65 protein-coding genes and 1 tRNA gene (1 of these 66 cut by a window edge) are annotated in these 56,497 nt (G+C 35.3%); 49 read left to right on the forward strand and 17 right to left on the reverse strand.

Going from position 1 to position 56,497, the window contains the following annotated elements:
- Window positions 1-1,971: 1,971 nt before the first annotated feature.
- From RMR09_RS02400 to RMR09_RS11360, 3 genes are all read left to right on the forward strand, one after another.
- The gene (locus tag RMR09_RS02400) at window positions 1,972-2,937 is read left to right on the forward strand and encodes a hypothetical protein (protein WP_310594245.1); all 966 of its coding nucleotides are present in this window, start codon (window positions 1,972-1,974) and stop codon (window positions 2,935-2,937) included.
- 79 nt (window positions 2,938-3,016) lie between these two features.
- The gene (locus RMR09_RS02405; RefSeq protein ID WP_310594246.1) at window positions 3,017-3,160 is read left to right on the forward strand and encodes a hypothetical protein; all 144 of its coding nucleotides are present in this window, start codon (window positions 3,017-3,019) and stop codon (window positions 3,158-3,160) included.
- Entirely contained in the window at window positions 3,157-4,704 is a 1,548-nt protein-coding gene (locus RMR09_RS11360) for a recombinase family protein (RefSeq protein WP_409070951.1), read from the forward strand. Before RMR09_RS02405 ends, RMR09_RS11360 begins: the two co-directional genes overlap by 4 nt.
- Here the strand turns inward: RMR09_RS11360 and RMR09_RS02410 are convergent.
- Window positions 4,661-4,738: transfer RNA gene (locus tag RMR09_RS02410), tRNA-Val, on the reverse strand. The two genes, RMR09_RS11360 and RMR09_RS02410, sit on opposite strands and share 44 nt — an antisense overlap.
- 86 nt (window positions 4,739-4,824) lie before the next feature.
- A complete protein-coding gene (locus RMR09_RS02415) occupies window positions 4,825-6,045 on the reverse strand; it encodes a folylpolyglutamate synthase/dihydrofolate synthase family protein (RefSeq protein WP_310594247.1) in 1,221 nt (406 codons plus the stop codon).
- Window positions 6,046-6,174: 129 nt separating this feature from the next.
- On the opposite strand from RMR09_RS02415, the gene RMR09_RS02420 reads away from it, so the two are divergent.
- The gene (locus RMR09_RS02420) at window positions 6,175-6,870 is read left to right on the forward strand and encodes a MotA/TolQ/ExbB proton channel family protein (RefSeq protein ID WP_310594248.1); all 696 of its coding nucleotides are present in this window, start codon (window positions 6,175-6,177) and stop codon (window positions 6,868-6,870) included.
- Between the two features lie 2 nt (window positions 6,871-6,872).
- A complete protein-coding gene (locus RMR09_RS02425; protein ID WP_310594249.1) occupies window positions 6,873-7,268 on the forward strand; it encodes a biopolymer transporter ExbD in 396 nt (131 codons plus the stop codon).
- Between the two features lie 160 nt (window positions 7,269-7,428).
- Here the strand turns inward: RMR09_RS02425 and RMR09_RS02430 are convergent, their stop codons facing one another.
- Window positions 7,429-8,319 (reverse strand): energy transducer TonB, encoded by an 891-nt coding sequence (locus tag RMR09_RS02430; protein ID WP_310594250.1) that lies wholly within the window; start codon window positions 8,317-8,319, stop codon window positions 7,429-7,431.
- Between the two features lie 185 nt (window positions 8,320-8,504).
- On the opposite strand from RMR09_RS02430, the gene RMR09_RS02435 reads away from it, so the two are divergent.
- The 4 genes from RMR09_RS02435 (at window position 8,505) to RMR09_RS02450 (ending at window position 13,024) form a co-directional block, all read left to right on the forward strand.
- A complete protein-coding gene (locus tag RMR09_RS02435) occupies window positions 8,505-9,647 on the forward strand; it encodes an acyl-CoA dehydrogenase family protein (protein WP_310594251.1) in 1,143 nt (380 codons plus the stop codon).
- 129 nt (window positions 9,648-9,776) lie between these two features.
- Entirely contained in the window at window positions 9,777-11,708 is a 1,932-nt protein-coding gene (gene nagB, locus RMR09_RS02440) for a glucosamine-6-phosphate deaminase (RefSeq protein WP_310594252.1), read from the forward strand.
- A 23-nt stretch (window positions 11,709-11,731) separates the two neighbouring features.
- Complete coding sequence (locus RMR09_RS02445) at window positions 11,732-12,409, forward strand: SDR family oxidoreductase (RefSeq protein ID WP_310594253.1); 678 nt, start codon at window positions 11,732-11,734, stop codon at window positions 12,407-12,409.
- A gap of 12 nt (window positions 12,410-12,421) precedes the next feature.
- Window positions 12,422-13,024, forward strand: a complete 603-nt coding sequence (locus RMR09_RS02450; protein ID WP_310594254.1) for a SprT-like domain-containing protein — start codon at window positions 12,422-12,424, stop codon at window positions 13,022-13,024.
- On the opposite strand, the gene RMR09_RS02455 is transcribed toward RMR09_RS02450, so the two are convergent.
- The 7 genes from RMR09_RS02455 to gcvP form a co-directional block, all read right to left on the reverse strand.
- The gene (locus tag RMR09_RS02455) at window positions 13,021-13,785 is read right to left on the reverse strand and encodes an ATP-binding cassette domain-containing protein (RefSeq protein WP_310594255.1); all 765 of its coding nucleotides are present in this window, start codon (window positions 13,783-13,785) and stop codon (window positions 13,021-13,023) included. The two genes, RMR09_RS02450 and RMR09_RS02455, sit on opposite strands and share 4 nt — an antisense overlap.
- The gene (locus RMR09_RS02460) at window positions 13,785-14,531 is read right to left on the reverse strand and encodes an ABC transporter permease (RefSeq protein WP_310594256.1); all 747 of its coding nucleotides are present in this window, start codon (window positions 14,529-14,531) and stop codon (window positions 13,785-13,787) included. The genes RMR09_RS02455 and RMR09_RS02460 overlap by 1 nt, the downstream gene beginning before the upstream one ends.
- A 76-nt stretch (window positions 14,532-14,607) precedes the next feature.
- Complete coding sequence (locus RMR09_RS02465; protein ID WP_310594257.1) at window positions 14,608-15,459, reverse strand: glycosyltransferase family A protein; 852 nt, start codon at window positions 15,457-15,459, stop codon at window positions 14,608-14,610.
- Window positions 15,459-15,983 carry a methyltransferase gene (locus tag RMR09_RS02470; protein WP_310594258.1) on the reverse strand — a complete coding sequence of 175 codons (525 nt, stop codon included), beginning with the start codon at window positions 15,981-15,983 and terminating at the stop codon, window positions 15,459-15,461. The genes RMR09_RS02465 and RMR09_RS02470 overlap by 1 nt, the downstream gene beginning before the upstream one ends.
- Before the next feature lie 154 nt (window positions 15,984-16,137).
- Window positions 16,138-17,196, reverse strand: coding sequence for a ketoacyl-ACP synthase III (locus RMR09_RS02475; RefSeq protein WP_310594259.1), 1,059 nt, complete (start codon window positions 17,194-17,196; stop codon window positions 16,138-16,140).
- 121 nt (window positions 17,197-17,317) lie between these two features.
- Entirely contained in the window at window positions 17,318-17,695 is a 378-nt protein-coding gene (locus tag RMR09_RS02480; RefSeq protein WP_310594260.1) for a group III truncated hemoglobin, read from the reverse strand.
- Between the two features lie 144 nt (window positions 17,696-17,839).
- Window positions 17,840-20,683: an aminomethyl-transferring glycine dehydrogenase gene (gene gcvP / locus RMR09_RS02485; protein ID WP_310594261.1), complete on the reverse strand. Its 2,844-nt coding sequence runs from the start codon at window positions 20,681-20,683 to the stop codon at window positions 17,840-17,842.
- 175 nt (window positions 20,684-20,858) lie between these two features.
- Here gcvP and RMR09_RS02490 point away from each other — a divergent pair, with 175 nt between their 5' ends.
- Window positions 20,859-21,605 carry a hypothetical protein gene (locus tag RMR09_RS02490; protein WP_310594262.1) on the forward strand — a complete coding sequence of 249 codons (747 nt, stop codon included), beginning with the start codon at window positions 20,859-20,861 and terminating at the stop codon, window positions 21,603-21,605.
- Window positions 21,606-21,656: 51 nt separating this feature from the next.
- Here the strand turns inward: RMR09_RS02490 and RMR09_RS02495 are convergent, their stop codons facing one another.
- The 3 genes from RMR09_RS02495 to RMR09_RS02505 form a co-directional block, all read right to left on the reverse strand.
- Window positions 21,657-23,684, reverse strand: a complete 2,028-nt coding sequence (locus RMR09_RS02495) for a M3 family metallopeptidase (RefSeq protein ID WP_310594263.1) — start codon at window positions 23,682-23,684, stop codon at window positions 21,657-21,659.
- 107 nt (window positions 23,685-23,791) lie between these two features.
- Window positions 23,792-24,277 carry a 5-(carboxyamino)imidazole ribonucleotide mutase gene (gene purE, locus RMR09_RS02500; protein WP_310594264.1) on the reverse strand — a complete coding sequence of 162 codons (486 nt, stop codon included), beginning with the start codon at window positions 24,275-24,277 and terminating at the stop codon, window positions 23,792-23,794.
- A 62-nt stretch (window positions 24,278-24,339) separates the two neighbouring features.
- A complete protein-coding gene (locus RMR09_RS02505) occupies window positions 24,340-25,506 on the reverse strand; it encodes a 5-(carboxyamino)imidazole ribonucleotide synthase (RefSeq protein ID WP_310594265.1) in 1,167 nt (388 codons plus the stop codon).
- A gap of 182 nt (window positions 25,507-25,688) precedes the next feature.
- Between RMR09_RS02505 and hpt the strand changes: the two genes are divergently transcribed.
- From hpt to RMR09_RS02550, 9 genes are all read left to right on the forward strand, one after another.
- Window positions 25,689-26,219, forward strand: coding sequence for a hypoxanthine phosphoribosyltransferase (hpt, locus tag RMR09_RS02510; RefSeq protein ID WP_310594266.1), 531 nt, complete (start codon window positions 25,689-25,691; stop codon window positions 26,217-26,219).
- A 38-nt stretch (window positions 26,220-26,257) separates the two neighbouring features.
- Window positions 26,258-26,830, forward strand: a complete 573-nt coding sequence (locus RMR09_RS02515) for an adenylate kinase (protein ID WP_310594267.1) — start codon at window positions 26,258-26,260, stop codon at window positions 26,828-26,830.
- Between the two features lie 141 nt (window positions 26,831-26,971).
- Window positions 26,972-28,195, forward strand: coding sequence for a hemolysin family protein (locus RMR09_RS02520; protein WP_409070950.1), 1,224 nt, complete (start codon window positions 26,972-26,974; stop codon window positions 28,193-28,195).
- A gap of 134 nt (window positions 28,196-28,329) precedes the next feature.
- The gene (obgE, locus tag RMR09_RS02525; RefSeq protein ID WP_310594269.1) at window positions 28,330-29,331 is read left to right on the forward strand and encodes a GTPase ObgE; all 1,002 of its coding nucleotides are present in this window, start codon (window positions 28,330-28,332) and stop codon (window positions 29,329-29,331) included.
- A gap of 110 nt (window positions 29,332-29,441) precedes the next feature.
- Window positions 29,442-30,128 (forward strand): tetratricopeptide repeat protein, encoded by a 687-nt coding sequence (locus tag RMR09_RS02530; protein ID WP_310594270.1) that lies wholly within the window; start codon window positions 29,442-29,444, stop codon window positions 30,126-30,128.
- Between the two features lie 57 nt (window positions 30,129-30,185).
- Entirely contained in the window at window positions 30,186-31,586 is a 1,401-nt protein-coding gene (murC, locus tag RMR09_RS02535) for a Mur ligase family protein (RefSeq protein WP_310594271.1), read from the forward strand.
- A 22-nt stretch (window positions 31,587-31,608) separates the two neighbouring features.
- Window positions 31,609-32,301, forward strand: a complete 693-nt coding sequence (gene radC, locus RMR09_RS02540; RefSeq protein ID WP_310594272.1) for a RadC family protein — start codon at window positions 31,609-31,611, stop codon at window positions 32,299-32,301.
- 8 nt (window positions 32,302-32,309) lie between these two features.
- Window positions 32,310-32,999, forward strand: coding sequence for a YjjG family noncanonical pyrimidine nucleotidase (locus RMR09_RS02545; protein ID WP_310594273.1), 690 nt, complete (start codon window positions 32,310-32,312; stop codon window positions 32,997-32,999).
- Window positions 32,999-33,730, forward strand: coding sequence for a hypothetical protein (locus RMR09_RS02550; protein WP_310594274.1), 732 nt, complete (start codon window positions 32,999-33,001; stop codon window positions 33,728-33,730). The genes RMR09_RS02545 and RMR09_RS02550 overlap by 1 nt, the downstream gene beginning before the upstream one ends.
- Here RMR09_RS02550 and RMR09_RS02555 read toward each other — a convergent pair.
- The 4 genes from RMR09_RS02555 to RMR09_RS02570 all read right to left on the reverse strand — a co-directional run bounded on the left by RMR09_RS02555 (window position 33,727) and on the right by RMR09_RS02570 (window position 40,632).
- Complete coding sequence (locus RMR09_RS02555; RefSeq protein WP_310594275.1) at window positions 33,727-35,004, reverse strand: replication-associated recombination protein A; 1,278 nt, start codon at window positions 35,002-35,004, stop codon at window positions 33,727-33,729. The genes RMR09_RS02550 and RMR09_RS02555 overlap by 4 nt on opposite strands.
- A gap of 114 nt (window positions 35,005-35,118) precedes the next feature.
- Window positions 35,119-35,853: a 23S rRNA (guanosine(2251)-2'-O)-methyltransferase RlmB gene (rlmB, locus tag RMR09_RS02560; protein WP_310594276.1), complete on the reverse strand. Its 735-nt coding sequence runs from the start codon at window positions 35,851-35,853 to the stop codon at window positions 35,119-35,121.
- A gap of 69 nt (window positions 35,854-35,922) precedes the next feature.
- Complete coding sequence (locus RMR09_RS02565) at window positions 35,923-37,368, reverse strand: SusD/RagB family nutrient-binding outer membrane lipoprotein (protein ID WP_310594277.1); 1,446 nt, start codon at window positions 37,366-37,368, stop codon at window positions 35,923-35,925.
- A 3-nt stretch (window positions 37,369-37,371) separates the two neighbouring features.
- A complete protein-coding gene (locus tag RMR09_RS02570) occupies window positions 37,372-40,632 on the reverse strand; it encodes a SusC/RagA family TonB-linked outer membrane protein (protein ID WP_310594278.1) in 3,261 nt (1,086 codons plus the stop codon).
- 480 nt (window positions 40,633-41,112) lie between these two features.
- Between RMR09_RS02570 and rpsL the strand changes: the two genes are divergently transcribed.
- From rpsL to rpsD, 30 genes are all read left to right on the forward strand, one after another.
- On the forward strand, window positions 41,113-41,496 hold the full coding sequence (gene rpsL / locus RMR09_RS02575; protein WP_007136570.1) for a 30S ribosomal protein S12: 384 nt from the start codon (window positions 41,113-41,115) through the stop codon (window positions 41,494-41,496).
- 105 nt (window positions 41,497-41,601) lie between these two features.
- Window positions 41,602-42,078 carry a 30S ribosomal protein S7 gene (rpsG, locus tag RMR09_RS02580; RefSeq protein ID WP_310594279.1) on the forward strand — a complete coding sequence of 159 codons (477 nt, stop codon included), beginning with the start codon at window positions 41,602-41,604 and terminating at the stop codon, window positions 42,076-42,078.
- Window positions 42,079-42,088: 10 nt separating this feature from the next.
- A complete protein-coding gene (gene fusA, locus RMR09_RS02585; protein WP_310594280.1) occupies window positions 42,089-44,245 on the forward strand; it encodes an elongation factor G in 2,157 nt (718 codons plus the stop codon).
- A gap of 11 nt (window positions 44,246-44,256) precedes the next feature.
- Window positions 44,257-44,562, forward strand: coding sequence for a 30S ribosomal protein S10 (rpsJ, locus tag RMR09_RS02590; RefSeq protein ID WP_007803605.1), 306 nt, complete (start codon window positions 44,257-44,259; stop codon window positions 44,560-44,562).
- Between the two features lie 157 nt (window positions 44,563-44,719).
- A complete protein-coding gene (rplC, locus tag RMR09_RS02595) occupies window positions 44,720-45,337 on the forward strand; it encodes a 50S ribosomal protein L3 (RefSeq protein ID WP_310594281.1) in 618 nt (205 codons plus the stop codon).
- Window positions 45,337-45,966, forward strand: a complete 630-nt coding sequence (gene rplD / locus RMR09_RS02600; protein ID WP_310594282.1) for a 50S ribosomal protein L4 — start codon at window positions 45,337-45,339, stop codon at window positions 45,964-45,966. The genes rplC and rplD overlap by 1 nt, the downstream gene beginning before the upstream one ends.
- Window positions 45,967-45,974: 8 nt before the next feature.
- Complete coding sequence (gene rplW, locus RMR09_RS02605) at window positions 45,975-46,265, forward strand: 50S ribosomal protein L23 (RefSeq protein WP_229318493.1); 291 nt, start codon at window positions 45,975-45,977, stop codon at window positions 46,263-46,265.
- A gap of 9 nt (window positions 46,266-46,274) precedes the next feature.
- Window positions 46,275-47,099 (forward strand): 50S ribosomal protein L2, encoded by an 825-nt coding sequence (gene rplB / locus RMR09_RS02610; RefSeq protein ID WP_059114053.1) that lies wholly within the window; start codon window positions 46,275-46,277, stop codon window positions 47,097-47,099.
- Window positions 47,100-47,105: 6 nt separating this feature from the next.
- Window positions 47,106-47,384, forward strand: a complete 279-nt coding sequence (rpsS, locus tag RMR09_RS02615) for a 30S ribosomal protein S19 (RefSeq protein ID WP_310594283.1) — start codon at window positions 47,106-47,108, stop codon at window positions 47,382-47,384.
- 6 nt (window positions 47,385-47,390) lie between these two features.
- A complete protein-coding gene (rplV, locus tag RMR09_RS02620) occupies window positions 47,391-47,801 on the forward strand; it encodes a 50S ribosomal protein L22 (RefSeq protein WP_264533729.1) in 411 nt (136 codons plus the stop codon).
- A 5-nt stretch (window positions 47,802-47,806) separates the two neighbouring features.
- Window positions 47,807-48,562 carry a 30S ribosomal protein S3 gene (gene rpsC, locus RMR09_RS02625; protein WP_229318501.1) on the forward strand — a complete coding sequence of 252 codons (756 nt, stop codon included), beginning with the start codon at window positions 47,807-47,809 and terminating at the stop codon, window positions 48,560-48,562.
- Between the two features lie 19 nt (window positions 48,563-48,581).
- A complete protein-coding gene (rplP, locus tag RMR09_RS02630) occupies window positions 48,582-49,007 on the forward strand; it encodes a 50S ribosomal protein L16 (RefSeq protein ID WP_077377761.1) in 426 nt (141 codons plus the stop codon).
- Window positions 49,008-49,019: 12 nt separating this feature from the next.
- A complete protein-coding gene (rpmC, locus tag RMR09_RS02635) occupies window positions 49,020-49,211 on the forward strand; it encodes a 50S ribosomal protein L29 (RefSeq protein ID WP_229318503.1) in 192 nt (63 codons plus the stop codon).
- 17 nt (window positions 49,212-49,228) lie between these two features.
- Complete coding sequence (gene rpsQ / locus RMR09_RS02640) at window positions 49,229-49,486, forward strand: 30S ribosomal protein S17 (RefSeq protein WP_264533725.1); 258 nt, start codon at window positions 49,229-49,231, stop codon at window positions 49,484-49,486.
- Between the two features lie 2 nt (window positions 49,487-49,488).
- Window positions 49,489-49,857: a 50S ribosomal protein L14 gene (gene rplN / locus RMR09_RS02645; RefSeq protein ID WP_007803649.1), complete on the forward strand. Its 369-nt coding sequence runs from the start codon at window positions 49,489-49,491 to the stop codon at window positions 49,855-49,857.
- An 11-nt stretch (window positions 49,858-49,868) separates the two neighbouring features.
- The gene (gene rplX / locus RMR09_RS02650) at window positions 49,869-50,183 is read left to right on the forward strand and encodes a 50S ribosomal protein L24 (RefSeq protein ID WP_229318507.1); all 315 of its coding nucleotides are present in this window, start codon (window positions 49,869-49,871) and stop codon (window positions 50,181-50,183) included.
- 2 nt (window positions 50,184-50,185) lie between these two features.
- The gene (rplE, locus tag RMR09_RS02655) at window positions 50,186-50,737 is read left to right on the forward strand and encodes a 50S ribosomal protein L5 (protein ID WP_310594284.1); all 552 of its coding nucleotides are present in this window, start codon (window positions 50,186-50,188) and stop codon (window positions 50,735-50,737) included.
- Between the two features lie 3 nt (window positions 50,738-50,740).
- Complete coding sequence (rpsN, locus tag RMR09_RS02660) at window positions 50,741-51,010, forward strand: 30S ribosomal protein S14 (RefSeq protein ID WP_121337687.1); 270 nt, start codon at window positions 50,741-50,743, stop codon at window positions 51,008-51,010.
- Between the two features lie 75 nt (window positions 51,011-51,085).
- Window positions 51,086-51,484 carry a 30S ribosomal protein S8 gene (gene rpsH, locus RMR09_RS02665; RefSeq protein WP_229318508.1) on the forward strand — a complete coding sequence of 133 codons (399 nt, stop codon included), beginning with the start codon at window positions 51,086-51,088 and terminating at the stop codon, window positions 51,482-51,484.
- Between the two features lie 18 nt (window positions 51,485-51,502).
- A complete protein-coding gene (gene rplF / locus RMR09_RS02670; RefSeq protein WP_310594285.1) occupies window positions 51,503-52,045 on the forward strand; it encodes a 50S ribosomal protein L6 in 543 nt (180 codons plus the stop codon).
- A gap of 11 nt (window positions 52,046-52,056) precedes the next feature.
- The gene (gene rplR / locus RMR09_RS02675) at window positions 52,057-52,407 is read left to right on the forward strand and encodes a 50S ribosomal protein L18 (protein WP_229318510.1); all 351 of its coding nucleotides are present in this window, start codon (window positions 52,057-52,059) and stop codon (window positions 52,405-52,407) included.
- Window positions 52,408-52,413: 6 nt separating this feature from the next.
- Window positions 52,414-52,938, forward strand: a complete 525-nt coding sequence (rpsE, locus tag RMR09_RS02680; protein ID WP_024981522.1) for a 30S ribosomal protein S5 — start codon at window positions 52,414-52,416, stop codon at window positions 52,936-52,938.
- Between the two features lie 14 nt (window positions 52,939-52,952).
- On the forward strand, window positions 52,953-53,135 hold the full coding sequence (gene rpmD / locus RMR09_RS02685; protein ID WP_264533718.1) for a 50S ribosomal protein L30: 183 nt from the start codon (window positions 52,953-52,955) through the stop codon (window positions 53,133-53,135).
- 11 nt (window positions 53,136-53,146) lie between these two features.
- On the forward strand, window positions 53,147-53,599 hold the full coding sequence (gene rplO / locus RMR09_RS02690) for a 50S ribosomal protein L15 (protein WP_229318514.1): 453 nt from the start codon (window positions 53,147-53,149) through the stop codon (window positions 53,597-53,599).
- A 13-nt stretch (window positions 53,600-53,612) separates the two neighbouring features.
- On the forward strand, window positions 53,613-54,959 hold the full coding sequence (secY, locus tag RMR09_RS02695; RefSeq protein WP_310594286.1) for a preprotein translocase subunit SecY: 1,347 nt from the start codon (window positions 53,613-53,615) through the stop codon (window positions 54,957-54,959).
- 3 nt (window positions 54,960-54,962) lie between these two features.
- The gene (gene infA / locus RMR09_RS02700; protein ID WP_007136545.1) at window positions 54,963-55,178 is read left to right on the forward strand and encodes a translation initiation factor IF-1; all 216 of its coding nucleotides are present in this window, start codon (window positions 54,963-54,965) and stop codon (window positions 55,176-55,178) included.
- 14 nt (window positions 55,179-55,192) lie between these two features.
- Window positions 55,193-55,309, forward strand: a complete 117-nt coding sequence (gene ykgO, locus RMR09_RS02705; RefSeq protein ID WP_002987490.1) for a type B 50S ribosomal protein L36 — start codon at window positions 55,193-55,195, stop codon at window positions 55,307-55,309.
- Between the two features lie 2 nt (window positions 55,310-55,311).
- Window positions 55,312-55,686 carry a 30S ribosomal protein S13 gene (gene rpsM / locus RMR09_RS02710; protein ID WP_296686325.1) on the forward strand — a complete coding sequence of 125 codons (375 nt, stop codon included), beginning with the start codon at window positions 55,312-55,314 and terminating at the stop codon, window positions 55,684-55,686.
- An 8-nt stretch (window positions 55,687-55,694) separates the two neighbouring features.
- On the forward strand, window positions 55,695-56,078 hold the full coding sequence (rpsK, locus tag RMR09_RS02715; protein WP_229316093.1) for a 30S ribosomal protein S11: 384 nt from the start codon (window positions 55,695-55,697) through the stop codon (window positions 56,076-56,078).
- A 92-nt stretch (window positions 56,079-56,170) separates the two neighbouring features.
- Window positions 56,171-56,497: the 5' portion of a 30S ribosomal protein S4 gene (gene rpsD / locus RMR09_RS02720; RefSeq protein WP_296686329.1), read on the forward strand. 279 nt of this gene lie beyond the right edge of the window; 327 of the gene's 606 nt are visible here — the first part of the coding sequence; the start codon lies at window positions 56,171-56,173; its stop codon lies off the right edge, out of view.

The raw sequence follows: 56,497 nt of genomic DNA on the forward strand, positions 1-56,497 counted from the left end.
AAGTCCCGTTAAAGGAGCCAGACAATACTTTTCATTAGGTGCTGGATTCAAATATACAACTGCAAAAATTGATGTTTCGTATTTATTTTCATCTTCAAAAATAAGAAACCCGTTAGAAAACACACTCCGTTTCTCACTCACTTTTAACTTTGGGGATAATTACGGAATAAATTAAATTTAAATAAAAAACTAGAAAAATTTAGTTACAAATAATTTAATCTTTCTTTGGCTGAAGTTCTATAATTTTTCTAGTTTTTTTAAAAATCAATACTTAAATTTTTAAATATTGGTTTTGGATTTTTGGGATATTTCTAACTGATCGTAATGTTAGGAATAAAATTTTAGAATCAGAATACCTGAATTTTACATTCTTAGGAATCAGTTAATTATTCTAATTTTTTGAGCAACAAAAGACTATTTTAAATTAGATAACTGTAAAAACTAAAAAAAATTGACTGAACATTTGTTGGAGGGTGGTAAATTTTTTTTAAAAGTAAGAACCTAATTATGTTAGCTTCTCTAATAATATAAATAAATTTTAGTAGACTCCATAATGTTAGAAAATCTTTTATAGCCAATCATTATCATTCAGGGGTTAATAACGACGTGAAAAGAAAGAATGTTGCTAAATCTAGAGAACAAATATATTGAGTTTTTTTGAGCTTAAAAACAAGCTATCGTCTGTTCAATTTGTCAAAAAAAAGGAATGCATCTGCTGTATAAAAATTCACGTCTATTTCATTAAAAACAGCTTCAAAAAAGCTATTTTTTAAGGTGTATTATAAAAGATATTTTTTATTATTTAGAATATTATTTATAATTGTAAGAGCAAATTGTTGCAAGTCTGAAGGTTAAAAAAACATTCCGAACTACTACTTAAACACCCTTTTTTAGTCAAAAAAATGTAAAGAAAATTCTAAAGAAACAAACAGTCAATAATCGTTGAAAAATGGTTGTGTTTGTTTACGAATTATAGAGAGTTTATAATGGTTTGTATTTAAGCTATTTTACTAATCAATTCATTAGTCTGTTGTAATGCTTTTCTTTTTTGTTTTCTTTACTACTTCTTTGCTGTTTCTTTATAAAAAGTAGTACTCGTTTTTATTAAAAAAAACGCAATACAAACAAAACAAATGCTATTAATTATAATTATTGATTTCTTTCTATTTTAAATAATTGCAATAGTATCTTTTCTTATACAATTCATTAGTTAAATTGTTTGGTAATATTGGTTGTATTTAGCACTACAAAATTGGATTACTACTCCTTTACAAACTATTAGAAATTAACTATTCCAATTTGTTTGCATAAAAGTAACAATTACTATCTTTGAATTAAGATTTGGGATCTTGGCGGTTTGTAAATTTGTTGGGGGCAACAATTTAGTATTATCTTACATACAGCAAACCGCTTTTTTTATTTAATAAGAAGACTATTCGTTTTGGTGAGTTTTGTAATGGTTTTCTAATAGTTGAATCAAACAATTATTAAAACAAAATAATAGCTTAGTTTACTTCGTTTTACTTATACAAAGTAATTACGACTTCTTCAATATTGAATAAAAAGAAAATGACTTTGATTCGTTTAAAGAACTATACTATTTTTTATTAAGCAAAAACAGTTTTACACCCTTACATACATTTTATTTAAAACGGAGTGATTTTACTATTTCAAAATTAATAATGAAGAAGTAGCTGTAGTTATTAATTTCTTTATTGAATGGTAATTGTTTTAAGTGCTTTTTCAAATGAATAGCCTTCGTGTTTTTTTTAATGTCGTTTCAATAATCAAAATGTTTTTTTGTAATTGCTGTTGCAAAACAATTTATTGGACTTTTGTAGTATTCTATAACCGCTTTACATTTTGGATGTAAGCAATTCTTGTTTATTAAATATTTTTTATCTATTTTTAACTATATTTTATGATTAAATAAATTATTGATTACATTTGCAGAATCAAATAGAGCAAAATATGGTGTCAATTTTAGATTATTACCCTTTACTGACAGAAAAGAAAATTCCTTTGAAACCTTTGGATATTCATCCAAGGCTGTATTTTAATTGGAAAAAAGAAGGCTTGTTAAACGAGAAAGTTCCAACAGAAAATGACGAGAAAGTAGATGTTCAAAGAAAAAAGGTGTTTTTGAATGTTTATGAAGCACTTTGGGTTTTAATTATAAAAGAACTTCGAAATCTAAACATTGACTTAAAAACAATTTTTGAATTGAAGAAGTTTATGTTCACTGTAGTGAAAGCAGACGAGCAAAAGTTAGGGTCGCTTTCTAGGGAAGAATTCATTTCTTCTATTTTAGAGCGTATTCCAATTGAGTTCCATCAAGAAGCTAAACAACAACTAGAAGACAAAGAACTAGATGGTTTATTAGATAGAAAAATAGATGAAGAATCTGTAATTGCTTTTAAATATATCGGAAGCCTACTGACAAATGTTTTGCTTTTACAAACAGCGGTTTCTATAGTAATCATTAAAGAAACAAGTACTTCAGAATTAGATTTTCTAATTGTACCCAATAACAATAATGCTTCAGTAGAAGAAAAAGAAAAATTATATAAACTATATGCTACCCATTTTTCAAACGACACATTAATAAACATTCCAATCCTTCCTTTAGTTTCCCAATTATTTGAAGACCAAAATTTTGATAAATATTGTATTGCCTTTGGATTATTCAATTCGCATGAAAAAAAATTACTCAAAGCCTTGAATGATGATACTTGTAAAAAAATTAGCATTATCAAATACGACTCTGAGCATATTACGTTTGATTTAACAAAGGAAATCGATGTCAAAGGAGATAACGCAAAAGAAATACGAAAAATACTGGGTTTAAAACAATATGAAAAGGTAGAGGTAACTTACCGAAATGATAAACATCTAGTAATTAAAAATACTAAAAGAGAAAACAATCAAATAAATTAAAGTCCTAGGTGTTCCCTAGCACAAAATCGACTGATTACAAAAACAAGTATGTCCTGCTTCTTTTTGTCTGAGAGTCAAAATGGATTTAGAAAAAGCCAAACAAATTGTAAACAAAAACAGAAACAAAAAATTAACTGACCAACAAATCAAAGAAGTACTTCTACTGGCAGAAATGCTAGCGAGTTGCACTATTAACCATCTTAAAACAGCAAGCCTAAAATGAAAAATGTTATACTTTACGTTAGGGTCTCCACAGACGAGCAAGCAGGAAGAGGTTATTCTCTTCGAGACCAAGAGCAGAAGCTACTTAATTATTGCCAAAACAATAATTTAAACGTGCTGCATATCTTCAGAGAAGATTACTCGGCTAAAACATTCAAGCGACCTGAGTTTAAGAAATTATTGGAGTACTGCAAGAAAAACAAAAAGGACATTCACCAAATGATATTCATCAAATGGGATAGGTTCTCTAGAAATACTGCCGAATCCTATCAAATGATAGGAGTGTTTAATGAACTAGCCATTCAGGTCAACGCCATTGAACAACCACTAGATTTAACTATTCCAGAACAAGGATTAATGCTTGCAGTGTATCTTTCTATGCCAGAGGTAGAAAATCACCGTCGTTCACTTAATGTTATCTCAGGAATGCGAAGAGCGTTCAAAGAAGGTAGATATGTAGGGAATGCTCCTAAAGGATACGATAATGGAAAAGATGCCTTAAAAAAGCCTCTTTTGATTCCAAACGAAGATGCCAAGTATATGCAGGAAGCTTTTGAACTGATGGCAACAGGAAACTACCAGCGTAATGAAGTACTCTATAAACTACAAGCTAAAGGATTTAATTCGAGTAAAACGGTTTTTGCAAGAAATTTAGATAACCATCTCTATTATGGGGGTGTGTTTATAAAAGCCTACAAGGACGAGAAAGAAACCATAGTAGAAGGCATTCACGAACCTATCATTACCAAAGCATTGTTTGATAAAGTACAACAAGTGATGTATGGTAGAAAGAAAGGAAAGCAAAAAGCGCCTAAGACGTACAATGAGAACTTTCCTTTGAAAGGATTTTTATGCTGTCCTGTTTGTAACAAACAAATGACTGCCAGCAAATCAAAAGGGAGAACGCAATACTATAGCTATTACCACTGCGTGAGTCCCTGTAAGGGTAGGTATACTTCTGAAGAAGTACATCAACAAGTAAATGACTTTTTAGCAGATATCACCTTTGATAAACAATTCCAAGAATTGTATTTTGAAATCATCAAAGAGAAACTAACCCAAGATACCAAGCAAAAAGCATTGGGACCAAAACATTATGAGCATCTGAAATCAATCGAAGATAAACTAGTTAAGTTGCAAGACTTATACATCGATGGAGATATAGACAAAGAAGGATATGAATTGGCTAAAGAACGCTATGAGAATATCCGAGCAGAACTCAAATCCAAAGAAGCATCGTCAGAGGACAATAAAAAGCTAGTAGAACTCTATAAAACTGCAACAGAAAAGTTTGTGGAGATTGATAATCAATACAATAACGCTAATCTAGAACACAAAAGAAAGATAATTGGTTCGATATTCGAAAAAGAAATACGTTTTGAAAATAAAAATCTTCGAACCGCTAATTTGAATCCAATCCTAAATGAAATTGCTAGTATTAATAAGGGTTTACGAGCTAAAAAGAAAAAGGACTTAACTAAAAAATTAGTTAAGTCCCTTATGGTGGGCGATGAGGGGTTCGAACCCCCGACCCCCTCGGTGTAAACGAGGTGCTCTGAACCAGCTGAGCTAATCGCCCGATTGCAATATGTCAATTTTCATTCCCTTATTGCGAGTGCAAATATACACCTGTTTTTTGTATTTGCAAGAAAAAAAGAAAAAAAATTATAAAATTTCTGCTACAACAAAAGTGCTTCCACCCACGTAGATAAAATCAGAAGACTGCGCATTTTGCTTGGCTTGGGCGTAAGCGACTGAAACAGAATTATATATTTCCCCATTCAATTCGTATAGACTTGCTTTTTGAGCTAAAATAGAGGCGTCAAGTCCTCGAGGAATATTAGGTTTACAAAAATAGTAAATGGCATTTTTTGGGAATAAAGGCAAAACTTCGTTCAAATCTTTATCATTGACTACTCCTAAAACGATATGTAAGCTGTCAAATACTTCTTTTTGGATTTGGCGTAACACAATAGTTAGTCCATGGGTATTGTGCGCTGTGTCGCAAATTATTTTAGGAGATTCGCCCAATTGTTGCCAACGGCCTTGGAGTCCTGTGTTTTTGACTACTTGAGATAAACCTTTTTTCCAGTGCGACTCGTTAGTTTGAAATGCAGTATATTGATTTAATACAGTAAGAGTCTGTATCACTGTTTTTTTGTTGTGAATTTGGTAATCGCCAATTAAATCAGACGGATAGGTATTGGTAATCAAATCTGAGGCAAAGTAGAGGTTGCTTTGATTTACATTGGCAGTTGCCAAAAAAACCGGTTGAGTCTCAGGAGTATATTCCCCAATGACTACTGGAATTTGCGGTTTGATGATTCCGGCTTTTTCAGTTGCGATTGCCGCTAAAGTGTTTCCTAAGAATTGAGTATGATCCAAACCTATATTAGTAATTACTGAGACTAAAGGGGTAATGATATTGGTAGCGTCTAGTCGACCTCCCATTCCGACTTCAATGATCGCAATGTCTATTTTTTCTTTGGCAAAATAATCGAAAGCTAATCCAACACTCATTTCAAAGAAACTCATGTCATTGGCTTCAAAAAACGATTGATGTTGGTTGACAAAATCGCAAACAAAGTCTTCAGGAATCATCATGCCATTAATTTTGATGCGTTCTCTAAAGTCTTTTAAATGCGGTGAGGTGTATAAACCTACTTTGTACCCTGCTTCTTGAAGGACAGAAGCTAGCATATGCGAACTAGAGCCTTTGCCATTTGTTCCTGCTACATGAATGCATTGTAATTGCTCTTCAGGATGTTCTAGATAGTCCATTAATAGGTGGACATTAGTTAAATCTTTCTTGTATGCTGAAGCCCCCTGAAGTTGGTACATCGGGAGTTGATTGAACAGCCAGTTTAAAGTTTCAGGATAGGTCATTTTGTTAGAAAAAAAGTAATTGTTTAAAATATTTTTCGATTTTTTTAGTTTACTATTGCATCGAAAAGTATCTTTATTGCAAATTTCAAACAAATTTTAGAATTAAAGCTTAAAAAATAAGAATAATATATGGTTAGTTTACTACAATTACAGTCTGACACCCTTGCCAACGCAGCATCTAATGTGGTTATCGAGAAGATTGCTACTAATAATGAAATCTCAGTATTAGAATTTATTTTAAAAGGTGGTTTCTTTTTGATTCCAATTGCTATTTTATTGTTCTATACTATATATGTAATCATTGAACGTTATTTATACATCAGTAAAGCTTCGGCTATTGACAGTCGATTGATGGTAGATGTAAGAGATCAATTGCATTTAGGTAATTTAGATTTAGCCAGAAGTATTGTTGAAAGAAGTAATTCAGCTGCGGGAAACATCTTGAAAGAAGGTATTTTAGTAATTGGAAGACCTATTGCTGAAATCGAATCGAATATGGATCGTGCTGCCGATATCGAAATTGCACAAATGGAAAGTCGTTTGGGTCATTTAGGGTTAATCGCAGGGATTGCCCCAACATTAGGATTTATTGGAACTATTTCTGGAGTAATTAAGATTTTTTACAGTATTTCGGTGACGGAAAACATCAGTATTGGTAATATTTCTGGAGGATTGTACGAAAAAATGATTAGTAGTGGTTCTGGACTTATCGTGGGGATTGTTGCGTATAGTGCCTACCACTTGTTGAATGGTAAAATTGATAATTTTGCCTTGAAGATTCAGAAACAAATTTTAGAATTTGTCAATATTATTCAAAAAGCATAAATATGTCAATTAAACGTAAAAGAAGATTTCATGCTGAAGTGGCTACCTCGTCACTGAGTGATATTATGTTTTTTTTATTGTTGTTTTTTCTAATCATTTCCACCTTAGCTAATCCTAATGTGATTAAAATGACTTTGCCAAAGGCGCAAGCCAATGAAAAAACAAACAAACAATTTATAAGTTTGTCGGTTACTGAAGATAAAAAATTCTACATCGATAAAGAGTCAGTTACTTTCGAAGCTTTAGAAAGTACCTTAATGGCTAAGATGAACGGCGAAAAAGACCAAACAGTTGTGGTACGAATTCCGTTCAATTTGCAAGTACAGGATTTAGTGGATGTATTGCAAATAGGTGTTCGAAACAATTTGAAATTTGTGATTGCTACAAGTCCTAAGTAGAGGAATGTTGTATGTGAATATGGTATAATAAGTATTTATTTTGTCATCCCGTCCCGACACTTAGGGATATTTCGGAATCTATATAAAATATAAATCAATTATTTTAAGAAACTGAAACAAGTTCAGTTTGACAAGAATAACGAATTAAATCCACCTCTTTTTAATTCAAATTGAAATTATAAACAATTTTTCCAACTTGTTTTTCGGGAGCGTCGCTACTAGCATCCCATTTGGTATTCATTGCGGCTAATTTAGCTTGTTCCAATAAACATTTAGCAGTATTAGTAGTTCCTTTGATCCCTGCTATGGCGTTGATAGTTCTTCCGTTTCGATCTACTGAAACCTCTACAACCACTTTACCTTCTTCATTACATGTATATTTTGGTGCGGGTTTAGAAATTGCTTTTCTATTACCTAAAGAATAACCTCCTCCAATTCCATTGCCTGAACCACCACCAGATCCCGCTCCGTAGCCACTGCCGTTACCTATTCCGTTACCTGTGCCATTGCCTCCACCAGTTCCTCCTCCGGAACCGCCATTGCCATAATAGCTTGTGGCACTCAAACTTCCGTTAGACTTTCCTTTATTTCCTGCTGTTTTATCATCGCCATCGCCCCCTTTGTTAGCCCCTTTTAAAATGCTAGACAAGGCGTCGTTGGTTGTATTCGAAACTTTAGGTTTGACTACTTCGGGTTTTATTTCTTCTTTAACTACTGTAGTTTTTTGTTCTGTTTTTTCTTTTTTAGGGATCACAACAGTCTCTTCATTACTATTTTCTTGCACAATTATGGACTCGTCTGGAGTATTAGTTGTAGGTGTTTCTTTAACTTGGTTTTGAACTTCAAGTACCTCGCTTTCATAATTACTTCCAGATCCTAGGTCGCTGTCTCCAAAATTAACAGAAACACCACCACCGCCACCACCAGCTAGCTCTGCCAAATTGGATGGCGGCCAAAAGCGGATGAAAAATAAAATCAACAACATCGTCGCGTAGATAATAAGCGAAAAAGCTAGGGATTTTTTTTGGTCTGAAGAAGGAGTGAAACTCATGAATAGTGTTTAATAGTAAAAGACTTTTTTAAAAACGCCGAAATGTACTAAAAATTGTCAAGAGTGAAAAGGAATAGTTGCAGTTTCAATACTTAAATTTTGAATGAGAATGATCAAAATTCCGTTTTAAAAAGTATCTTTGATTGTATTTTTATAACAAATCAATCTAATTATTTTATATTATTATGGATTTTAGCCTAACCGAAGAACATAAAATGATTCAGCAAGCGGCGCGTGATTTTGCTCAAAATGAATTATTACCAGGTGTAATTGAACGAGATGAAAAGCAAATTTTTCCTGCAGAACAGGTCAAGAAGATGGGTGAGTTGGGTTTTATGGGCATGATGGTGGATCCAAAATATGGAGGAAGCGGACTCGATACGATTTCGTATGTGTTGGCAATGGAAGAAATTTCCAAAGTAGATGCTTCGGCTTCGGTGGTAATGTCAGTAAATAATTCGTTGGTGTGTTGGGGACTACAGACTTTTGGCACCGAAGAACAAAAACAAGAATGGTTGCCTAAATTAGCTTCGGGCGAAATTCATGGGGCTTTCTGTTTAAGCGAACCCGAAGCAGGAAGTGATGCTACTTCGCAAAAAACTACCGCTATTGATATGGGGGATTATTATTTGGTTAACGGAACTAAAAATTGGATTACCAATGGCAATACAGCCTCTTTTTATATAGTAATTGCACAAACGGATGTTGCCAAAAAAAGCAAGGGAATTAATGCTTTGATTATGACTAAGGATATGCCTGGTTTTTTAATTGGTCCCAAAGAACAAAAAATGGGAATCAGAGGATCAGATACGCATTCTTTGATGTTCTCGGATGTTAAAGTACCTAAATCCAATCGCATTGGCGAGGACGGATTTGGATTTAAGTTTGCCATGAAAACCTTAGCTGGAGGACGTATCGGGATTGCAGCGCAAGCTTTAGGAATTGCGTCTGGAGCCTATGAATTAGCGTTGAAATATTCAAAAGAACGAAAAGCCTTTGGCACTGAAATTTGTAATCATCAAGCTATTGCTTTTAAATTAGCTGATATGGCGGTAAGTATTGAAGCGGCTCGCCATCTTTGTATGAAAGCAGCTTGGGATAAAGACAGTCATTACAATTATGATGTGAGTGGGGCAATGGCAAAGCTGTATGCTTCACAAGTGGCTATGGATACTGCTATTGAGGCAGTTCAAATTCACGGTGGGAATGGGTATGTGAAAGAATACCATGTGGAACGTATGATGCGCGATGCTAAAATTACCCAAATTTATGAAGGTACTTCTGAAATTCAGAAAATTGTGATTTCGAGAGCGGTTTTAGCAGAGTAATAAATCTGAATATTTTTGATTTAACTAATTTAAGAATAACTTATCTTTGATAGTGACGACTGTCTATGCCTAATTATTCGGTGTAGCTATTTCATCACAAGCAAAAATCAAATTCTAAACCTACAAATAATGCAAAAAAACGCCCCTCAATCCAGCACTATTTCATACAAGACACCAGGTCAGTTTGAAGAAACCCGATTTGAAAAAATTCACAATGTTATTGTCAATTCATCAGAAATTGGTTCCAAAGCAGTAGCCAGAGAAATGGCAGATTTAATTCTGCAAAAACAAAAAGAAAATGTAACCTGCGTTTTAGGGTTAGCTACTGGCTCTTCGCCAATAAAGGTATATTCAGAATTAATCCGATTACATAAAGAAGAAGGCTTGAGTTTTCATAATGTGATTACATTCAATTTGGATGAATACTATCCAATGGAAAAGGAAAATGTAGAAAGCTATCATTACTTTATGCACGATCATCTTTTTAAACATATCGATATTAACCCGAAAAACATACACATTCCAGACGGAATGGTAGCTCCAGAAAATTTAGACCAATTCTGTATGGAATATGACGCAGCTATTTTGGCGGCAGGAGGTTTGGATTTTCAATTGCTAGGCATTGGACGAACTGGACATATTGGCTTTAACGAGCCAGGTTCACATGCCAATTCAGGAACTCGAAATATTACGTTAGCTCATATTACTAGAGTCGATGCAGCTTCCTCTTTTTTAGGAATAAATAATGTCCCAAGACGTGCTATTACAATGGGAATTGGCACTATCAAAAAAGCAAAACGAATCGTGCTTTTGGCGTGGGGAGAAAATAAAGCTTCGGTAGTGAAAGAAACTATTGAGGGTGAAATTTCTTCACAAGTTCCTGCTACTTATCTGCAAGAGCATTCCAATACCACATTTGTATTAGACAATGAGGCGGCTTCCCAATTAACACGTATAAAAACACCTTGGTTGGTATCTTCATGCGCTTGGACTGAAGCATTAAAAAGCAGTGCGATTGTTTGGCTTTGCGAACGAGTAAACAAGCCAGTTTTAAAACTAAATGATAAGGATTATAATGATTTTGGAATGTCTGGTTTGTTGGCAGAAGAAGGAGTAGCCTACGACTTGAATATTAAAATGTTTAATACATTACAACGAACGATAACCGGTTGGCCAGGGGGGAAACCTAATGCAGATGATAGCAACCGCCCTGAAAGAGCTTTGCCAGCTAAGAAAAGAGTGTTGATTTTTAGTCCGCACCCAGATGATGATGTAATTTCGATGGGAGGCACTTTTGACCGATTAGTAGAACAAGGACATGAAGTACATGTGGCGTATCAAACTTCGGGAAATATTGCAGTTTCAGACGAAGAAGCCTTGCGTTATGCTGAGGTAGCCGTGTCTATTTTTCCAGAAGCTAATCCTGATTTAAAAGGAGTTGTTCAAGCTTTACAAACCAAAAAAATAGATCGTCAAACGGAACTATTGATTCGGAAAATAAAAGGACAAATTCGCCGAAAAGAATCTTTAGGAGCAACTCGATTTTTTGGACTTCCGGATGAGCAAGTACATTTTTTGGACATGCCTTTTTATGAAACAGGTACGGTTAAAAAGAACCATTTAGGAGAGCAAGATATCACTATAATTAGGGATTTAATCACTACTGTTAAACCTCATCAAATTTATGCAGCAGGAGATTTAGCCGACCCACATGGCACACATAAAGTGTGTTTGGATGCTATTTTTACAGCAATTGAACGTTTGAAAACGGAATCATTTATGAACGATTGTTGGGTTTGGTTGTACCGAGGCGCTTGGCACGAATGGGAACCGCAAGAGATTGAAATGGCTGTTCCTATGAGCGAAGATCAAGTGTTGAGAAAACGTAAAGCTATTTTTTACCACCAATCTCAAAAAGACAATGTGATGTTTCAAGGTGAAGATTCGAGAGAATTCTGGGTAAGAGTGGAAGAACGAACCAAGAAAACAGCAGATAGATTTAATGATTTGGGACTTGCAGAATATACTGCAATGGAAGCATTCAAGCGTTATTATTTCTAATCTAATTTAGTTACTTTTGCTTCATGAAAAATATTGTAGTTACAGGTACGAGTAGGGGTATAGGTTTAGAATTAGCTTTGCAATTTGCATCTAAAGGGCATCATGTTGTAGCACTTTCTAGAACTATTCCTCAAGCATTAATGGGTAATGAAAACATCAGTTGTCTTTCGGTTGATTTAGCAAATGAAACCGATTTACAAAAAGTAGCCGACTATTTACAATCAACTTGGAAACAGGTTGATGCCATTGTTCACAATGCCGGAAGTTTGTTGTTGAAGCCTTTTTCAGAAACTTCGCAAGCTGATTTTGAAAGTATTTATAAAGTCAATGTTTTTGGCGTAGCGAATTTGACTCGTGTCGCGTTACCGTATTTGCAAAAAGGTAGCCATGTTGTTACCATTAGTTCGATGGGAGGTATTCAAGGCAGTTTGAAATTTGCAGGTCTATCTGCCTATAGTTCAAGTAAAGGCGCTGTAATTACACTATCTGAATTGTTAGCCGAAGAGTACAAAGAACAAGGAATTGCCTTTAATGTATTGGCTCTTGGAGCGGTCCAAACCGAAATGTTAGCAGAAGCGTTTCCAGGGTATCAGGCTCCAATTTCAGCAGCTGATATGGCAGAATATATTGTTGATTTTACCTTGACGGGGAATAAATATTACAATGGAAAAGTCTTGGAAGTATCTTCTTCTAATCCATAAAATAATCTTGTTTTGAGCGAAACCTTAGCTAGATATTTACCTGAACACGCTGTGAAGCCCGTTTTTGAATTGATTGTGACACATCAAGTGCATCTCAAAATAGTAAACGAGCGCCAAACTCGTCATGGTGATTATCGAAGAGGCTTGAATGGAAAACACGAAATAACGGTTAATGCGAACTTGAATCAATACAAATTTTTGATTACCTTAATTCATGAAATTTCGCATCTTGTAGCATTTGAAAAATTTGGGCGTACTATTAAACCACATGGTAATGAATGGAAATATTCGTTTCAACGTTTGATGGTGCCGTTTATTCGACCAGAGATTTTTCCACACCATTTATTGCCCTTACTAGCAAGACATTTCAAAAATCCATCGGCGAGTAGTGATACGGATACTACATTGTCTTTGGCGCTAAAACAATTTGACCAACAAAATGATAAAAATTATGTGTTTGAAATTCCCTATGGGAGTATATTTCGAATTTCAAATGGTAAAATATTTAAAAAAATAGCAGTTCGAACCAAACGATTCGAGTGCTTGGAAATCAGTACAGGTAAAACCTATCTCTTCAATCCTAATGCCGAAGTTGAACTATTGAAAACGAATTAATGTCCGTTTAGAACAGCTGCTCTTACTTTTTTAAATAGATTAGAAGAATACACAAAATCTACAACTGCTTTGTTGTCGGTTCTGAAAATTTCTTCTTTAGTACCCTCCCAAGCAATGAGTCCTTTTTTTAGAAAAACAATTTTCTCTCCAATTTCCATTACAGAGTTCATATCATGGGTATTAATTACCGTCGTAATATTGTATTCTTTTGTAATTTCTTGAATCAAATTATCAATTACTGTAGCTGTTTTAGGGTCTAAACCTGAATTTGGTTCATCACAAAATAAGTATTTTGGATTGTTTACAATAGCGCGGGCAATAGCCACACGTTTTTGCATTCCTCCAGAAATTTCAGAAGGTTTTTTATGGTGTGCTTCGATAAGATTGACACGTTCAATAACAAAATCGACACGTTCTTTAATTTCTTTAGGGGTTTTATTGGTAAACATTTTCAAGGGGAAACCAATATTTTCTTCTACAGTCAAACTGTCAAACAAGGCACTCCCTTGGAATACCATTCCAATTTCACTTCGAAGTTCACGCTTTTCATCCTTATTCATTTTTCCATAAATTCGGTCATTGAAAGCTATAGTGCCTTTGTCAATCTCATGAATCCCTAATAATGATTTGATAAAAACGGTTTTACCTGAACCACTTTGACCGATGACTAAACTAGTTTGTCCTGCTTCAAAAGTAGTACTAATTCCTTTTAGTACTTTTTGCTCTCCAAATCGTTTCTCTATGTTTTTTACTTCAATCATTAGCTTAACAAAATTTGAGTCAGTATATAGTTCAGAAGAATAATTACAACCGATGTCCACACAAATGAAATAGTACTTGCTTTACCCACCTCAAGCGCTCCACCTTTCATGTAGTACCCATGAAAAGAGGGAATAGTAGCTAAGATAAAAGCAAAAGACAAGGTTTTTATGAAGGCATAAGTAATATGGAATGGGATAAAATTAATTTGCACACCATCAATAAAGTCTTGTTGAGATGCAAATCCACCATAAACGGCAGCAAGATATCCTCCAAATATTCCTAAAAACATTGAAATTCCAATCACAAAAGGGTATAATAAAAGGGCAACTATTTTTGGAAAAACTAAGTAATTTAAAGAGTTGACCCCCATTACTTCTAAAGCATCAATTTGTTCAGTTACTCGCATAGTTCCAATGCTGGAAGTGATAAACGAACCCATTTTCCCAGCCATTACTATTGAGATAAAAGTAGGTGCAAACTCTAAAATTACAGATTGACGTGTTGCAAATCCAATTAAGTATCTTGGAATTAAGGGATTGGTTAAGTTTAGTGCGGTTTGAATAGCTACAACACCACCTACAAAAAAGGAAATAAAACTTACAATTCCTAACGAATCAATAATCAAGTCATCGATTTCTTTTAGTATTAATTGTTTCATCACACTCCACTTTACAGGTCTGTTGAACATGTCTTTCAACATTAAGAAATAGCGGCCTATTTGCGATAAATATTTGAGGAGCATCATAGTTTAAAAATATGGGCTAAATTACAAAAAATGTAATGTCTTTAGGTGATTTGAATAAGGAGTTTTGCAATTAGAATTATCGAAAAAGTTTGGCTTTCATTTTTTGTAATCGATATTTTCTAATAAACTGTGCTTGATCAGCAGTTACTAATAGAGGTCTATTGGCAATTTTTGCTTTCAAAAATCCAATTAAATAATCAATAAATAAAAAAGGTTTGCCTTTTCGCATCGCTAATTTCAATGAAGCGATAGCAGTGATTGTAAAACCATAACCCAAAGTGTAAAATGCTTCACCTTGTTTGTAGCGGGCAGTTTTGTTGTAATTAGCTCCTGTTGGTTTTAAGTGTTTTACGTGTAAACTTTCGTCAGTCATCACTTTCCAATTGTAGAATTTACACAACAATTCGTCAACAGTGTCCCAGCCCATTTGCGCTCTTAGGCCTCCGATTTGTTTGAAAGTTGCTTTTCGATAGGCTTTTAACGCACCGCGAATGTGATCTTTATCGGTTAAATTTTCTAAAATCCATTCTCCATTTTTTTCGATGTAACAAAAACCACCTACCATTCCAATAGAGGCATCCGATTCAAAATGAGAAATGATGGTTTCAAAGTAATTGGATGGAAAAATCAAATCGGAATCTGCTTTTACAATCAAATCGTAGTCTTCGTCTATAGATTCTAATCCTTTTTGAAAAGCCTGAATTACTTTACTTCCTGGTAAATGAATCGCGCTGGAGGTTTTGGTTACCAGTGAAATCCATGGGTGTTTTTCTGCGAAATCCAAAACTATATCTGGAGTTCTATCAGTTGAATTGTCATTCACTACAATTACTTTCGTCGGAAGAACAGTTTGATCTACTAACGATTGTAATGTTAAAGCAATAAATTGTTCTTCATTGTAAGTAGGAATAACGATATAATACTTCATTATTTTATTTTTTCGGCGTAAACGATGTAATATCTTGGAGTGAAAAAACGCAACAAAGGTCTAAATCCAATCTTTTTTACAGGGTGTGTAAATTTCTCTCTTGCAATGATTTTCCAGCCTGTTTTTTCTAATAACCAGTCCAATTGCCAGTCTTCAAATTCATGATAATGTCTATCCCACATATCTGTTTTACTTCTGTAAGCTGGGGAAAACCACAAACGAAGCGGAATCGAAATCAATAATTTGTCTGATTTTACATTTTGTAAAATAGTGTACGGATTGAGTAAATGTTCGAAAATTTCAAAGGCGGTAAAAACAGTGTAGTTTTCGTTTTGTAAAGCACTTTGATTGTTGTCTAAATCTTCTCCTGAAGTATTTTTTACAGTGTATCCATTTTCAATCATAATTTTTGAAAACGGATTAGGAACACCTAAATCAAAAATAGTTTCTGAAGTAGCAATGTGTTTTTGTAAAAAATCTAAAGTGTGTTTGAACCTTTTATTTGGAAACGTTTTTTCGTACATATTGATAGTAAGGAACGGTCTAAAATCCGTTCTATTTTGTTAAAGCAACAAAGATAAATAAAGTTTTGAATTTTAAACTTTTAAAGAGTAGGATATCAATAAGAAATCCGCAGCTTATGAGATAAACTGCGGATTAGAGATAATTACATTGAGTTTAATATCGGTATACAAAAGCATTGATATTCATTCCTGCTCCTACCGATGCAAAAATTAAAACATCACCTTTATTGATTTCTTGATTTTCGATTTTACCCTGAAGCACTTGGTCGAAAAGCGTTGGTACGGTAGCCACGCTGCTGTTTCCTAAATCATGAATACTCATTGGCATTACGTCTTTTGGAGGTGTTTTTCCGTACAATTTGTAGAAACGATGTACAATAGCTTCATCCATTTTTTCATTGGCTTGGTGAATCAATATTTTTTTGACATCATCAATGCCTAGTCCACTTTTTTCCAAACAACTTTTCATAGCTGAAGGCACGTTGCTTAATGCAAATTCATAGATTTTACGTCCATACATTTTGATGTATTTAGTGTCTGGGTCTAAATTGGAATTATACGATTTTCCGAAGAATAAGTAGCCTGCTTCGTCATTAGCAAATGTAGCGCTTTCATAAGATAGCATTCCACTTGCATCATCTGATGCTTCTATAATGGATGCTCCAGCTCCGTCAGAATAAATCATTGAATCTCGGTCGTGGTCATCCACTACTCGTGATAAAGTCTCTCCACCAATTACCAAACAACGTTTTGCCATGCCAGATTTGATAAAAGCATTGGCTTGTAAAACACCTTCTATCCATCCCGGACAACCAAAAAGAAGATCGTAAGCGACGCATTTTGGGTTTTGAATTTGTAATTTATGTTTTACTCTTGTGGCTAAACTCGGCAACATATCCGATTGGATTGTCCCGTGTTTTACGTCGCCAAAGTTGTGCGCAAAAATAATATAATCAATGGTTTCAGGATCTATATTGGCGTTAGCTATTGCTTTTTGGGCAGCAAAATAGCCTAAATCAGATGAGGTGTATTGATCGTTAGCATAGCGTCTGTTTTCAATTCCAGTAATACTCTTAAATTTATTGACTACTACTTCGTTTGGATATCCAAAAGGACTTCCGTCTTCATTTAAGAAAACATGATCAGAAAAATCAGTGTTGCTAACGCTTTTTTCAGGAATATAACTTCCTATTCCGCTTATTTTGATGTTCATAAAGTATGATATTATGTTACGAAAATATCATTTTTATTCGGAATTATTGCATAAAAACTATTTTTGGTCGATTTATTATTAATTTTTTAATAATAATATTTGAAAAATAATAATTTGGTAATTATTTCTCTTGTTGCGCAATTTTTATTTGCATTATGGTAGATAAATTATGGGCTTGGTTTTTCATTCGCTCACAATTGAATCCTTCGAAATTTTCATTGATAGCTGCTTCAAAATGAGTGAGCCAAATGTCAAATAGCTCTTTGGATAAATAAGATTTAGCATTCACATCTAAATGAATTTGGGTGAGATTATTGACATAACCACCAGTTCCTAAGATCGCTTGTGACCAAAAAGTAACCAGAATAGGCAAGTGTTCTTCTAATTTTATTTTGACTACATCAGTAAAAATATAGCTGATGCTATCGTCAGCCAATAATTTTTTGTAGAATTCATCTACTACAATATAGATTTCTTCTGGAGTTTGAATGTCTTTCATTTTTGAAATAAGTTTCGAGTTTTAGGTTTAGCTTCGCTATGTTCAACTTCTTCTCAAGTCAAGTTTCAAGTTGTAAAAAAAGTTCAAGATTAAATATAAACCTTGAACTTTTAAACTTTTAAACCTGAAACTTTAAACTAAAGCTTACATATAGGCTTCAATTGGAGCACAAGAACAAACTAAATTTCGATCTCCATAGGCATCATCTACACGACGAACACTTGGCCAAAATTTATTTTCTGCAATGTATTCCAACGGGAAAGCCGCTTCTGCTCTAGTGTATGGGAAATCCCAAACATCAGCCGTAAGCATGGCTTGTGTATGTGGTGCGTTGTGTAAAACCGTATTGTGGTTGTCTGCGGTAGCCACCTCAATCTCTTTTCTAATAGCAATCAAGGCATCACAAAAACGATCTAATTCGGCTACATCTTCCGATTCTGTTGGTTCAATCATTAACGTTCCTGCAACCGGGAAAGAAACCGTTGGAGCGTGGAAACCGTAATCCATTAAACGTTTGGCAATATCAGTAACTTCCACACCTTGTTGTTTGAAAGCACGACAATCTAAAATCATTTCGTGAGCCGCTCTTCCCATTTCCCCAGAGTAAAGAACAGGGTAGTGGTCTTCTAAACGCACTTTCATATAATTAGCATTCAAAATGGCATACTTAGTAGCATTCGTTAATCCTTCTGAACCTAACATCGAAATGTAGCCGTACGAAATTAAACAGACTAAAGCCGATCCATAAGGCGCTGCTGAAATAGCCGAAATAGCTTGGTTTCCACCTGTTGGAATAATTGGATTTGTTGGTAAAAACGGAACTAATTTTTCGTTCACACAAATTGGTCCTACACCAGGTCCGCCACCACCGTGAGGAATAGCAAAGGTTTTGTGTAAGTTCAAGTGACAAACATCTGCGCCAATGGTCGCCGGATTCGTTAATCCTACTTGCGCATTCATATTAGCACCATCCATATAGACTAAACCGCCATTCTCGTGGATTAGATTGGTAATTTCAATGATTGAACTTTCAAAAACACCATGAGTTGATGGATAGGTTACCATTAAGCAAGACAAACGATCTTTGAATTCAATGGCTCTAGCGCGTAAATCTTCTACGTCAATATTTCCTTCTGGAGTTGTTTTGGTTACAATAATTTCCATTCCTGCCATCGCTGCTGATGCCGGATTGGTTCCATGAGCTGATGAAGGAATCAAACACACATTTCTATGGTCATCACCTCTTGACAAGTGATAGGCTCTAATGGTCATTAAACCTGCGTATTCGCCTTGCGCTCCTGAATTAGGTTGTAAAGTTGTACCCGCAAAACCAGTTACCACATTCAATTGGTGTTCTAGTTTTTTCAACATGATTTGGTACCCTTCTGCTTGTTCAATTGGTGCAAATGGGTGAATGCTGTTCCAGTTGGCCATCGATAAAGGTAGCATTTCGGCAGCAGCGTTCAATTTCATAGTACAAGAACCTAATGAAATCATGGAATGATTCAAGGACAAATCTTTGCGCTCTAATTTTTTGATATAACGCATCAACTGACTTTCAGAATGATGGTTGTTGAATACTTCGTGTTGTAAGAAAGTTGAGGTTCTTTCTAAGTTTTTAGGAACCATTGTTTCATTTACAAATTCATTAATTTGCACATTTGACTTCCCTAATGCTTCAGCAAAAATAGATACAATGTGGTTTAAATCTGCTAATGAAGTGGTTTCGTTTAATGAAATTGAAATGGTTTCTCCATCTACATAAAAGAAGTTTACTTCATTTTTTTCTGCAACCGCTTTTACTTTAGTTGCATCTGCTTTAACCAAAAGGGTATCGAAGAAAGTAGTATTGGTTTGGTAAATACCTAATTGATTTAAGGCTTCCGCCAAAGTCACTGCAGATGCGTGAACTTTATTAGCAATGTATTTCAGTCCTTTTGGCCCGTGATAAACAGCGTACATTCCAGCCATAACCGCTAATAAAACTTGAGCAGTACAGATGTTTGAAGTTGCTTTTTCACGTTTGATGTGTTGCTCACGAGTTCCCAAAGCCATTCGTAAAGCTCTTTTTCCATTCGCATCAATAGTTACCCCAATGATTCTTCCTGGCATCGAACGTTTGTGTTCTTCTTTAGTGGCAAAATAAGCAGCGTGTGGTCCGCCATAACCTATTGGAATCCCAAATCGTTGTGAAGTTCCTACCACTACATCAGCTCCCATTTCTCCCGGAGGAGTTAATTTGGCTAACGATAAAAGATCCGCTGCTACAGCAACTTTTATTTCGTTAGTATGTGATTTGGCAATAAAACCAGCATAGTCATTAACTTGACCGTATTTTCCAGGATATTGCAACATGGCTCCAAAAAAATCAGAAGAGAAATCAAATGTTTCATGATTTCCAACCACTAATTCTATTCCTTTTGGAGTAGCGCGTGTTTCTAATACCGATAATGTTTGAGGTAAAATTTCTTCTGAAACGAAGAATTTCTTTATGTTATTTTTCTTTTGGTCACGAGAACGCACATCGAATAACAAAGCCATCGCTTCGGCTGCTGCCGTACCTTCATCAAGTAATGAGGCATTAGCGATTTCCATTCCTGTTAATTCGATAATGGTAGTTTGATAGTTTAAAATCGCTTCTAAACGACCTTGTGCGATTTCTGCTTGGTAGGGTGTATAAGCGGTATACCAACCTGGGTTTTCAAAAATATTTCTTTGAATTACGGCAGGAACAACAGCAGGGTGATACCCTAAACCGATATATGATTTAAACACTTTGTTTTTACTTCCCAATTCTTGAATATGACTTAAGTACTCGTATTCAGTCATTGGATCGTCTAACTCTAAGTCTTTTTTAAGACGAATATCTGTTGGGATAGTTTCGGCAATTAATTGGTCAAGTGAGTCAACTCCAATAGTTTTAAAAAGGTGTTGTAGGTCACTTTCTCTTGGACCTATATGGCGTAAAGCAAATGCGTCTGTTTTCATTTATATAGTATAAAAGTAAATAGGGTTGTGTTTTAATTCGATGTTGTTTTCAGACAAAGAATTCGCAAGCAAAAGTAATTATTAAACTTGTATTTTTAAGTTCAACAAATGGTAATGTTTTGAGAATTTGTTAACCAAAATCAGGTCTTATTAACAGATTTGTTAGTTTTGCAGCATGCTAACTTTTAGAAAAATAGTAGATTTCTATATTCATTCTTCAATTCATGTTGGAGTAGCTGTGTTTTGTCTAGTGCAGCTAAGTGTTCCTCAATGGACTAGTTATTCGTTTTTGGTTTTTTTTGGGACAGTTGTAGGTTATAATTTTTTGAAATATTCCGAATGGTTTCTGTCAAACAAGCGTTTACGATACAATATTATTGGGATACTAAGTGTTTCTGTAGTAGCTGCGATAGGATTTTTGTTGCTCTTTTTGGAGCAAGACGCCGCGATACAGTTCGATTTGTTAGTGGCTTTAGGATTGGTTGTGTTGTATCCTTTAATCCGTAAATTGGGTTGGTTGAAACCTTTCTTTGTCAGTATTGTTGTGAGTTATATCACGGTGGCTGTTCCGTTGAAGGCTAGTGCAGACGTTGCTTGGTTTTTTGTGCAACGATTCCTTTTGCTTTCTAGCTTGATGATTCCTTTTGAAATTTCGGATAGCATGACTGATGCTGTTTCTTTGCAAACTCTACCTCATTTGTTTGGAGTTGCAAGAACAAAACAAATAGGTTATGTATTAGTAGGGTTGTATTGTGTTGCCTCTTTTCATGCATTATCCATACACTATCCATGCCTTATCTATGCTTTATCTTCAGGAGTAGCGATTTATTTTTCTTCCCCAAAAAGGAGTTGGTATTACACCTCCTTTTGGGTGGAGAGTTTGCCAATAGTATGGTGGTTAATCTCGATTGTATTGAAATAAAAAAACCGAAGTAATTAACTCCGGTTTTTATACATTTTACAATCTAATATTCTAAATCAACCCTGCGCGTTTCAATAACGCTTCTGGTTTTGGTTCCTGACCTCTAAAACGTTTGTACAATGTCATTGGGTGTTCTGTGCCACCTTTTGAAAGTACATTATCTTTGAATTTGGTAGCGACTTCTTTATTGAAAATCCCTTTTTCTTGGAAATAGGCAAACGCATCTGCATCTAATACTTCGGCCCATTTGTAGCTGTAGTATCCCGAAGAATACCCACCTTGAAAAATATGAGAGAAAGAAACGCTCATGCAGTTTTCGGTTACATCTGGATACAGACTAGTACCATCAAAAGCTTCTTTTTCAAACGCTTTGACGTTCGTAATTTCTGTTGGGTTATTACTATGGAAAGCCATGTCTAATAGTCCAAAACTCAATTGGCGCAACGTAGCCATTCCTTCTAAGAAACTGGCACTTTCTTTAATTTTTTCTACATATTCTTGCGGAATGATTTTGCCTGTTTCATAATGTTTGGCAAACAGCGCTAAGGCTTCGGGTTCGTAACACCAATTTTCCATCACTTGCGAAGGCAATTCTACAAAATCCCAATATACCGAAGTGCCTGACAAACTTGGATAAGTAGTATTTGCCAACATACCGTGTAAACCGTGTCCGAATTCATGAAACAAAGTAGTTACTTCGTTGAACGTTAATAGAGAAGGTTTGGTTGGAGTAGGCGGTGTAAAATTACACACATTCGAAATATGTGGTCTTTCATTTATCCCATTTTGAATGTATTGAGGCTTGTAGGATGTCATCCAAGCTCCGTTACGTTTTCCTTTTCTAGGGAAGAAGTCGGCGTAGAAAAGTGCTACCAACTCGTTTTTTTCGTCCAAAACTTCAAAGGTTTGCACATCAGCATGGTATTTGTCAATATCGAAAATCTCTCTGAATGTTAAACCAAATAGTTTGTTAGCAATCGTGAATGCCCCGTTCAACACGTTTTCTAATTTGAAATACGGTTTTAAAAGCTCGTCATCCAAATTGAATAATTTTTGTTTCAATTTTTCAGAATAATAGGGACCGTCCCATTTTTCTAATTGGTCAATGCCATCTAGATCTTTGGCGAAAGCCGTTAATTGAGCAAATTCTTTTTCGGCTGCTGGCTTGGCTTTGGCTAACAAATCATTTAAAAAGGTTTTTACTTGATCCGGATGTTGTGCCATACGCTCTTCCAAAACAAAGTGAGCGTGTGTTTCATAGCCTAATAAATTGGCGCGTTCGTAACGCAATTTGGCAATTTGTAACGTGATTTCTTGGTTGTCAAATTCATTATTTTGAAAGGCTTTTTTACCTGCGGCAATGGTGATTTCTTTTCGCAATTCGCGGTTATCAGCATAGGTTACAAAAGGCAAGTAACTAGGAAAGTCTAAAGTAAAAATCCAGCCTTCCATCTCTTTCGATTTGGCTAAAGCATTTGCCATTTCGATAGCTCCTTCAGGCAAGCCTTTTAAGTCGGTTTCATTAGTGATGTGCAGTTGGTAGTTATTGGTTTCTGCCAAAACATTTTCGCCAAAAGTTAGTTTTAGCTTGGCTAATTCGGTATCGATTTCGCGTAAGCGTGATTTTTTATCTTCAGCAAGTAAGGCTCCGTTTCGGGCAAAACTTTTGTATTTTTTATCTAATAAAGTCGCTTGTTCAGGAGTTAGATTTAAAGTATCTTTTTTATCGTAAATCGCTTTGACTCTTTGGAACAAGTTTTCATTTAAAGAAATATCATTGCTAAAAGCAGTTAAAATCGGTGATACTTCTTGTGCGATTTTTTGCATTTCGTCGCAGGTTTCTGCCGAATTCAAATTAAAGAAAATCGAGGATAAGCGATCCAACGCTTGCCCTGAAAAATCCAGCGCTTCAATCGTATTTTCAAAAGTAGGCGTAGCTGAATTGTGAGTAATCGCTTCTATTTCAGCTCTTGCACTCGCAATTGTAGCTTCAAAAGCGGGTTGGTAGTCGCTCATTTGAATCTGAGAGAAAGGTGCAGAATTGTATTTGGAATTGAATGTTGAGGTTAAAATGTTCATTGTACAATTTAGTTTCTTTATTTTTAACCATTAAGGGATTAAGAAAAATTAAGTATGATTACTGAATCAAAATCTTAATGAACCTTAATCCCTTAATGGTTTTACTATTATTTTTTTAACCCTTCGGAAGCTTTGATTACAGTTTCTTTTAAGCCTTGTTTGTAGGCGATGATTTTGTCTAAAACACATTTGTCGTGGCTTCCAATAATTTGCGCTGCCAAAATCCCTGCGTTTTTTGCTCCATTCAATGCTACAGTCGCTACAGGTACCCCGCCTGGCATTTGTAAAATGGACAAAACTGAATCCCAACCATCAATAGAATTGCTTGATTTAACCGGAACTCCAATTACTGGGAGTGGACTCATAGAAGCCACCATTCCTGGTAAATGGGCTGCGCCACCTGCACCTGCAATAATTACTGAAATTCCATTTTCGTGTGCCTTTTTGCTAAAATCGAATAGTTTTTCAGGGGTTCTGTGTGCCGAAACAATATCTACTTCGGTTTCGATATCAAATCCTTTTAAAATGTCGATGGCTTCTTGCATTACTGGCATATCCGAAATGGAACCCATTATTATTGCTACTTTACTCATATTTTTATTTTTTTGAACACAGATTTCACAGATTTGATTTGTGCTAATTTGTGAAATCGGTGTTATTTTACTTCACTAATTACTCTTATTGAATTCTTCACTTCTTCCGCAATTTTCCTTGCTTCGTTCACGTCTTCGTTGACAATGGTGACGTGTCCCATTTTTCTAAAAGGGCGGGTTTGTTTTTTGCCGTAAATGTGTGGCGTAACGCCATTCCATCCTAATATTTTTTCAATATTCTCATAAATCACTTGTCCTGAATAACCTTCGGAACCCACCAAATTCACCATAATTCCGGCAACTTTACTGTCGGTATTACCTAAAGGCAAATCTAAAATGGCACGCAAATGGTTTTCAAATTGAGAGGTATAGCTGGCTTCAATCGAATAATGTCCTGAATTGTGCGGTCTTGGAGCGACTTCATTGACTAAAATTTCGTCTTCTTCCGTTTGAAACATTTCCACAGCCAATAGTCCTACGTGATGGAATTGTTGTGAAACGTTCAATGCAATGGCTCTCGCTTTTTCAGCTACTTTCTCATCAATTCGTGCTGGACAAATGACATATTCTACTTGATTGGCTTCGGGATGAAATTCCATTTCTACAACAGGATAGGTTTTGATTTCGCCTGATGGGTTGCGACATACAATTACCGCCAATTCATTTTTGAACGGAATCATTGCCTCAGCAATACATTCTACATTGGGTAATTCGTCTAAATCAGTTGCTTTACGAACTACTTTTACTCCGTTTCCATCGTAACCAAATTCGGTGCATTTCCATACAAAAGGCATTTGGATTGCTGATTGCTGATTGTTGATTGCTGATTTTAGATCTTGAAGATTTTCAAATCGTTGATGAGGTGCTGTTGGAATATTATGTTGGGTATAGAAATCTTTTTGGATTCCTTTGTTTTGAATTAATTTCAAAGTTTTTGGCGAAGGATAAACAGGTAAACCTTCAGCTTCTAATTGTACTAAAGCGTCAAGGTTGACCAATTCGATTTCAAAAGTTAAAACGTCTACTTTTTTTCCGAAGTTGTATACCGTGTCAAAATCCATTAAGTCGCCTTGAAAGAATTGATTGCAGGCAATTTTACAGGGAGCTTCGTCACTTGGGTCTAAAACGTAAGTTTGAATGTCAAATTTTCGGGTGTCAAACAATAGCATTTTACCCAATTGACCACCACCTAAAATTCCTAATTTAAAATCGGAAGAAAAATAATTCATTTGTTTTCTCTTTTACTTCAACTATTGGGCTTTTGTTGCCTATGTGTGCAAAGATACTTAGTCCGTTGATAATTAACAATTGATAATGCATAATTCGTAGTTGTAAAATTACAAATTCCCCGTCTTTTATAGATTGTCCAATCCGAATTCAGTATATTTGCTCTTTATTTTTAAAAAGAATAATGATTCAACTTCACGACAAGCAATTTGTACCCTTTATTTCTGCCAAGGAAATAGATCTTGCAATCGCTAAAATGGCAGCGCAAATAACCGCTGACTTTTCAGATGAAATCCCTGTATTTATTGGGGTCTTGAACGGAGCTTTTATGGTGGCTTCAGACTTGATGAAATGTTATGATTCGCCTTGTGAAGTCAGTTTTGTTAAAATGGCTTCTTATGAAGGGACTTCTTCTACCGAAGAGGTAAAACAGTTAATTGGTTTGAATCAAGATTTAACTGGTAGGACTGTAATTGTGATTGAAGACATTGTTGATACAGGTACTACATTAGTAGCTTTGAAGGCATTATTCGAAAGTAAAAACGTCAAGCATTTTAAGGTTGCTACCTTATTTTTTAAACCAGAGGCCTATACGAAAGAGTTGCCAATAGATTATGTAGGGATTCGAATTCCTAATAAATTTATTGTTGGCTATGGTTTGGATTATGATGGATTGGGTCGTAATTTGCCAGAAGTATATCAATTGAAAGACTAATTAAACCATATTTACAACACAAAAACAGCATTTAGAAGATGATTAACATTGTTTTATTTGGGAAACCAGGAGCAGGAAAAGGAACTCAAGCCGAATTTTTAAAAGGGAAATACAATTTGACACACCTTTCAACAGGAGATATTTTTAGATTTAATATTAAAAATGAAACTGAATTAGGAAAATTAGCCAAAACCTATATGGATAAGGGTGATTTAGTTCCTGATGAGGTAACTATTCAAATGTTGCAATCCGAAGTAGATAATAATCCACATTCAGCAGGTTTTTTATTTGATGGTTTTCCAAGAACATTGGCTCAAGCAGGAGCATTGGATCGCTTTTTGGAATCAAAAGGGCAACAAATTACAGCTACTGTAGCTTTGGAGGCAGATGATGAAATCTTAGTACAACGTTTGTTAGAAAGAGGAAAAACTTCAGGAAGACCAGACGATCAAGATGAAGAAAAAATCAGAAATCGTTACCAAGAATACAATGAAAAAACCGCTCCTTTGATGGGGTATTACAAAGAGCAAGGGAAGTTTTATGCTGTTGACGGCATAGGTTCAATTGCAGAAATTACAGAACGATTGAGTACTGTAATCGATAATTTATAATAGATCACAAAATGTTTGAAATTTTGGATTGAAAAGAAACCTTCGTTTGGTTATCTTTAAATCTAACTTTAAACTTTTAATACAATACAATTGGAACTACTCATTATACTTTTTTTAATTCTTTTGAACGGTGTTTTCTCAATGTCGGAAATCGCGTTGATTTCTTCGCGAAAGAGCCGATTAGAGACCGCTGCTAAAAAAGGAAATAAAAGCGCTAAAACAGCACTTGATTTGGCTAATTCGCCAAACAAATTCCTTTCTACAGTTCAAATAGGAATTACACTTATTGGGATTTTAACCGGTATCTATAGTGGTGATAAAATCACTGAAGATGTCGAATATTTTGTAAGTGGATTCGAAGCGATTGCACCTTATGCGCATTCAGTTGCGGTGGGAATTGTAGTAGTGATTTTGACTTTTTTCTCTCTAGTTTTAGGGGAATTATTACCTAAACGTATTGGTTTAAATCATCCAGAAGCTATTGCAAAAGCGATGGCGATGCCCATGAAAGTGATATCCATTATTACGGCTCCTTTTATTTGGTTATTAACTACTTCTACGGAGTTTTTATTAAAAATTCTTCAAATCAAGCCCACGGCAGATGGGAAAGTAACCGAAGAAGAAATTAAGGCTATTATTAAAGAGGGTACTGAAGTAGGAGAGGTGCAAGAAATTGAGCAGGACATTGTGGAGCGTGTGTTTCACATTGGGGATAGAAAAGTCAACTCGTTGATGACGCATCGTAGCTCGATGGTGTATCTTTCTATGGATGACACTTTAGAGGAAATTAAATCGAAAGTGTTAGACGAATTGCATTCTGTTTATCCTGTTTGTGAAGAGAATTTAGATGAGGTGGTTGGCGTTGTGTTTCTGAAGGATTTGTTTGCCAATTTTGAGAAAGGTAACTTTGATTTACGTTCTATAGCTAGAGAACCATCTTATTTTATCGAACATACATCAGCGTATAAAGCATTAGAAAATTTCAAGAAAACTAAAGTGCATTATGCGTTTATTACCGATGAATATGGAGTTTTTCAAGGAATTATTACCTTGAATGATATTTTAGAGGCACTGGTAGGAGATGCAGCTGATTTTGATGACGATGAGTATAAGTTGATTGCCCATGAAGACGGCTCATGGCTAGTTGATGGACAGTATTCACTGCATGATTTCTTGACTTATTTTGATATGGATGAGTTAACGACTGATTATGAGGTGACTACCGTAAGTGGATTTATTATAACTGAATTGGGTGCTATCCCTAAAGAAGGTGATAAGTTGATTTGGAATAAATTAGAGTTTGAAGCTCAAAAAATGGATGGTGTAAAGATTGATAAAATTTTAATCACTACTTTGAAAGAATAATAAACTAATCAGTGGTTAGTATTTTGTTGGGAGAATTAAAAATGATACGGGAGGAATAACAATTGTCGTCAGAAGGTTTTTTGGAATTAAAAATTTCCGAACACTTTAGACTGATGGCTGAAAACTAAGAAAAGATGACAGAAGGTAACTTCGTAGATTACGTTAAAATATATGTTTCTTCTGGTAAAGGAGGAAAAGGCTCTACTCATTTGCATAGAGAAAAGTTTATTGAAAAAGGAGGTCCAGATGGTGGAGATGGTGGTCGTGGAGGACATGTGTATTTAGTTGGAAATAAAGGGCTTTGGACATTGTTTCACCTGAAATTTGCTCGTCACGTCAAAGCCGGTCACGGTGGCGATGGAGGTGGAGATCGAAGTACAGGAGCCGATGGTGATGATAAATACATTGAAGTACCTTTGGGAACAGTAGTCAAAGACAAAGAAACTGGAGAGGTTTTATTTGAAATTACCGAAGACGGTGAGAAGAGAATTTTAGCTCAAGGAGGTAAAGGAGGACTTGGTAACTGGCATTTTAGAAGTTCTACAAATCAAACGCCACGCTACGCACAACCTGGTTTGTTGGGTGTGGAAATGGATGTAATTTTAGAATTAAAAGTCCTAGCTGATGTTGGTTTGGTTGGTTTTCCTAATGCAGGAAAATCTACTTTACTTTCTGTTTTGACTTCGGCTAAGCCAAAGATTGCAGATTATCCTTTTACCACTTTAAAACCAAATCTTGGAATTGTAGCCTATCGAGATTTTCAATCGTTTGTTATTGCTGATATTCCAGGAATTATTGAAGGTGCAGCTGAAGGGAAAGGGTTAGGACATTACTTCTTGCGTCATATTGAGCGTAATTCCACTTTGTTATTTTTAGTACCTGTGGATACACCAGATATTAAGGCTGAATATGATATTTTGGTGAACGAATTGACCAAATACAATCCGGAAATGTTAGACAAAGAACGTCTATTAGTGATTTCAAAAATTGACATGTTGGATGATGAGCTTAAGGCCGAACTTAAAACCGAATTAGATGTGGCTTTCAAAGATATACCGTATTTGTTTATTTCGTCAGTGGCACAGCAAGGCTTGACTGAATTGAAAGACAAACTATGGAATATGTTGAATAACTAAAGATATAATGTGTGTTAAATTAGAATCCGTTTCTTTTGAAGCGGATTTTTTTATGAAAAACCTTTACGATTTGAATGAAATAGAAGTATTAATTTCCTTATTTTTGAAATATGAATCGAGTGGTATTTCTTTTATTATTTATTCCAAGTATGCTTTGGTCTCAAGCTAATTTTGAGAAAGCAGAACAGCTTTTGGAATCTGGAAAAACAGAACAGGCTCGTGTATTGTTTGAAAGCATTTTAAAAGAGAATCCGTCTCATTTAAAAGCAATCGAATATTTAGGAGATATTGCAGGTCAAAATAAATCATGGGACAAGGCGCTTTTTTATTATAAGAAATTGAAGCAATTACAACCTGATGAAGCTAACTATTATTATAAATATGGTGGTGCATTGGGGATGAAAGCGAAAGAAGTGAATAAATTCAAGGCATTGGGAATGATTGATGAAATTAAATCATCGTTTGAAAAAGCCATAATTTTAGACCCGAAACATAAGGAATCGCGTTGGGCTTTAGTACTGTTGTATGTACAATTGCCCGGAATTATAGGTGGTAGCGAAGCCAAAGCAGTAGCTTATTCTAATGAGTTGATGCGTTTGTCGCCATTGGAAGGGTATTTGTCTAAAGGGTATATCGAAGAATATTTCGGTAGAAATAAAAAAGCAGAGCTGAATTATATTAAAGCTTTTGAGTTGACCAATTCAAAATTGGCTTTTCAAAAACTATACAATTTGTATTTGTACAAAATGAAAAATTCGGATAAAGCGAAACAATTAAAGGAACAATTTGAGAAATAAGCCTCCCCAACCCCTCCAAAGGAGGGGCTTAAAAAGAGGTAAATAAATAAACTAAAAATGATTAATACAAATAACACTCAAAGTATTCCCTCTATGGGGGCTAGGCGGCTACATTTTATCGCTATTGGCGGAAGCGCTATGCACAATTTAGCATTGGCTTTGCATAACAAAGGGTATCAGGTAACAGGAAGTGACGATGCTATTTTTGAACCTTCAAAATCTCGATTAGAAAAGAAAGGTATTCTGCCTGCTGAAATGGGTTGGTTCCCAGAAAAAATAACGAGCGATATTGAAGCTGTTATTTTAGGAATGCATGCCAAAGCAGATAACCCTGAGTTGTTGAAAGCACAAGAATTAGGATTGAAAATTTATTCGTATCCTGAATTTTTATACGAACAATCCAAAAATAAAACCCGAGTGGTTATTGGAGGTTCGCACGGAAAGACTACCATTACTTCGATGATTTTACATGTGATGCACTATCACAATATTGCGGTTGATTATATGGTGGGAGCTCAGTTAGAAGGCTTTGATACCATGGTCCATCTTACTGAAGAAAATGATTTTATGGTTTTGGAAGGCGATGAATATTTGTCTTCACCCATTGATAGACGCCCGAAGTTTCATTTGTATCAACCCAATATTGCGTTGATTTCGGGAATTGCATGGGACCATATTAATGTGTTTCCAACCTATGAAAACTATGTAGAGCAATTCGAAATATTCATTGGTAAAATCACTAATGGCGGAATTTTGGTATACAATGAAGACGATACTGAGGTGAAACGTGTTTCGGAAGCCGCTACGAATCCAATTCGTAAACTGCCTTATAGCACGCCTGCTTACACGGTAAACGATGGTGTAACGCTTTTAGAAACTCCAGAAGGACCAATGCCAATTGAAGTTTTTGGTGCCCATAATTTGAATAATTTGGCTGGTGCCAAATGGATTTGCCAAAATATGGGTGTGGATGAAGCCGACTTTTATGAAGCGATTGCGAGTTTCAAAGGAGCTTCTAAACGACTAGAAAAAATTGCCGAAGGTAAAGGAAAAGTAGCCTACAAAGATTTTGCGCATTCTCCAAGTAAAGTAGCGGCTACTACCAAAGCCGTAAAGGAACAATACCCTAATAGAACTTTAGTGGCTTGTTTAGAGTTGCATACCTATAGTAGTTTGAATGCTGAATTTTTAAAAGAATACGAAGGTGCTTTAGAATATGCTGATGAAGCGGTTGTTTTTTATTCGCCAGATGCGGTAAAAATCAAACAATTGGAAGAAGTAACCTACGAACAAATTGCCAAAGCGTTCAATCGAGAAGATTTGATTATTTATACCAATCCAGCCGAGTTTAAAAATTATTTATTCAACCGAAATTTAGATAATTCCGCTTTGTTGTTGATGAGTTCTGGAAATTATGGAGGATTAAATTTTGATGAAGTCAAACAATTAATAGAATAAGAATAACCCAAATTAATTACACATGGAAAACGCCCCCTTTCCCATTAGTAGTTGGTCCGAAGACGATAAGCCTCGGGAAAAACTCATGCTTAAAGGTAAAAGTGCTTTGAGCGATGCTGAACTGATTGCTATTTTGATTGGTTCTGGAAGTCGGAATGAATCAGCTGTTGATTTAAGCAAACGAATTTTGGCCAACGTTACTCATAATTTGAATGCTTTAGGGAAACAGAGTTTGTCTCAATTGATGCAATTCAAAGGAATAGGAGAAGCTAAGGCGATTTCTATTGTTGCAGCACTAGAATTAGGTAGAAGACGTAGGGCAGAAGAAGCGGTTGAATTGACTAAAATCACCTCTAGTAAAGTGATTTTTGAATTGATGCAACCTATTATTGGAGAGTTGCCTCATGAAGAATTTTGGATTGTGTATTTGAATAATTCCAACAAGGTCATTTCGAAAACACAATTGAGTAAAGGCGGAATAACGGGAACGGTGGTTGATGTGCGATTGGTGTTTAAAATGGCACTCGAACAAGGAGCTACCTCATTGGTTTTGTGTCATAATCATCCCTCGGGTAGTTTAAAACCCAGTGAAGCAGACAAGCAAATTACGCAGAAATTAAAACGAGCAGGTGAGAGTTTGGAAATACTTATTTTAGACCATTTGATAGTTACTGAAACGAGTTATTTTAGTTTTGTTGACCAAGGAATTTTATAAAAATTGAAATGAAAAATAAATCGATACAACATATTTTTTTTGATTTGGATCATACCCTTTGGGATTTTGACAAAAATTCTGAAATGGCATTTGACACTATTTTTAAGCAACATCATCCTGAGATTGCAACAGTTCATTTCATTGAAAAATATGCGCCTATCAATCAAGCGTGTTGGAAATTATACCAATACGACAAAATTACTCACGAAGAGTTGCGCTATAAAAGGCTGAAAGATACGTTTGATGCCTTGGATTATGTAATTTCAGACGAAGCTATTCATCAAATAGCGGATGATTACATTACTTTTTTGCCTGATAATAATCATTTGTTTGATGGGGCAATTGAGATTTTAGACTATCTTAGTTCACACTATCAGTTGCATATTATCACCAACGGTTTTGCTGGTGTACAATATAAAAAAATAGCCAATTCGAAGATTGAAACTTATTTTGAAACAATTACTAATTCTGAGATGGCAGGAGTAAAGAAACCGAATCCTATTATCTTTCAACATGCTTTGGATTTGGCTCAAGCAAAGAAAGAGCATAGTATAATGATTGGCGATTGTTTGGAAGCTGATGTTCAAGGCGCTTTAGATTTTGGAATAGACGCGCTATTTTTCAACCCAAATAATGAAATTGTTCCAGAAGGGATTATTCAAATTAATCATTTGTTAGAACTTAAAAACCATTTATAATGAAAAAACTAGTATTAGCATTCGTATTATTGACTTCATTTTGTTTTGCTCAAAACAGCAACAATTACAAAGCGGTCATTGTTCCATTGAAATTTGATTTTATTCGTACTAATAATCAGTACCGACTTTGTACGATGTCAAAAGCCAATTTGGTTAATGCAGGATTTACGGTGTTTTATGCGAATGAAATTCTTCCCAAGGAATACAACGATCGATGTGAATTGTTGTATTATGATATTGTGAAGGAAAATGCCTTTTTAGCTACTAAATTTCATATTGAATTAAAAGATTGTAGTGGTAATTTAATTTACAAATCAGACACAGGTTATACCAAAGAAAAAGACACAGAGTTAGCTTATTCAAAGGCATTGGACGAAGCATTTGTATCTGTAAAAAATTTACATTATAAATATGAAAAACTCAATGTTGCAACGCCTGTAGTAACACTGAAAGAGGAAGTTGTTCCAGTTGTTGCATCAGCAGTTTCAACCCCTGTAATCCAAAAATCAGATTCTAATTTAGTATATGCTCAAGCGACAGCTACTGGCTATCAATTAGTAGATGCGAGTCCGAAAGTGATTTTTAAATTGTATGTAACATCAAAATCTGATGTATATCTGGCTACAAAAGGAACTATTCAAGGCGCTTTTATTCAAAAAGACAAAGAATGGTTTTTTGAATATTATGAAAACGAAAAATTAGTTTCAGAAAAAGTAGCGGTGAAATTTTAGTATCCGTATTTGTCTTTCCAACGATTTTTTAAAAACTCTCGAGTACTGTTTTCTCTCGCATTATTTCCAGGTTCATAGATAGCAGTTCCTTTAAGTGATTCGGGTAAGAATTCTTGTTCGGCAAAATTATTGGCATAGTCATGCGAATATTTGTAGTCTTCTCCGTAACCTAGCTCTTTCATCAGTTGGGTTGGAGCATTGCGCAAATGAATAGGAACAGGTAAGTCACCTGTTTGTTTTACTATTTGTTGAGCTGTACCTATGGCAAGGTAGGAAGCATTGCTTTTGGGTGAAGTTGCTAAATAAACTGCACATTGGCTTAGTATAATCCGACTTTCAGGATAGCCAATTGTGGCGACGGCCTGAAAAGTATTATTAGCCATAATAAAGGCTGTGGGGTTGGCATTTCCAATATCTTCACTAGCAAGAATAAGCATTCTTCGCGCAATAAATTTTACGTCTTCACCACCTTCAATCATTCGGGCTAGCCAATAGACCGCTCCGTTTGGATCACTTCCGCGAATGGATTTAATAAAGGCAGAAACGATATCGTAATGTTGTTCTCCCGTTTTATCGTACAAAACAGTATTTTGTTGTACTAATTCGAATACACGATCGTTTGTAATTAAAATTTCATCCTCATTAGAGGCGTTTACGACGAGTTCAAAAAGATTTAATAGTTTCCGACCATCTCCACCAGAAAGTCGCAATAGCGCCTCTGTTTCGGCTAAATTTATTTTTTTGCCTTGTAAAATAACATCCGTATTCATTGCTCTGTGAAGCAGGGTCTCTAAGTCTTCTTTATTAAAAGCATTTAAGGTGTAAACCTGGCAACGGGATAAAAGGGCAGGTATTACTTCAAAACTAGGATTTTCAGTTGTTGCTCCAATGAGTGTAATCCATCCTTTTTCTACAGCAGCTAACAGAGAATCTTGCTGTGATTTGCTAAATCGATGAATCTCATCGATAAACAAAATAGGATTTTTGGAAGTAAAGAGTCCGCCACTTTGTTTCGCTTTTTCTATCACATCACGAATGTCTTTTACCCCAGAGTTAATTGCACTCAGGATATAAAATGGACGTTTTGATTCTTGCGAAATAATTTGAGCTAAAGTGGTTTTTCCTGTTCCAGGAGGTCCCCAAAAGATTAATGAAGGTATGATTCCTTTTTCAATTTGTTGCGTTAGCGAACCATTAGACCCCACAAGATGCTGTTGACTAATATAGTCTTCTAGTTGTTGTGGGCGTATGCGTTCGGCTAAAGGAGCTACCATTTTAATGGATTTATTTGTTTATAAGGTTATTTGGGGATATGTTTATTCGGTTATTTGTTAACTGTATTTAAATAGTATGCGATAACTTACATCTCCGTTGATTTGTAGATTTGTTTAGCTTCGCTGTCTTACCGCTTCGTATAAGAAGGCACCGCAAGCGACAGAAACATTTAGCGATCCAATAGTTCCGAACATAGGTAGTTTTGCTTTTTCATCAACAATTTTTAAAACAGAAGGGTTTATTCCTCTGTCTTCTGATCCCATGATGATTGCTACGGGTTCGTTTAATGCAATATCGTAGATGTTTTGTTCTGTTTTTTCTGTTGCGGCTACTGTTTTAATACCCGAACCTTGCAAATAAAAGATAGCGTCTTTAATATGTTCGACTTTACAAATAGGTACATTGAAAACGGCTCCAGCAGAGGTTTTTACGGTATCCCCATTTACGGGTGCTGAACCTGCTTTTTGAATAATAATTCCATTAACACCAGTACATTCAGCAGTTCTAATAATAGCGCCAAAATTACGCGCATCAGAGATTTGATCTAATATTAAGAATAAAGGTTGTTTCCCTGATTCCATAGTTGATTCAACTAAATGTTCTAGTTCCATAAAACCAATAGGAGAGATACTAGCTACTGCTCCTTGGTGGTTGTTAGGTGTTAGACGGTTTAGTTTTTCTACAGGGACGTAAGAAAAATTAATATTGGCACGTTTCATGACCTTCATTAAATCCTTCATCAGTTCGCCTGCAATTTCTTTTTGAATGAAGACTTTGTCCACTGCAGTTTCTGCTTGTATGGCCTCAATAATGGCACGTATTCCGAATATTATGTTTTCTTTTTCCATGTCGCAAAGATATAAAAAAAAACCACCAGCCAAAGGCTGATGGTTTTCAAATACTTGAAGAAATAAATATTAGAATTTATCCCAGAATATTTTTGTAGTTAAGTTATTACCACCAATTGCAGTGATAGCAGCAGTTACATTAGCTGTATTTAATGTTTGCTCTTTTGCAGGGTAAGAATAACGAACAGGTACTGAAGTTAAACCATTGTATGCTCCAGCTGGTGCAGCTAATACAGGGAAGTCTAATCTTCTGTAAGATGTCCAAGCTTCAAAACCTCTATTGTAAAGAGCTAACCAAGCTTGTTCTCCAATTTTTTGTTTGTAAGTACCTGTAGCAGTAGTATACGCTACATCAGTTCTTGCTAAATAAGTAGCAATATCTGCTGAAGCAACACCCCAATTTTGCATTGAAGCAGTGATACCAGCATTGTAGTGAGATTCTGCAGTTCCACCAACAGCAATACCTTTTGCTGCAGCTTCCGCCAACAAGAATTCTACTTCAGCGTAATCAAATAAAGTTCCAGGTAAAGTAGGACTTTCGATGGTAGCACTTACATGAGAAAAGTTTGTGTATGAGTTACCAGTTCCATAAATCCCACCTTTATAAGTGTTATCAGAAGCTAAAGTGAAATATTTAGCTCTTCTAGGATCAGACAAGGTGTTCATTTTGTCAACTAAAGTATTTGCAGGAACAAAATCATGTCTTCCACTAGCTACTAAATCTACATATAGTGGATTAGTGTTTGGTTGTGCTCCTAAGTACTGTAAATTAGTGTTATCTGCATTGCTAGAGATTAATCCAGCAGTAACCGCAGCAGTAATTTGAGATGCAGCATAAGCATGATCAGCATCATCCAAGTTAACAGCTAAACGTAAACGCAATGAATTAGCGAATTTTTTCCATTTAGCAGCTGAACCGCCATAAATTAAATCAGCTGATCCGAAACTATCAGTTGAAGTTAATAAACTTGCATCAGCAGTTAATCTAGCAATTAAATCTTTGTAGATTGTTTTTGCATCATCATACTTAGGTTGAGGATGTCCTTCAATGTCATTCGATTCAGTGTAAGGAACATCACCAAAAGTATCTACTAAAATACTGTAAGCATATACAATATGGATGTCAACAATCGCTTTTTTGTTGTTCAAAATAGCTGTTTCTGCTGGTGAAGCAGGAGTTTCAGCATCCAATTGTTTTTTAGCTGCTTTTAAGTCAGTTAATACATTACGGTATAATACTGTCCAGTGATTGTCAGGAATTGTACGTGTTGTAATGTTGTACTGACTTTCGTCAGGATACGTAGTTTCAGTCCATTGTTGCGCAAACATTCTGAATACATTGTAATTAACTGATGTACTAGTCATTTGATCAACTAATGCTTTTTGAGCTGAAGTAAATAAATACTCTGACTTCGTAGTACTAGGGTTTTTAGTATCTACATTTAAGCCTGTAATATCATCAGTACAAGAAACTGATAGTGCGATAAACGCAATTAATAATACTATCTTTTTCATAATTTAAAATTTAAATGTTAGGTTACATCCGATATTTCTTGTCGTTGGTAATGAACCTACAGAATAACCAGATGATAAGTTACCAGAAGCTAAACCACTTTCAGGATCTGCATCCGGTAGATTTTTATGGATGATCCATAAGTTAGACCCTACTATGCTGAATTTCATGTCAGTAAGCTTCAATTTAGCAACTAAAGATGATGGTAAGCTATATGTGATGTTTACTTCTCTTAATTTGATGTAAGAAGCATCATATACAAATGCAGCATTAGGCGCTCTTCTGTATCCAGAGATGTTTCCGTATTGGTCTGGAGCAGCTGTTCTTACAGTGTTAGGGGTTCCATTTGCTTGGACACCTGGTAGAATAACACCACCACCATTAGCAATTGTGTTACGTACAGGATTACCCAATTCATTGTTTCCAGCAGTTGCTACAGAAAGACCTGTTGCTAAACCATACGATTGGTCAAGTGAGAACATATCCCCTCCTTTTTGCATATCAACTAAGAATCCTAAAGAAAGGTTTTTGTATGTAAATTTGTTGCGTACACCACCAGTCCAATCTGGAGTAATGTTACCAATTACATTGTTTGTAGAAGTATTGATTACGTAACGTCCAGAAGTGCTTACCACTTTTTGACCATTCAAATACGTAAAATCAGTACCTTTAATAGCTCCATATGCTTCGCCAACTTGAGCGTTGATAGTCACACCACCTTGGAAACTTCCTAATTGTAAGTTGGTAATACCTTCTGTTAAGCTTACAACAGTATTTTTGTTTTTAGCCCAGTTTACGTATACATCCCATGAGAAATCTTGTGTTTTGATTGGAGTTAAATTAACTTGAACCTCAAGACCTTTATTTTCAATAGTTCCAGCATTTACATATTTAGAAGAGAATCCCGTTGCAGTAGAATAGGCTACTGGAAAAATTTGACCTTCACTTAATGTTTTGTATGCTGCTACGTCAAATCCAACTCTTCTATTAAAAAACTGCATTTCTAAACCAGCTTCTACTGTATTAGAACTTACCGGTTGAAGGTGTGCGTTGTTTTTAGTAGATGAAACAGAATATTGTTGGCTTGAACCAAATGGATCAAATTTATCAAAAGTGTCAGCTAAAGCTTGAGAAGGAGATCCTAATGGGCTTTGAGCATAACTAGCTCTTAATTTACCAAAAGACAACCATGATTTGTCAATTGTTTTAGTAAACACATAACTTCCAGAAACTGATTTAGTTAACAATGTGTTATCGTCAGCTGGTAAAACAGAAAACGCATCACGTCTTAATGTACCGTCTAAAAACAAGAAATCTTTGTAACCAAATGATGCAGAAGCATAATAAGAGTTTACACCTGAATTAATTTCACTTTCAAGAGGGAAAGGAACTGTTCCAACAGAGTTTGTTAAACTATAAACTCCAGGTACAATTAATCCACCTTGAGTAGAAGCTAAGATTGAAGTTGTTCTTGTTCTATTGATTGTACCTCCAGCAATTCCGCTGAAAGAAATGTCATTAGAAATATTTTTCTTGAACGTCAAGAAGAAATCATAGTTTTGTTCAGAGAAGTCACGGTTGTATCTTTGGTAACCAGAACCTTCATCTAATCTGTTGATACCAAAAGATCCTGCTGTAGCACCATTTGCTCTTCTTTCTTCACGTAACTCAGAATAGGTATCAGTAGATACACGACCTGTTGCAGTTACCCAGTCAGCCAATTTGTAATCTAATTTAGCATATCCAGTAAAACGATTTCTTTCGTCAGATTGGTAGTTTTTGTATCTTGTGAAGTAAGGGTTATCCCAGTAGATTGGTTGTAAATCTGTAGGATCAGCCCAGTTCCAAGTTACGTTTTGACCACCTGATCTTTCAAATACTTGTTTCAATTCTTGAACATCAACGTTAGTTTGCCACCATTGACGGAAAGATGTCATGATGTTATCACTATATCCTGTAGAGTTTCTACCGATTGTGTTTTGTGCAGTATAACTAGCAAAAGACGATAAAGATAATTTATCAGTAATTTGACGGTTGAATTTCAAACTCAAACTATTTTTCTTCAATTCAGAATTTGGCATAATACCATTTTGTTTTGAATTGTTAAAGTTCAATACAAAATTACTTTTATCGTCCCCATCTTCTAAACTTACAGAGTTATTGATAGATAATGGGGTATTGAAAAATGTAATAGGTCCGTTTTTAGCCGCTACCCATGGAGTTGCTTTTCCAAAGTTATCAGAATAAGGAGTAAAAGCATTCCAGTTATATACCATTTTATTTGGATCAAAAGGCGCTCCGTAAGAAGCATCTTCAGATGTAGGGACTACTAAATCAGCTACACCATCACCATTGATATCTCTAGATAAGAAAAATCCTGAAGCATCTTCGTAATATGGACCGTAACCAGCACCATATTTAGTTTGGTAATTCACAAAAGTTGATTTGTCAATACTTCCAGTAACGATTTCAGAAGAAACAGTTACACCTAACCCTTTTTTAGCTTTTCCTTTACGTGTAGTAATCATTAAAACACCATTACCAGCTTGGTAACCATATAATGCAGATGCAGCAGCACCTTTCAATACGTTGATTGTTTCAATATCATCTGGATTGATATCCATTGCATTGTTACCATAATCGTAAGTTGGTCCAGATCCAGTAGTTTGAGAACCTGTACTTGAGTTAACATTTGAGTTGTTAACTGGTACACCATCAATAACTACCAACATTTGGTTGTTACCTGTAAGGTTTTTAATACCACGAGATACAATATTAGTAGAACCACCAAAGTTGTTGTTTCTTCTAATTTGAACCCCAGCTACTTTACCAGAAAGTTCGTTAAAGAAGTTTCCGCTACCAGCACCAGAAACGATGTCTGATCCTTTGATTTCTTGAGTTGCGTATCCAAGAGATTTTTTCTCTCTTTTTACCCCAAGAGCTGTAGTAACTACTGCACCTTCTAACTCGATAGCAGCGCTAACTAGTTTTACTTTAATAGTAGTTGAAGTTGCTTTAACTTCTTGAGAGTTCATCCCAATATAGCTAAATGTTAATGTTTGGCTTGGTGCCACTTTGATAGAGAATTTTCCATCAAAATCAGTTTGTGTTCCAATTTTTGTTCCTTTAACTAATACACTTACCCCTGGTAAAGGCAAGCCTGTATTGTCAGAAACAATTCCTGAAACGGCTCTTTCTTGCGCAAAAGTGATTTGCGTCATCAATGCTAGTAACAGCACTAAGAATCCATTTAATTTTAGTTTCATTTTTAATTATTTTGAATTAGTGAAGCAAAACTCTTAATAATTTGTTAACTTTCCTAACATTTGCATTGATTTTTTATGCGCGCATCTAAAATTTAACATTTTAACATTAGTTCTATTACTTGTTGTAAAATTATGTTTTTTGCTGCTTTTTTACTTTTTTACACTTTAATATCTATTGGTTTTGTTGTATTGTCAACTTTTGTGCTCTTTTTTGTTGAATTGTATTTTTTAAATAAAATTAGCGGTTCTTTTAATTAAGGTAGATGTTGAATTGTTTTACAAGTAGCGCTTTCATTTTTTTATATTCTTTTTCTTTCACCTCCGTTTTTAATTTGACCTATTTTGAGCTTCCAGAAGTAGGATTAAATAATTGTATTGAAAATTAATTAATTAAGGTTTGCAGAGTTGAAAATTATTTATACATTTGCAACCCCGTAAAAAGCGGGAATTTAATATAATAAGAAATTTTTAGTATTAATTATGCCAACAATTCAACAATTAGTAAGAACAGGAAGAACTCAGATAACTAAGAAGAGTAAATCGGTTGCTTTAGATTCTTGTCCTCAAAGAAGAGGGGTTTGTACGCGTGTTTACACTACTACACCAAAAAAACCAAACTCTGCAATGCGTAAAGTAGCGCGTGTACGTTTGACAAATGGTAACGAGGTAAATGCTTACATCCCTGGAGAAGGACACAATTTACAAGAGCACTCGATAGTATTAGTTAGGGGTGGAAGGGTAAAAGATTTACCAGGAGTTAGATATCACATCGTTCGTGGTGCGCTTGATACATCAGGTGTAGCGGGAAGAACGCAAAGAAGATCTAAGTACGGTGCTAAACGCCCAAAAGAAGCAAAAAAGTAATTTGAACAAAAAGTTTAGCAGTTTAAATGTTTTAGAGGTTTAGTTATAACTATACCTAATATATGTTATAAACGAAAAAATTTTTATTCTAAAAACAAAAAAGACATGAGAAAAAGAGCGGCAAAGAAAAGACCACTTTTACCAGATCCAAGGTTTAATGACCAATTGGTAACTCGTTTTGTGAATAACTTAATGTGGGACGGTAAGAAATCAACAGCTTTTAAAGTTTTTTATGATGCAATTGATATCATTGAAACTAAAAAGCAAGATGTAGAAAAATCATCATTAGAAATTTGGAAAGATGCGTTAACTAATGTTATGCCTCACGTAGAAGTACGTAGTCGTAGAGTTGGTGGAGCTACATTCCAAATTCCAATGCAAATTAGACCAGACAGAAAAATTTCTATGGCAATGAAGTGGTTAATACTTTATTCAAGAAGAAGAAATGAAAAATCGATGGCTCAACGACTAGCTTCAGAATGTTTAGCTGCGGCTAAAGAAGAAGGAGCTGCTGTTAAGAAAAGAATGGATACTCACAAAATGGCAGAAGCTAACAAAGCATTCTCTCACTTTAGATTTTAATTCATAAGAAATGGCTAGAGATTTAAAATATACAAGAAATATAGGTATTGCTGCTCACATTGATGCTGGTAAAACAACAACAACAGAGCGTATTTTATTCTATACTGGAAAATCACATAAAATTGGTGAAGTACACGATGGTGCTGCAACAATGGACTGGATGGCACAAGAGCAAGAAAGAGGTATTACAATTACTTCTGCTGCAACGACTTGTGAGTGGAATTTTCCAACTGAACAAGGTAAAATTTTACCTGAATCTACAGGTTACCACTTTAATATTATTGATACTCCTGGACACGTTGACTTTACCGTAGAGGTAAATCGTTCGTTACGTGTATTGGATGGTTTGGTTTTCTTATTTAGTGCTGTTGATGGTGTTGAGCCACAATCAGAAACTAACTGGAGATTAGCAGATCAATATAGAGTTCCTCGTATGGGATTCGTAAACAAAATGGACCGTCAAGGTTCTAACTTCCTAAATGTATGTCAACAAGTTAGAGACATGTTAAAATCTAACGCTGTTGCTATTACATTGCCAATCGGTGAAGAAAATGACTTCAAAGGAGTAGTTGACTTGGTTAAAAATCAAGCTATTATTTGGCATGATGCTACGCAAGGAGCTACTTTTGATATTGTTGATATTCCAGCTGATATGGTGGATGATGTTAAGGCATATAGATCTATTCTTATTGAGGCAGTAGCTGATTATGATGAAAATCTATTGGATAAGTATATGGAAGATGAAAACTCTATTACAGAGGAAGAAATCAACACTGCTTTGAGAGCTGCTACTATTGATATGGCTATCATTCCTATGATTGCGGGTTCTTCTTTCAAAAACAAAGGAGTTCAGTTCATGTTAGATGCGGTATGTAAATACTTGCCATCTCCATTGGATAAAGAAGGTATTGAAGGGATTCACCCTGATGATGCTGATTTATTAGAAGAAGATCAAACTAAAATATTACGTCGTCCAGATGTAAAAGAGCCGTTCGCTGCTTTGGCATTTAAAATTGCTACTGACCCTTACGTTGGTCGTTTAGCTTTCTTCCGTGCTTATTCTGGTCGTTTGGATGCAGGTTCTTATATCTTGAACACTCGTTCTGGAAACAAAGAAAGAATTTCTCGTATCTACCAAATGCACGCTAACAAACAAAATCCAATCGAATATATTGAGGCTGGAGATATTGGAGCTGCTGTTGGATTTAAAGATATCAAAACTGGGGATACTATGTGTGATGAAAAACACCCAATTATCCTTGAGTCAATGAAATTCCCTGATCCTGTAATTGGTATCGCTATTGAGCCTAAAACTAAAGCTGACGTTGATAAAATGGGTATGGCTTTGGCTAAATTGGCTGAGGAAGATCCAACGTTTACTGTTAGAACTGATGAAGCTTCAGGTCAAACTATTATCTCGGGTATGGGTGAGTTACACTTGGACATCCTTGTAGATCGTATGAAACGTGAATTCAAAGTAGAAGTAAACCAAGGTGAGCCTCAAGTAGAATACAAAGAAGCGTTTACAAAAGAAGCGCAACACAGAGAGGTGTACAAAAAACAATCTGGAGGTCGTGGTAAATTTGGAGATATCGTTTTCCGTTTAGAGCCTGCAGATGTAGTTGATGGAAAAGCTCCAGTTGGATTGCAATTTGTGAATGAAGTAAAAGGAGGAAACGTTCCTAAAGAATATATTCCTGCTGTTGAGAAAGGTTTCAGAGAAGCTATGAAAACAGGACCATTAGCTGGTTATACTGTAGATAGTTTGAAAGTAACTTTATTAGACGGTTCTTATCACCCTGTGGATTCGGATGCATTGTCATTTGAATTGGCAGCAAGAATGGGTTATAAAGAAGTGGCGAAAGCAGCTGGTGCAGTTATCCTTGAGCCTATTATGAAAATCGAAGTGATTACTCCAGAAGAAAATATGGGGGATATCGTTGGAGATTTGAATAGAAGAAGAGGTCAAGTAAATGACATGGGAGACAGAGCAGGTGCTAAAACTATTAAAGCAAATGTTCCTTTATCTGAAATGTTTGGATATGTAACTACATTGAGAACATTGTCTTCAGGTAGAGCAACTTCTACTATGGAATTTTCACACTACGAACAAACTCCTTCTAATATTTCAGAAGAAGTGATCAAAAAAGCAAAAGGTAACGCTTAATTTTTAAGAAAATGAGTCAAAAAATCAGAATAAAACTAAAATCTTACGATCACATGTTAGTAGACAAGTCTGCTGAGAAGATTGTAAAAACGGTTAAAACTACCGGTGCAGTTGTAACAGGACCAATTCCATTGCCAACTCACAAAAAATTATTCACGGTATTGCGTTCTCCACACGTTAACAAAAAAGCGAGAGAGCAATTTGAAGTTATGTCATACAAGAGATTAATTGACATTTATTCATCTTCATCTAAAACTATTGATGCTTTAATGAAATTAGAATTGCCTAGTGGAGTTGAAGTAGAAATCAAAGTTTAAGTACCTGTATTTTCGAAATAGAAGAGCATTCCGTTTAAGCGAAAACATTTTTTGGAATATCTGCAAATAAGTTATACTTTTGCACCTCATTTTAAAAAATAGGATTCGCTTAAACGTGTGTTCTATATTTATATTTAATAATTAATAATTAATATTTATGTCTGGGTTAATTGGTAGAAAAATCGGCATGACTAGTATTTTTGATGAAAACGGGAAGAATATTCCTTGTACAGTAATCGAAGCTGGACCATGTGTTGTTACCCAAGTCAGAACCAAAGGTGTTGACGGGTACGAAGCGTTGCAACTTGGTTTCGATGACAAAAACGAGAAACATTCCACAAAAGCGGCTGTAGGTCACTTTAAAAAAGCGGGAACTGTTGCTAAGAAAAAAGTCGTTGAATTCCAAAATTTTGCAACTGAACAAAAATTAGGAGATCTTATTGATGTTACTATTTTTGAAGAAGGAGAGTTTGTAGATGTACAAGGTGTATCTAAAGGTAAAGGTTTCCAAGGGGTTGTTAAGCGTCACGGTTTTGGTGGTGTTGGACAAGCTACTCATGGTCAGCACAACCGTTTAAGAGCGCCAGGTTCTGTAGGAGCTTCTTCTTATCCATCTAGAGTATTCAAAGGAATGCGTATGGCTGGAAGAATGGGAGGAGAAAATGTAAAAGTTCAAAACCTTAGAGTTTTAAAAGTAGTGGCTGAAAAGAACCTACTTGTTATTAAAGGATGTGTTCCTGGACATAACAACTCTTATGTAATCATTCAGAAGTAATGGAAGTAAAAGTATTAGATTTCAACGGAAAAGATACTGGAAGAAAAGTTCAACTTTCTGATTCAGTATTCGCAATTGAACCAAATAATCACGCTGTATACCTTGATGTTAAGCAATATCTTGCTAATCAAAGACAAGGGACGCACAAAGCAAAAGAAAGAGCTGAAGTAGCGGGAAGTACACGTAAGATTAAAAAACAAAAAGGAACCGGTACTGCTCGTGCGGGTAGTGCAAAGAATCCATTGTTTAAAGGTGGAGGAACAGTTTTTGGACCTAGACCAAGAAGTTATTCATTCAAATTGAATAAAAACTTGAAACGTTTAGCTAGAAAATCAGCTTTCTCAATCAAAGCAAAAGAGTCAAATATCATCGTTTTAGAAGACTTCAATTTTGAAACTCCAAGCACTAAAAATTTCATTAACGTTTTGAAATCGTTAGGCTTAGAAAACAAAAAATCTTTGTTCGTGTTGGGTGATTCAAATAAAAATGTATATTTGTCGTCACGCAATTTAAAGGCTTCTAACGTAGTAAGTAGCTCAGAATTAAGTACTTACGCCATCTTAAACGCTAATAATCTAGTGCTTTTAGAGGGTTCTTTGGAAGGAATTGAAGATAATTTAAGCAAATAAATAGGAAAATGAGTATTATAATCAGACCTATAGTAACTGAAAAAGTAACCAAAGAAAGTGAAGTTTTAAACCGCTTCGGATTTTTTGTTAACAAAAAAGCAAATAAAGTTGAGATTAAGAAAGCTGTTGAGGCTACTTATGGAGTAACTGTTGTTAGTGTTAACACAATTAACGTAAGACCGGATAGAACTACTAAATACACTAAAAGTGGTTTGATCAGTGGAAAAACAAATGCTGAAAAGAAAGCATTTGTACAAGTAAAAGAAGGAGAATCAATTGATTTTTACAACAATATCTAATAGAGAACAATGTCAGTTAGAAAATTAAAACCTATTACCCCAGGTCAGCGATTTAGAGTTGTGAATGGTTATGACGCCATTACAACTGATAAGCCGGAACGCTCTTTGATAGCGCCGATAAAAAACTCTGGAGGTAGAAATAGTCAAGGAAAGATGACCATGCGTTATACGGGTGGTGGTCACAAGCAGAGATATCGTATTATTGATTTTAAACGTACTAAAGAAGGAATTCCTGCTACGGTTAAGTCAATTGAGTACGATCCAAATCGTACTGCGTTTATCGCTTTATTAGCTTACGCTGATGGAGAGAAAACTTATGTAATTGCTCAAAACGGATTGAAAGTGGGTCAGAAATTAGTTTCTGGACCAGAGTCTCAACCTGAAATTGGAAATACATTACCATTAAGCAGAATTCCTTTAGGAACTGTAATCTCTTGTATTGAGTTAAGACCAGGTCAAGGAGCAGTAATTGCTCGTTCGGCTGGAACTTTTGCTCAATTAATGGCAAGAGATGGAAAATATGCTACAATTAAAATGCCGTCAGGAGAAACAAGATTGATCTTGTTGACTTGTTCAGCTACCATTGGAGCAGTTTCTAATTCTGATCACCAATTAGTTGTATCTGGAAAAGCAGGTAGAACAAGATGGTTAGGAAGAAGACCTAGAACAAGACCTGTTGCAATGAACCCTGTCGATCACCCAATGGGTGGTGGTGAAGGACGTTCTTCTGGTGGACATCCACGTTCAAGAAATGGAATACCAGCTAAAGGTTATAGAACTCGTTCTAAGAAAAACCCGAGTAACAAGTATATCGTAGAACGTAGAAAGAAATAATAAGATATGGCACGTTCATTAAAAAAAGGACCTTTCGTTCATTATAAGTTAGACAAGAAAGTTCAAGAAAACATTGAAAAAGGTAGCAACGGAGTAGTAAAGACTTGGTCTAGAGCTTCGATGATTACTCCAGACTTTGTTGGACAAACAATCGCAGTTCATAACGGTCGTCAGTTTGTACCAGTTTACGTTACAGAAAACATGGTAGGTCACAAATTAGGAGAATTTTCACCAACACGATCTTTTAGAGGTCACGCTGGAGCAAAAAATAAAGGTAAAAAATAAGAAGCAATGGGAGTTCGTAAAAGAGAAACAGCAGACGCAAGAAAAGAGGCTAATAAGTCACTAGCTTTTGCAAAATTGAATAACTGCCCTACTTCACCTAGAAAAATGCGCTTAGTTGCGGACTTGGTAAGAGGTCAGAAAGTGGAAAGAGCACTTAATATATTAAGATTTAGCTCAAAAGAAGCTTCAAGAAAATTAGAGAAACTATTATTATCTGCCATCAATAACTGGGAGCAAAAAAATAGTGAAGGTAATGTAGCTGAAGCAGGCTTATTTGTAAAAGAGATCAGAGTAGATGGTGGAATGATGTTGAAAAGACTTCGTCCAGCTCCACAAGGTCGTGCACACAGAATTAGAAAACGTTCTAACCACGTAACAATCGTGTTAGGAGCTATTAATAACACACAAAGCAATTAATAAAGATGGGACAAAAGACAAATCCAATTGGAAATAGACTTGGTATCATCAGAGGATGGGACTCTAACTGGTATGGTGGAAATGATTACGGTGATAAATTAGCCGAAGATCACAAAATCAGAAAGTATATCCATGCTCGTTTATCAAAAGCTAGTGTATCAAAAGTAATCATCGAGAGAACTTTAAAACTTGTAACCGTTACTATCACTACTGCTAGACCTGGTATCATTATCGGAAAAGGTGGACAAGAGGTAGATAAGTTGAAAGAAGAACTTAAGAAAATTACTGACAAAGAGGTTCAAATTAACATCTTTGAAATCAAAAGACCTGAACTTGATGCTTATTTAGTTGCAACAAGTATCTGTCGTCAAATCGAAAGTCGTATTTCTTACAGACGTGCAATCAAAATGGCTATTGCTGCTTCTATGCGTATGAACGCTGAAGGTATCAAAGTATTGATTTCTGGTCGTTTGAATGGAGCTGAGATGGCGCGTTCAGAAGGTTTCAAAGAAGGTAGAATTCCTCTATCAACTTTCAGAGCCGATATTGATTATGCTTTAGCTGAAGCGCATACTACTTATGGTAGAATGGGTATTAAAGTATGGATCATGAAAGGTGAAGTTTATGGAAAGAGAGATCTTTCTCCACTTGCTGGAATGGACAAAAAACAATCTGGTGCAGGTGGTAAAGGTGGAGATGCTCCTAGAGGCAAATCTAACTTTAATAAAGGTGGAAAACCAGACGCTCGTAAAAGAAAGTAAATTTTTAAACTAAAGAAAAATGTTACAGCCTAAAAGAACAAAATACCGTAAGGTACAGAAAGGTAAAATGAAAGGAAACTCTCAAAGAGGGCATGAACTTTCTAATGGAATGTTTGGTATTAAATCTGTACATGAAGATGGAATGTTCTTAACCTCTCGTCAAATTGAAGCTGCGCGTATTGCTGCAACTCGTTACATGAAGAGAGAAGGACAATTATGGATTAAAATATTTCCAGACAAACCAATCACTAAGAAACCTCTTGAAGTACGTATGGGTAAAGGTAAAGGAGCAGTTGAGTATTGGGCTGCCGTTGTTAAACCCGGAAGAATTATGTTTGAAGTTGGAGGAGTACCTTTGTCAGTTGCAAAAGAGGCGTTACGTCTTGCAGCACAAAAGCTTCCAGTAAAAACTAAATTCGTTATTGCGAGAGATTTCGAAGCATAATCTAATTATATTATGAAACAATCAGAAATAAAAAATCTTTCTGCAGCGGAGTTGCAAGAAAAACTTAGCCAGACTAAGAAAGCTTATGCTAACCTAAAATTGGCTCACGCTATCTCACCAATTGAAAATCCATTACAGATTAGAACTGTAAGAAGAACAATTGCAAGATTAGCGACTGAGCTTACAAAAAGAGAGTTACAATAATTGTAATCTGCTGAAAGATGGAAAAAAGAAATTTAAGAAAAGAGAGAATTGGTGTTGTTACTTCTAACAAAATGGAGAAATCTATTGTTGTAGCTGAAGTACGTAAAGTAAAACACCCATTATACGGTAAGTTCGTGTTGAAAACTAAAAAATACGTTGCACACGACGAAACAAACGACTGTAACATTGGAGATACTGTAAGAATTAGCGAAACGCGTCCTTTGAGTAAATCAAAATGTTGGAGATTAGTTGAAATCATTGAAAGAGCTAAATAATTATGGTACAACAAGAATCAAGACTAAAAGTAGCAGATAACACAGGAGCTAAAGAAGTTTTAACTATCCGTGTTTTAGGAGGTACCAAAAGAAGGTATGCCTCTGTTGGTGACAAGATTGTAGTTTCTATCAAAGATGCAACTCCAAACGGAAACGTTAAAAAAGGAGCTGTTTCAACTGCAGTTGTTGTACGTACCAAAAAAGAAGTGAGAAGAGCCGACGGTTCATACATCAGATTTGATGACAACGCATGTGTGTTATTAAATGCTGCTGGTGAAATGAGAGGAACTCGTGTTTTTGGTCCGGTAGCAAGAGAACTTCGTGAAAAACAATTCATGAAAATTGTATCATTAGCACCAGAAGTGCTTTAATTCGTTTTAAGATGATAAAGCTAAAAATAAAATCAGGAGACGTAGTAAGAGTTATCGCAGGTGACCATAAAGGTGCTGAAGGTAAAGTTTTACGCGTGTACCGTGAGAAAAACAAAGCGATAGTTGAAGGTGTAAACATGGTTTCGAAACATACTAAACCAAGTGCTAAAAACCCTCAAGGTGGTATCGTTAAGAAAGAAGCTTCTATTCAAATTTCAAATATTGCTTTAATTGATCCTAAAACAAAAGGAACAACTAGAGTAGGTATTAGAGTAGAAGGAGATAAGAAAGTGAGATTTTCAAAAAAATCTAATCAAGTACTATAGTGATGGCATATACACCTAGACTAAAAGAAGAATACAAGAACAGAGTAATCTCTGCTCTTAAAGAGGAATTCGGATATACAAACGTAATGCAAGTTCCAAAATTGGAAAAAATCGTTTTGAGCCGTGGAGTTGGTGCAGCTGTATCTGATAAAAAATTAATCGACTATGCAGTTGATGAATTGACAAAGATCACTGGACAAAAAGCAGTTTCTACAATCTCTAAGAAAGACGTTGCGTCTTTTAAATTGAGAAAAGGAATGCCAATTGGAGCAAAAGTAACCCTTCGTGGAGAAAGAATGTATGAGTTTTTAGATAGACTTATTACTTCTGCTTTGCCACGTGTTAGAGATTTTAGTGGTATTAAAGCTACTGGATTCGACGGAAGAGGTAACTATAACCTTGGAGTTTTAGAGCAAATCATTTTTCCTGAAATTGATATTGATAAAGTGAACAAAATTGCTGGTATGGATATCACATTTGTTACTACTGCTCAAACCGATAAGGAAGCAAAATCGTTATTGGCTGAATTAGGATTACCTTTTAAAAAGAATTAAGACATGGCTAAAGAATCAATGAAAGCCCGCGAGGTGAAAAGAGAAAAAACGGTAGCGAAGTATGCTGAGAAAAGAAAAGCTTTGTTAGAAGCTGGAGATTTCGTAGGTTTGCAAAAATTACCAAAAAATGCTTCACCTGTTCGTTTACACAATCGTTGTAAATTGACTGGAAGACCAAGAGGATATATTCGTCAATTTGGTATTTCACGTGTAACATTCCGCGAAATGGCTAACAACGGGTTAATTCCTGGAGTTAAGAAAGCTAGCTGGTAAGAATAAAGAATTATAAATTGGTTTAAGGTTCGATGGCAGAGTGCCATCGAAAACCAAAACCGCAAATTGATACATATGTATACAGATCCAATTGCAGATTACTTGACGCGAGTTCGTAACGCTGTGGCTGCAAACCACAAAGTTGTTGAAATTCCTGCCTCTAATCTAAAAAAAGAGATTACAAAGATCTTATTTGATCAAGGGTATATCTTAAGTTACAAATTTGAGCAGAATACCGTTCAGGGTTCTATCAAAATTGCTTTGAAGTATGATAAAGATACTAAAGAGCCTGTAATCAAAGATATCCAAAGAATTAGTAAACCAGGTTTACGTAAATACGCAGGTGCTTCTAAAATTCCAAGAATCCTTAATGGATTAGGTATTGCGATTGTTTCTACTTCTAAAGGTCTTATGACTGGGAAACAAGCTAAGCAATTGAATGTAGGTGGTGAAGTAATTTGTTACGTATACTAATATTAAAGACTATATAAGATGTCAAGAATAGGTAAAAATCCAATTGTAATTACTGCCGGAGTAACTGTTGAAGTTGCTAATGGTGTTGTTACAGTAAAAGGAAAGAATGGTCAACTTACACAGGAGTTTTCGGACGTTACTGTAAAAGTTGAAGACGGTCAAGTTCTAGTAGAAAGATCGTCTGATCAGAAAGACCAAAGAGCAAAACACGGTTTATACAGATCTTTAATCAATAACATGATTCAAGGTGTATCAACAGGTTTTACTAAAGAATTGGAATTGGTAGGAGTAGGTTATAGAGCTTCAAACCAAGGACAAAAATTAGATTTAGCTCTTGGATATTCACATAATATCATTTTAGAAGTAGCTCCAGAAGTTGTTGTGGAGACTATCTCAGAAAAAGGTAAAAACCCAATTGTGAAATTAACATCATTTGACAAACAACTTTTAGGACAGGTAGCTGCGAAAATCAGAGGTTTCCGTAAGCCTGAGCCATACAAAGGAAAAGGTGTTAAATTCGTAGGTGAAGTATTAAGAAGAAAAGCAGGTAAATCAGCTTAAAAAATAAGATTATGTCATTAACAAAATCTGATAGAAGACAGAGAATTAAATTCAGAATTAGAAAGATTGTTAGCGGTACTGCTGCTAAACCTAGACTTTCTGTGTTTAGAAGTAACAAAGAAATTTACGCTCAATTAATTGACGATGTAAATGGAGTTACTTTATTAGCTGCCTCTTCAAGAGAAAAAGAAATAGGTAAAGGTACAAACGTTGAAGTTGCTGCAGCAGTTGGAAAACTAGTTGGAGAGAAAGCGTTAAAAGCCGGTATTGATGCAGTAACTTTCGATAGAGGAGGTTATTTATATCACGGTCGTATTAAATCATTAGCAGAAGGCGCGAGAGCTGCTGGACTTAAATTCTAATATAGTATGTCTAATAAATACAAAAATATAGAGTTGGTAAAACCTAGTGGTCTTGAATTAAAAGACCGTTTGGTGAGTGTAAATCGTGTTACTAAAGTTACAAAGGGTGGTAGAGCTTTTGGTTTTTCTGCTATTGTAGTTGTAGGTGATGAAAACGGAGTGGTAGGTCATGGATTAGGAAAATCTAAAGACGTTTCTGAAGCAATTGCGAAAGCAGTAGAAGATGCTAAGAAAAATCTTGTGAGAATTCCTTTGAATGGACAATCAGTTCCTCACGAACAAAAAGGTAAATTTGGTGGTGCACGTGTGTTCTTAATTCCAGCCTCTCATGGTACAGGAGTTATTGCTGGTGGAGCTGTTCGTTCAGTTCTTGAATCAGTAGGTATTCACGACGTATTATCTAAATCTCAAGGATCTTCAAATCCTCACAACGTAGTAAAAGCAACTTTTGATGCTTTGTTACAAATGAGAAGTGCTCACACTGTTGCAAAACAAAGAGGAGTATCTTTAGAAAAAGTTTTTAAAGGTTAATATTCAAGGAAATTATGGCTAAATTATTAGTAAAACAAGTTAGAAGCAAAATTAACTGTCCTCTTTCTCAAAAGAGAGGTTTAGAAGCTTTAGGTCTACGTAAAATGGGACAAGTTGTAGAGCATGATTCAAATCCTGCAATCCTTGGTATGATAAATAAAGTTAAACACTTAGTTTCCGTTGAGGAAGTTAAATAACAATTATAGTTATGAATTTAAGTAACTTACAACCTGCTGAAGGTGCTACACACAATCAAAATAAAAGATTAGGTAGAGGAGAAGGTTCTGGTAAAGGTGGTACAGCCGCTAGAGGACATAAAGGAGCTAAATCTCGTTCTGGTTATTCTAAAAAGATTGGTTTTGAAGGAGGTCAAATGCCACTTCAAAGACGTGTACCTAAGTTTGGTTTCACAAACATCAATCGTAAAGAATACGAAGGTGTTAATTTAGATACCCTTCAATTATTAGTTGATAATGGAGTAATTACTGATACTGTTGATATGACAGTATATGTTGCTAATCGTTTGGCTACCAAAAATGAAATCGTTAAGATTTTAGGTAGAGGAGAATTGAAAGCAAAATTAAAAGTAACTGCTCATAAATTTACTGCTACTGCAAAAGCGGCTATTGAAGCTGCTGGTGGTGAAGCAGTAACACTATAATTTTTCAATTAAGATGAAGAAATTTATTGAATCAATAAGTAATGTTTGGAAAATCGAAGAGTTAAAGAATCGTATTCTTTTAACTCTTGGTTTACTTTTAATATATCGTTTTGGAGCACACGTTACGCTTCCAGGGATTGACGCTACACAATTGAGCGGTCTAGCAGGACAAACCAAACAAGGTATTGGTTCTGTATTAGACATGTTTACAGGTGGAGCTTTCTCTAAAGCGTCAGTTTTTGCTTTAGGAATTATGCCTTATATTTCTGCATCTATTGTGGTTCAGTTAATGGGTATTGCAATTCCATATTTGCAAAAGCTTCAAAGTGATGGTGAAAGTGGAAGAAAAAAGATAAATCAAATTACTCGTTGGTTAACAATTGGAATTACTTTACTTCAAGGTCCTACTTACATTTACAATTTATACAGAACATTACCAAGTAATGCCTTTTTATTAGGGTTTAATTCTTTCGAGTTCTTATTTTCTTCAGTAGTTATTTTAACTACAGGTACCATATTTGCTATGTGGTTAGGAGAAAAAATTACTGATAAAGGTATTGGTAATGGTATATCATTGTTAATCATGGTGGGTATTTTGGCTCGTTTACCACAAGCATTTATTCAAGAGTTTACAACTAGAGTTACTAATAATAATGGAGGACCAATGTTATTGGTTATCGAAATTATTGTTTGGTTGTTAGTAATTATCTCTTGTGTATTGTTAGTGATGGCGGTACGTAAAATACCTGTACAGTATGCTCGTCGTACTTCAACTGGAGATTACGAACAAGACGTAATGGGTGGTAATAGACAATGGATTCCTCTTAAGCTAAATGCTGCAGGAGTAATGCCAATTATCTTTGCACAAGCTATTATGTTTATTCCAGCTGCTGTTGCAGGATTATCAAAATCAGATGCATCTCAATCTATTGTTGGTGCTTTTAGTAATATGTTCGGTTTTTGGTATAATTTTGTTTTCGCAACTTTGATTGTTGTGTTTACTTTCTTTTATACTGCTATTACTGTTCCTACTAACAAAATGTCTGATGATTTGAAAAGAAGTGGAGGATTTATTCCGGGTGTAAAACCAGGTGTAGAAACTTCTGATTTTCTTGATAAAGTGATGTCTTTAATTACTTTCCCAGGGTCTTTATTTCTTGCTCTAATCGCTGTGTTCCCAGCAATTGTTGTAAGCATTATGGATGTTCAACAATCTTGGGCAATGTTTTTTGGAGGTACCTCTTTAATTATTATGGTTGGAGTAGCTATCGACACCATACAGCAAATCAATTCATACTTGTTGAATCAACATTATGATGGTTTAATGAAAACTGGTAAAAATAGAAAAGCAGTAGCTTAACTTATGGCAAAACAATCAGCAATAGAACAAGACGGATCCATCATTGAAGCATTATCCAATGCGATGTTCCGTGTAGAGTTAGAAAATGGACATATTGTAATTGCTCATATTTCTGGAAAAATGCGTATGCATTACATCAAATTATTACCTGGTGATAAAGTGAAACTAGAAATGAGTCCTTACGATTTGTCAAAAGCAAGAATTACTTATAGATATTAAAAGATATTTCAACAATGAAAGTAAGAGCATCAGTAAAAAAGAGAAGTGCCGAGTGCATTATCGTACGTAGAAAAGGAAGATTATACGTAATCAACAAAAAGAATCCTAGATTTAAACAAAGACAAGGATAATTATGGCAAGAATAGCAGGGGTAGATATCCCAAAAAACAAGAGAGGTGTTATAGCACTTACCTATATCTTCGGATTAGGAAAAAGTAGAGCAATTGAGATTTTAGAAAAAGCTCAAGTTAGCCAAGATAAAAAAGTTCAAGATTGGAATGATGCTGAGATCGGAGCAATTCGTGAAGCGGTATCTGCTTTCAAAATTGAAGGAGAATTGCGTTCTGAGGTTTCTTTGAACATCAAACGTTTAATGGATATTGGTTGTTATAGAGGTATCCGTCATAGATCTGGTCTTCCATTGAGAGGTCAAAGAACTAAAAACAACTCTAGAACAAGAAAAGGTAAAAGAAAAACTGTTGCTAACAAGAAAAAAGCAACTAAATAATAAGTAATATGGCTAAAGCAACTGCAAAAAAACGTAAAGTTATCGTTGAATCAACGGGAGAAGCTCATATTTCTGCTACTTTTAACAACATCATCATTTCTTTGACTAACAAAAAAGGTGAAGTTATTTCTTGGTCTTCAGCTGGTAAGATGGGTTTCAGAGGTTCTAAAAAGAATACTCCGTACGCAGCTCAAATGGCAGCAGAAGATTGTACTAAAGTAGCTCTTGAAGCTGGACTTAAAAAAGTAAAAGTGTATGTTAAAGGACCAGGAAACGGACGTGAGTCTGCTATCCGTTCTTTGCATAACGGTGGAATTGAAGTTACTGAAATCATTGATGTAACTCCAATGCCTCATAATGGGTGTCGTCCTCCTAAAAGACGTAGAGTTTAATACTCAAAAATAATTATAGTATAACCTAGATAGACTATAGATTATCGAAGGATAAGACCTGAATTCATAATCTCTATCTTAAACAATTTAAAATGGCAAGATATACTGGTCCAAGTACAAGAATCGCTCGTAAATTCGGCGAGGCAATTTTCGGAGACGATAAAGCTTTCGAAAAAAGAAATTACCCACCTGGTCAACACGGGATGGCTAAAAAAAGAGGAAAAAAATCTGAGTATGCTGTCCAATTGATGGAAAAGCAAAAAGCTAAATATTCTTACGGAATTTTAGAAAAACAATTCAGAAATTTATTCGAAAAAGCATCAGCTACTAAAGGTGTTACTGGTGAAGTTTTATTACAATTATGTGAAGCAAGATTAGATAACGTTGTTTTTAGAATGGGTATTGCTCCTTCTAGAAGA

The sequence above is a fragment of the Flavobacterium sp. genome (assembly GCF_031537875.1).
Classification (GTDB): Bacteria; Bacteroidota; Bacteroidia; order Flavobacteriales; family Flavobacteriaceae; genus Flavobacterium.

Coding starts and splice junctions, on each gene's coding strand:
- RMR09_RS02400 (WP_310594245.1), top strand. CDS start 1,972: ATGGTGTCAATTTTAGATTATTACCCTTTACTGACAGAAAAGAAAATT.
- RMR09_RS02405 (WP_310594246.1), top strand. CDS start 3,017: ATGGATTTAGAAAAAGCCAAACAAATTGTAAACAAAAACAGAAACAAA.
- RMR09_RS11360 (WP_409070951.1), top strand. CDS start 3,157: ATGAAAAATGTTATACTTTACGTTAGGGTCTCCACAGACGAGCAAGCA.
- RMR09_RS02415 (WP_310594247.1), bottom strand. CDS start 6,045: ATGACCTATCCTGAAACTTTAAACTGGCTGTTCAATCAACTCCCGATG.
- RMR09_RS02420 (WP_310594248.1), top strand. CDS start 6,175: ATGGTTAGTTTACTACAATTACAGTCTGACACCCTTGCCAACGCAGCA.
- RMR09_RS02425 (WP_310594249.1), top strand. CDS start 6,873: ATGTCAATTAAACGTAAAAGAAGATTTCATGCTGAAGTGGCTACCTCG.
- RMR09_RS02430 (WP_310594250.1), bottom strand. CDS start 8,319: ATGAGTTTCACTCCTTCTTCAGACCAAAAAAAATCCCTAGCTTTTTCG.
- RMR09_RS02435 (WP_310594251.1), top strand. CDS start 8,505: ATGGATTTTAGCCTAACCGAAGAACATAAAATGATTCAGCAAGCGGCG.
- nagB (WP_310594252.1), top strand. CDS start 9,777: ATGCAAAAAAACGCCCCTCAATCCAGCACTATTTCATACAAGACACCA.
- RMR09_RS02445 (WP_310594253.1), top strand. CDS start 11,732: ATGAAAAATATTGTAGTTACAGGTACGAGTAGGGGTATAGGTTTAGAA.
- RMR09_RS02455 (WP_310594255.1), bottom strand. CDS start 13,785: ATGATTGAAGTAAAAAACATAGAGAAACGATTTGGAGAGCAAAAAGTA.
- RMR09_RS02460 (WP_310594256.1), bottom strand. CDS start 14,531: ATGATGCTCCTCAAATATTTATCGCAAATAGGCCGCTATTTCTTAATG.
- RMR09_RS02465 (WP_310594257.1), bottom strand. CDS start 15,459: ATGAAGTATTATATCGTTATTCCTACTTACAATGAAGAACAATTTATT.
- RMR09_RS02470 (WP_310594258.1), bottom strand. CDS start 15,983: ATGTACGAAAAAACGTTTCCAAATAAAAGGTTCAAACACACTTTAGAT.
- RMR09_RS02475 (WP_310594259.1), bottom strand. CDS start 17,196: ATGAACATCAAAATAAGCGGAATAGGAAGTTATATTCCTGAAAAAAGC.
- RMR09_RS02480 (WP_310594260.1), bottom strand. CDS start 17,695: ATGAAAGACATTCAAACTCCAGAAGAAATCTATATTGTAGTAGATGAA.
- gcvP (WP_310594261.1), bottom strand. CDS start 20,683: ATGAAAACAGACGCATTTGCTTTACGCCATATAGGTCCAAGAGAAAGT.
- RMR09_RS02490 (WP_310594262.1), top strand. CDS start 20,859: ATGCTAACTTTTAGAAAAATAGTAGATTTCTATATTCATTCTTCAATT.
- RMR09_RS02495 (WP_310594263.1), bottom strand. CDS start 23,684: ATGAACATTTTAACCTCAACATTCAATTCCAAATACAATTCTGCACCT.
- purE (WP_310594264.1), bottom strand. CDS start 24,277: ATGAGTAAAGTAGCAATAATAATGGGTTCCATTTCGGATATGCCAGTA.
- RMR09_RS02505 (WP_310594265.1), bottom strand. CDS start 25,506: ATGAATTATTTTTCTTCCGATTTTAAATTAGGAATTTTAGGTGGTGGT.
- hpt (WP_310594266.1), top strand. CDS start 25,689: ATGATTCAACTTCACGACAAGCAATTTGTACCCTTTATTTCTGCCAAG.
- RMR09_RS02515 (WP_310594267.1), top strand. CDS start 26,258: ATGATTAACATTGTTTTATTTGGGAAACCAGGAGCAGGAAAAGGAACT.
- RMR09_RS02520 (WP_409070950.1), top strand. CDS start 26,972: ATGTCGGAAATCGCGTTGATTTCTTCGCGAAAGAGCCGATTAGAGACC.
- obgE (WP_310594269.1), top strand. CDS start 28,330: ATGACAGAAGGTAACTTCGTAGATTACGTTAAAATATATGTTTCTTCT.
- RMR09_RS02530 (WP_310594270.1), top strand. CDS start 29,442: ATGAATCGAGTGGTATTTCTTTTATTATTTATTCCAAGTATGCTTTGG.
- murC (WP_310594271.1), top strand. CDS start 30,186: ATGATTAATACAAATAACACTCAAAGTATTCCCTCTATGGGGGCTAGG.
- radC (WP_310594272.1), top strand. CDS start 31,609: ATGGAAAACGCCCCCTTTCCCATTAGTAGTTGGTCCGAAGACGATAAG.
- RMR09_RS02545 (WP_310594273.1), top strand. CDS start 32,310: ATGAAAAATAAATCGATACAACATATTTTTTTTGATTTGGATCATACC.
- RMR09_RS02550 (WP_310594274.1), top strand. CDS start 32,999: ATGAAAAAACTAGTATTAGCATTCGTATTATTGACTTCATTTTGTTTT.
- RMR09_RS02555 (WP_310594275.1), bottom strand. CDS start 35,004: ATGGTAGCTCCTTTAGCCGAACGCATACGCCCACAACAACTAGAAGAC.
- rlmB (WP_310594276.1), bottom strand. CDS start 35,853: ATGGAAAAAGAAAACATAATATTCGGAATACGTGCCATTATTGAGGCC.
- RMR09_RS02565 (WP_310594277.1), bottom strand. CDS start 37,368: ATGAAAAAGATAGTATTATTAATTGCGTTTATCGCACTATCAGTTTCT.
- RMR09_RS02570 (WP_310594278.1), bottom strand. CDS start 40,632: ATGAAACTAAAATTAAATGGATTCTTAGTGCTGTTACTAGCATTGATG.
- rpsL (WP_007136570.1), top strand. CDS start 41,113: ATGCCAACAATTCAACAATTAGTAAGAACAGGAAGAACTCAGATAACT.
- rpsG (WP_310594279.1), top strand. CDS start 41,602: ATGAGAAAAAGAGCGGCAAAGAAAAGACCACTTTTACCAGATCCAAGG.
- fusA (WP_310594280.1), top strand. CDS start 42,089: ATGGCTAGAGATTTAAAATATACAAGAAATATAGGTATTGCTGCTCAC.
- rpsJ (WP_007803605.1), top strand. CDS start 44,257: ATGAGTCAAAAAATCAGAATAAAACTAAAATCTTACGATCACATGTTA.
- rplC (WP_310594281.1), top strand. CDS start 44,720: ATGTCTGGGTTAATTGGTAGAAAAATCGGCATGACTAGTATTTTTGAT.
- rplD (WP_310594282.1), top strand. CDS start 45,337: ATGGAAGTAAAAGTATTAGATTTCAACGGAAAAGATACTGGAAGAAAA.
- rplW (WP_229318493.1), top strand. CDS start 45,975: ATGAGTATTATAATCAGACCTATAGTAACTGAAAAAGTAACCAAAGAA.
- rplB (WP_059114053.1), top strand. CDS start 46,275: ATGTCAGTTAGAAAATTAAAACCTATTACCCCAGGTCAGCGATTTAGA.
- rpsS (WP_310594283.1), top strand. CDS start 47,106: ATGGCACGTTCATTAAAAAAAGGACCTTTCGTTCATTATAAGTTAGAC.
- rplV (WP_264533729.1), top strand. CDS start 47,391: ATGGGAGTTCGTAAAAGAGAAACAGCAGACGCAAGAAAAGAGGCTAAT.
- rpsC (WP_229318501.1), top strand. CDS start 47,807: ATGGGACAAAAGACAAATCCAATTGGAAATAGACTTGGTATCATCAGA.
- rplP (WP_077377761.1), top strand. CDS start 48,582: ATGTTACAGCCTAAAAGAACAAAATACCGTAAGGTACAGAAAGGTAAA.
- rpmC (WP_229318503.1), top strand. CDS start 49,020: ATGAAACAATCAGAAATAAAAAATCTTTCTGCAGCGGAGTTGCAAGAA.
- rpsQ (WP_264533725.1), top strand. CDS start 49,229: ATGGAAAAAAGAAATTTAAGAAAAGAGAGAATTGGTGTTGTTACTTCT.
- rplN (WP_007803649.1), top strand. CDS start 49,489: ATGGTACAACAAGAATCAAGACTAAAAGTAGCAGATAACACAGGAGCT.
- rplX (WP_229318507.1), top strand. CDS start 49,869: ATGATAAAGCTAAAAATAAAATCAGGAGACGTAGTAAGAGTTATCGCA.
- rplE (WP_310594284.1), top strand. CDS start 50,186: ATGGCATATACACCTAGACTAAAAGAAGAATACAAGAACAGAGTAATC.
- rpsN (WP_121337687.1), top strand. CDS start 50,741: ATGGCTAAAGAATCAATGAAAGCCCGCGAGGTGAAAAGAGAAAAAACG.
- rpsH (WP_229318508.1), top strand. CDS start 51,086: ATGTATACAGATCCAATTGCAGATTACTTGACGCGAGTTCGTAACGCT.
- rplF (WP_310594285.1), top strand. CDS start 51,503: ATGTCAAGAATAGGTAAAAATCCAATTGTAATTACTGCCGGAGTAACT.
- rplR (WP_229318510.1), top strand. CDS start 52,057: ATGTCATTAACAAAATCTGATAGAAGACAGAGAATTAAATTCAGAATT.
- rpsE (WP_024981522.1), top strand. CDS start 52,414: ATGTCTAATAAATACAAAAATATAGAGTTGGTAAAACCTAGTGGTCTT.
- rpmD (WP_264533718.1), top strand. CDS start 52,953: ATGGCTAAATTATTAGTAAAACAAGTTAGAAGCAAAATTAACTGTCCT.
- rplO (WP_229318514.1), top strand. CDS start 53,147: ATGAATTTAAGTAACTTACAACCTGCTGAAGGTGCTACACACAATCAA.
- secY (WP_310594286.1), top strand. CDS start 53,613: ATGAAGAAATTTATTGAATCAATAAGTAATGTTTGGAAAATCGAAGAG.
- infA (WP_007136545.1), top strand. CDS start 54,963: ATGGCAAAACAATCAGCAATAGAACAAGACGGATCCATCATTGAAGCA.
- ykgO (WP_002987490.1), top strand. CDS start 55,193: ATGAAAGTAAGAGCATCAGTAAAAAAGAGAAGTGCCGAGTGCATTATC.
- rpsM (WP_296686325.1), top strand. CDS start 55,312: ATGGCAAGAATAGCAGGGGTAGATATCCCAAAAAACAAGAGAGGTGTT.
- rpsK (WP_229316093.1), top strand. CDS start 55,695: ATGGCTAAAGCAACTGCAAAAAAACGTAAAGTTATCGTTGAATCAACG.